The organism is Myxococcus sp. CA023 (assembly GCF_010998615.1).
GTDB lineage: Bacteria > Myxococcota > Myxococcia > Myxococcales > Myxococcaceae > Myxococcus.
The window spans coordinates 115019-172689 of the sequence record NZ_JAAEAH010000005.1 but is presented as its reverse complement, the minus strand read 5'-3'; the positions used below and the strand labels follow the sequence as shown (position 1 = coordinate 172689).

The window sequence follows — 57671 nt, the reverse complement described above, 5'->3', positions numbered from 1 at the left end:
ACGTGATGGAGAAGAACGTGGTGGAGGGCGCGGCGGTGAAGGCTGGGGAGCGACTGTTCCGCATCGCCCCGCTGGCGAAGGTGTGGGTGGAGGCGGACGTGTACGAGCAGGACCTGGCGCGCGTGAAGCCGGGCCAGCCGGTGGAAGTCACCCTGCCCTACCTGCCTGGGAAGAAGTACGCGGGCCACGTCGGCTACGTGTACCCGTCCCTGCGAGGCGCCACGCGCACGGGGCGCATCCGAATCGAGCTGCCCAACCCGGAGCTGGAGCTGAAGCCGGACATGTACGCGGACGTCCGCTTCGTCCTGCAGGGCGGCGCGCGACTCCAGATTCCCGACTCGGCCGTCATCTACACCGGCCCGCGGCGGCTGGTGTTCGTGGACCTGGGCGAGGGACGGCTGCGGCCCCAGGAGGTGAAGCTCGGCATCAGGGGAGAGGGCACCTACGAGGTGCTGGAGGGCCTGTCGCCCGGCGACGTCGTCGTCACCAGCGGCAACTTCCTCATCGCGGCGGAGAGTCGCATCCGCTCCGCCACGGACTCCTTCGGAGGCAGCCATGCAGCCCACTGAGCACGGTGAACAGGGCTTCATCGGCCGAGTCATCGGCGCGTGCGCGCGCAACCCGTTCCTCACCATCCTGCTGGTGGGCGCCCTGGCGGCGTGGGCCGTCCACGCGGTTCGCAACACCAAGCTGGACGCCATCCCCGACCTGTCCGACACGCAGGTCATCGTCTTCACCGAATGGATGGGGCGCGGGCCGGACCTGGTCGAGGACCAGATCACCTACCCCATCTCCGCATCCCTGCTGTCGGCGCCGAAGGTGAAGGCCGTACGTGGCCAGTCCATGTTCGGCATGTCCTTCATCTACGTCATCTTCGAGGACGGCACGGACATGTACTGGGCGCGCAGCCGCGTGCTCGAATACATGGAGACGACGCGCGGACGCCTGCCCGCGGGTGTGACGCCCACGCTGGGGCCGGACGCCACCGGCGTGGGCTGGGTGTTCCAGTACGCGCTCGTGGACGAGAGCGGCAAGCACTCCCTGGCGGACCTGCGAAGCATCCAGGACTGGAACGTGCGCTACGCGCTGTCCAGCGTGCCCGGCGTGGCGGAGGTCGCCAGCGTGGGCGGCATCGTCAAGCAGTACCAGGTGCAGGTGGACCCCAACCAACTGCGCGCCTACGGCGTGACGCTGGGCGAGGTGACACGCGCGGTCCGCGAGTCCAACGAGGACGTGGGCGGCCGGGTGATGGAACTCGCGGGCCATGAGCACATCATCCGCGGGCGCGGCTACATCCGCTCCACGCAGGACATCGAGAACATCCCGCTGAAGGTGAGCGAGGATGGCACGCCGGTGCTGGTGCGCAACGTGGCCATGGTGAGCCTGGGGCCGGACATCCGCCGGGGTGTGGCGGAGCTGGACGGCAAGGGCGAGGTGGCCGGTGGCATCGTCGTCATGCGCTACGGGGAGAACGCGCTCACCGTCATCGAGGCGGTGAAGGAGCGCCTGGCGGAGGTGCGCGCGGGCCTTCCGGAGGGCGTGGAGCTGGTCGTCACCTATGACCGCTCGGAGCTCATCAATGAGTCCATCAGCACGCTCAGCCGGGCGCTGGTGGAGGAGATGCTGGTGGTCAGCCTCATCATCTTCCTCTTCCTGATGCACGCGCGCAGCGCGCTGGTCACCATCATCACGCTGCCCGTGGCGGTGCTGCTCGCCTTCATCCCCATGTACTACCAGGGGCTCACCGCCAACATCATGAGCCTGGGCGGCATCATCGTCGCCATTGGCGCCATGGTGGATGCCTCCATCATCATCGTGGAGAACATCCACAAGAAGCTGGAGGCGTGGGAGGCGGAAGGCCGCCCCGGCGAGCGGCGCGAGGTCATCATCTCCGCGATGCAGGAGGTGGGCCCCTCCATCTTCGGCACGCTGCTAGTGCTCACCGTCGCCTTCCTCCCCGTCTTCACGTTGGAGGCCACCGAAGGCCGGCTCTTCAAGCCGCTGGCGTACACGAAGACGTACTCCATGGGCTTCGCCGCGGTGCTGGCGATGACGCTGACACCCGCGCTGGCGGTGCTCTTCATCCGCGGACGCATCCGCCGGGAGGAGGAGAATCCCATCAACCGCTGGCTGGTGGCCCTCTACATGCCCGTGGTGCGCTTCGTGGTGCGGCACGCCAAGATGGTGGTGGCGATGTCCGTGGTGGCCATGGCGCTGACGGTGCCGGCCTTCATGCGGCTGGGCCATGAGTTCATGCCGCCGCTCAACGAAGGCGCCATCCTCTACATGCCCACCTCGCCGCCGGGCATGTCCATCACCGAGGCCACGCGCATCCTCCAGTCCATGGACGCGGAGCTGAAGCGCATTCCAGAAGTCGTCAGCGTCTTCGGCAAGGCGGGTCGCGCGGAGACGCCCACGGACCCGGCGCCCTTGTCCATGTTCGAGACGACGGTGGTGCTCAAGCCGAAGTCCGAGTGGCGCAAGGGCCTCACCTGGGAAGCCCTGCTGGCGGAGATGGACGAGACGCTCCAGTACCCCGGCATGCCCAACATCTTCTGGATGCCCATCCAGACGCGCACGGAGATGCTGGCCACGGGCATCCGCAGCCCGTTGGGCATCCAGGTGTTCGGCGACAACCTGGACACGCTGGAGCAGACGGCGGTGGCCATCGAGAAGGCGGTGGCCCTGGTGCCCGGCACGCGCAGCGCGTTCGCGGACCGCTCCACCGGCGGCTTCTACGTGGACATCGAAGTGAAGCGGGAAGAGGCCGCGCGCCTGGGCCTGGGCGTGAAGGACGTCAACGAGGTGGTGATGGGCGCCATCGGCGGGGAAAACATCTCCCAGACGGTGGAGGGTCGCGAGCGCTACCCCATCAACGTGCGCTACGCGCGCGAGTATCGCGACAGCCCCGAGCTGCTGAAGGAGGTGCTGGTCCCCACGCCGGGCGGCGCGCAGGTGCCCCTGGCCCAGGTGGCGGACGTGCGCTTCGTACAGGGCCCGCCCATGATTCGCAGCGAGGGCGGCAAGCTCGTCACCTACGTCTTCGTGGACACGGAGCGGCCCATCGCGGACTACGTGAAGGACGCGAAGGCGGTGGTGGCGCGCGACGTGAAGACCCCCACCGGCGTGCGCGTGGAGTGGAGCGGCCAGTTCAAGTACTTCGAGCGCGCCACGGAGAAGCTCAAGGTGGTGATTCCCGTCACCCTGCTGCTGGTCTGCCTGCTGCTGTACTTCAGCACCAAGTCCGTGGTGGAGATGGGCATCGTCCTGCTGGCGGTGCCCTTCAGCCTGATTGGCGCGGTGTGGCTGCTGTACCTGCTCGACTACAACATGAGCATCGCCGTGTGGGTGGGGCTCATCGCGCTGGCCGGGCTCGACGCGGAGACAGGCGTGGTGATGCTGCTCTACCTCACCCTGGCCCATAAGAAGGCGGACCAGGAGGGACGGCTGCGCTCCATGGCCGACCTGACGGAGACCATCGTTGATGGCGCGGCGCGTCGTATCCGTCCCAAGCTGATGACGGTGATGACGGACATGATTGGCCTGCTCCCCGTGCTGTGGAGCACCGGCGCGGGCGCGGACGTGATGAAGCGCATCGCCGCGCCGCTCGTGGGCGGCCTTGTGACGTCCTTTTTACTCGAGCTGACCGTGTATCCGGCCATCTTCGCCCTCTGGAAGCGGCGCCACCTTCCCCAGGAACAGCCAGAGGAAGGCACAGGAGAGCCACCCCTGCCCGCCGAAACTCAGACAGCCTGAAAAAGTGCAATCCGGCTGAATCTGGACACTCAAGTTCGCCCCGGGAGTTACGCAACTCCCGGGGACTGGGCGCCGATAATCCGGGCAGACTTACGCAGCATCTACCCCCCCGGAAGCCCTCATGAGCCTTCGCCTGCCCTCGCTCTCCTCCGTGTTCCGCGCCACTCAGGCGCAGGCCCCTCGCACCGCCGCCGCCGCGGCCTCCACGGTCTCCGCGCCGCCCGCGGGCCTGCGCAAGGGCGACTCCGGGCCCAAGGTGAAGCAGTTGCAGGATGCGCTCGTGAAGGTGGGCTACATGACGAAGGCCCAGGTGACCACGGGCCCCGGCACCTTCGGTCCGCAGACGGAAACGGCGGTGAAGAAGTTCCAGGCGGACAACAAGCTGCCCACCACCGGTTTCTACGGTGACCTCACGCAGGCGGCGCTGAAGAAGGCGCTGGGCACCAGCGGCCCCACCACGCCCACCACCCCGGGCGGCAAGTTCACCAAGCCCGCGGTCATCAACGCGCCCTCGCCGAACCAGAACTCGCGCGGCGGGACGAAGATCGACACCATCGTCATGCACCACACCGCGACCAACAACGGCTCGGGCGACCTGTCGTGGATGCGCAATCCGCAGAGCAAGGTGTCCGCGCACTACATGGTGGACCGCGACGGGAAGATCTATCAGCTGGTCGGTGACGACAAGCGCGCCTGGCACGCGGGCAAGGGCGAGCTGCACGGCGTGCCCTCGGACATCAACAACCGCTCCATCGGCATCGAAATCGTCAACGACGGCAGCGGCAAGACGCCCTTCACCGAGGCGCAGTACAAGTCGCTCACCCAGCTCACCGGTTACCTGAAGCAGCAGCACAACATTCCGATGAAGAACATCGTGGGCCACGCCGACGTGGCGGTTCCCAAGGGCCGCAAGAATGACCCGGCGCCCAACTTCGATTGGAACCGGCTGCGCAAGGGCATCTCCTGACAGTCTTCTTCCCCGGCGTGCGAGGAGGCTCGCTGAGTGTGAGCCCCTCGCACGCATTGCGTTTGGAAACGTGGTAGAAGGTCGCCAGCGTGCTCCGAATCTGGCTCATCGTCTGCCTGTTCCTGTTCGCCCCGGGCCTGGGGGGCTTGATGCCCACCCTCACTGGCGCGGTGGGCGAGGTCTGCACGCAGAGCTGCCCGGACGATGATGACCAGGGGCAGTGCGCCCCGGACTGCATCGACTGCACCTGCTGTGCCCACGTGCGCACCGTGGCCGCGCATGCCCCGCCGCTTTCCTTCGTGCTGCTCGTGTCGCGGCCCTTGCGCGTCGCCTACGAGAAGGCCGAACCGTTGTCGGCCGACGGGGGCGACATCCTCCACGTCCCGATAGCACCCCTCGCGTAGGTCGCGTCCGCCGTCTCGTTCGCTCGCGTCCGCCAGGACAGGTGTGCCCGTGTGTCATCGCGGGGCACGCTCCACCTGACGCACGCCTCCCTTTCGCGAGGTCATCGCCGTGCCCCATCCACTCACGGTGGCAGCCTTCGGGCTCGCCGCCACACTCCTATTTCCGCGTGTCGCCGCGGCCCAGCCGGGCTCCGCCGACGCCGCGCTGTCCCTTGAAGAAACCCTGGCCCTGGCCCGCCAGCGCGCACCCGCGTTGCTGGATGCCGCGGGCCGCGCCGCCGAGGCCCAGGGCCCCGTGGCGGCCGCCGCGTCGCTGCTGAACGACAACCCCACCTTCGAGCTCCAAGCGGGCCCACGCAGTGACCCTGGCTCGCCGGGAAACCCCGCCGTGCGTGGGGTGGACTTGAGCGTGGGCATGAGCCAGTCCTTCGAGCTGGGTGGAAAGCGCGGCGCCCGCCGGGAATCCGCGCGCGCCGGTCTAGAGATGGCGACGGCCCACCAGCGCGACGCCGAGCGCCGGGTGCTGGGTGACGTCGCCGCGCGCTTCCTCCAAGCGCTGCATGCGCGGGAGCGGCTGAGCCTCGCGCGAGAAGCCGAGGCCGCCGCCCGGGAGACCGCGAACTCCGCCCAGCGGCGCTTCGAGGCCGGTGACGTGCCCGTGGTGGACGTCAACGTGGCGCGCGTGTCCCTGGCCCGCATGCGCGCGGAGGTGGCCACCGCGGAGGGGGACGAGGCGGTCCAACTCCACCAGTTGCGCGCGATGTTGGGCCTTCCGCTCACGCATCCGTTGGCCATCCGCGGTGAGCTGCGAGTGCTCGCGCTCCAGCCTGTCACGGAGGCGAAGACAGACACCGTGGCGGCGCGGCCCGATATCACCGCGTTGGAAGCGGAACTCGCCCAGGCGGATGCCGACCGCCGCATGGGCCGGGCGAGCGTCTGGCCGGACATCACCGCGGGGTTTCTGTACCAGCGGGAGATTGATGAAATCGCCTACCTCGGCGCCCTGAGCGTGCCGCTGCCGCTCTTCGACCGGGGAGACAACGCCCGGGTGACGGGCGAGGCCCGCGTGCGCCGGCTCCAATCCCTGCTGGCCGCGGCCCGGTTGGAAGTGGACGTCCAGGTGGAGGCCGCGCGCGTGCAGCACCGCAAGCGGATGGAAGCCGTGACGCTGCTGGAAGCCGACGCCCTGCCGCTGCTCAGTGACAACGAAAGTCTCGCTCGCCGCTCCTACGAAGCCGGAGAGATGGGCCTCGCCGAATTCCTCCTCGTTCGCCGCGACACGCTGGAAGCGCGTGCCGCCTACCTCGACAGCCTCCTCCAGGCAGCCCTCGCCCGCGTCCAACTGGCCGTGGAGACCGGAGCCCTTCCATGAAGCCCCTCCACGCCGCAGTGGCCGCCCTCCTCCTGTTCACCGCCTGCAAGCGCGAGACGCCGCACGACGAGAACGAGCACGGACATGACGAGCCCCCCGCCCAGGCAGGCGCCCAGCACGACGACCATGGCGAGCCCCACGTCCGCATCGCGTCGGAGATGTTGAGAGACTTGCGCATCACCACCGCGCCCGTGGGCGTGCGACCAGGCGGTGAGAATGTCACCGTCCTGGGAGAGCTCACCTTCAGCGAGGACGCCTACGCGGAGGTGGCCTCCCCCATCGCCGCCCGCGTGAGCGCCGTCTTCGTCACCACCGGTCAGGAGGTGAAGCAGGGCGAAAAGCTCGCGGACCTGCGCAGCCCCGAGTTGGGCAAGGCGCGCGCGTCGCTACAAGCGGCCCAGGCCCAGGCCCAGGCCGCGCGTCAGGCCGCCGAGCGCAAGCGCACGCTCGCTGACGAGCGCATCATCGCGCGCAAGGACGTGCAGGCCGCCGAAGCAGAGGCCGCCGCCGCCGAGGCCTCGGTCGCCGCCGCGCGCGCGGAGCTGGTAGCCCTGGGCGTGAGCGAAGAAGAGCTGCGCGGTGGCAACGCCCCCCCGGGCTTCGTCCTGCGCGCCCCCCTGTCCGGCACCGTCGTCGAACGCACCGCGCGGATGGGGCAGATGGCGGACCCCAACCTGCCGCTGTTCTGCATTGGTGACGTGTCCTCGCTGTGGCTGGTGGTGCACGCCTTCGAGCGTGACGCCGTGCGCATCCAGCGTGGCACGCAGGCCCGCATCACCTTCGCGGCCTTTCCGGGCCAGGAGTACATGGCGAAGGTGGGCCACGTGGGGCAGCGCGTGGATGCGACTTCACGCACCATCCCCGTGAGGCTGGAGCTGGACAACGCCGACGGCCAACTTCGGCCCGGCATGTCCGCGTCGGCCTACATCCCGTTGGGGGACCCAGGAGCGCCCATCACCGCCGTGCCCGCGGCGGCGCTCCAGCGGCTGGAAGGTGGCTGGGTGGCCTTCCTGCCCACGGACGCGCGCGGCGTCTTCGAGCGGCGCGAGGTGGGCCGGGGCCGAACGCTGGGCGGCGACGTGGAGGTCCTCACCGGACTGAAGCCCGGCGAGCAGGTGGTCGTGGAAGGCGCATTCCTGCTCAAGGCGGAGGCCGAGAAGTTGAGCGGCGGAGGGAGTGACGGCCATGCGCACTGAGGCCCCCGACTCCTGGATGAACCGCATCCTGCGGTCCTCCTTCGCCCGGCCTGGTCTCACCGTGGTGCTGGCCCTGGCGCTCTCCGCCTTCGGCGCGGTGGCGCTCCAGGGACTGACGCGCGACGTGTTCCCGGACCTGTCCGCCCCCATCTTCAACGTCATCGTGCAGAACCCGGCGATGGGCGCACAGGAATTGGAGACGGCCGTGGCCATCCCCATGGAGGTGGCGCTCGCGGGCCTGCCCGAGGTACGCCGCATCCGCTCCACCTCACAGCTGGGCGTCACCCAGCTCACGGTGGAGTTCGAGCCAGACGCCAACTACTTCCGCAGCCGGCAGTACGTCGTCGAACGCGTGGCCCAGGCGCAGAGCGAGCTCCCACCCGGCACGGACGCGCCGCTGGTCTCCAGCCTCACCGGGCGGCTCAACGAGGTGTTCGAGTTCACCCTGGAAGCGGAACCCGGCGCGGCGGAGCTGATGACGCTGAGGGATTTGGCCGAGTTCGAGGTGAAGAACCGGCTGCTCGCCGTGCCCGGTGTCGCCGGTGTGGAGCGCCTGGGTGGCTACCTGCGCCAGTTCCAGGTGCAGCTCGACCCGGACCAGATGGTGGCGCGCGGCATCACCCTGAACCAGGTGGAGCACGCGCTGGAAGGCGCGAACCTGAACGCCTCGGGCGGCTTCGTGGTGCAGGGCCCCATGGAGTGGACGGTGCGCGCGGTGGGGCGCGCGGAGTCCGTGGAGGACCTGCGCGACACCGTGGTCGCCGTGCGCGACAGCACGCCCGTGCTGCTGGGTGACGTGGCCGACATCCGCGAGGCCCCCGCCGTGCGCCGGGGCATCGCCCACCGGCTGAAGGGCGAGGTGGTGAGCTGCCGTGTCATCAAGCAGTTCGGCGCGGACACACAGCGGGTGACGGCGGGCATCCGCGTCGCCATCCAGGAGATGAAACAGGGCCTGCCGCCCGGTGTGCACCTTCGCACCGTGTATGACCAGTCGGTGCTGGTGGACTCCGCGCTGGGCGGCGTCAGCCGGGCCATCCTGCTGGGCGCGGTGCTGGTGGTGCTCGTGCTCTTCCTGCTCCTGGGAGACTGGCGCGCAGCGCTCATCGTCACGCTCACCCTGCCCTTGTCCCTGGCGCTGGCGGGCGTGCTGCTGAAGTTCGCCGGCATCGGCATCAACACGATGACGCTGGGAGGACTGGCCATCGCCGTGGGCCTGCTGGTGGACGCGGCCATCATCGTCACGGAGAACATCGTCCACGGCCTGCGTGAAGCGAAGGGCCAGCGCTCTCGACGCGAAGTGGCGCTGGCGGCGTCCATGGAGATGGCCCGGCCCATCGCCTTCGCCACGCTCATCGTCGTGTCCGTGTTCATCCCCCTGTTCGCCATGACGGGCATCGAGGGGCGCATGTACCAGCCGCTCGCCGCGGCCGTGGTGGCCTGCCTGACGGCGTCGTTGGGACTGGCGCTGACGCTGGTGCCGGTGGCGTCCGGGCTCTTCCTGCGCGCGCCCCGCGAAGGACAGCCCGAGGACGTGTGGGTCATCCGCAAAATCAAACACGTCTACGCGCCCATGCTGGAGGCGTGCATGCGCCACGCGGGGCTCGTGCGGCTGGTAGCGTTGGCCATCACCGTGCCCGCCCTCTCGCTGGCCTTCGTGGTGGGCAGCGACTTCATGCCGAAGCTGGATGAAGGCGCGCTGCTGCTCCAGACGGTGCTACCGCCGGAGGCCTCGCTGGAGGAGGTGGACCGGCTCAACCACCTGGTGGAGGACGCGCTGTTGAAGTTCCCGGAGGTGGAGGACGTGGTGCGCCGCACGGGCCGTGCCGAACGCACGGAAGACCCGATGCCGCACACGCTGTCGGACGTGCTCGTCATCCTCAAGCCGGAGCGGGGACGTTCGATGGAGGACCTGGAGGCCGCGATGCGTAAGGAGGTGGGACAGGTCCCTGGAGTGTCGACGCTGTTCACCACGCCGCTGGGCATGCGCATCGATGAAGGGCTCGGCGGCAGCCCGGCGGACCTCTCCGTGCGCATCTTCGGACCGGAGCTGGAGACGCTGGCCGGACTGGCGGAGCGGGCGCAGGCCATCATGGCGAAGGTGGAAGGCGTGGAGGACCTGCGGGCGGAGAAGCTGACCGGCCTTCCCCAGCTCCGCATCACCGTGAACCGCGCCGCGGTGGCACGCGTGGGACTGACACCCGGGGACGTCATCCAGGCCGTGAAGGTGGGGATGGTGGGCCAGGAGTTCGCCCAGGTGTGGAAGGGCCAGCGCCGCTATGACTTGCTGCTGCGGCTGGCGGACCACCGCCGGGGCGACGCCACCGCCATCCGGGGCCTGCTGGTGGATGGCCATGACGGCACACGCATTCCGTTGAGCCAGCTGGCCACCATCGAGGAGACGTTCGGCGCGGGCAGCATCCGCCGCGAGGCGGGCAGCCGGCGCATCGCGGTGGAGGCCAGCGTCGCGGGCCGGGACTTGGGCAGTACGGCGGCCGAGGTGCGCGAGCGGCTGGCGGCGGAGCTGAAGCTGCCCACCGGCTACTTCCTGGACGTGGGCGGCCGAGTGGAGAGCCAGCAGCGCGCCGCGCAGGCGATGACGGTCGCCATCGCGGTGGCCCTGCTCGCGGTGTTCATCCTGCTGTACCTGGCGCTGGGCTCGCTGGCGGAGTCGCTGGTCATCATCGCCACCCTGCCGGACGCCTTCGTCGGCGGCATCCTCGCGCTGCTCATCGCCGGGGAAACGTGGAACGTGTCCAGCCTGGTGGGCCTCATCGGCCTGTTTGGTATTGCCGTCCAGAATGGCCTGGTGCTGGTGGCGCAGACGAAGCTGCTCATGCAGCACGGCAAGCCCTTCGACGAGGCGATTCGCGAGGCGAGCATCGGCCGCGTCCGTCCCAAGCTGATGACGGCGGGCACCGCCATCCTGGGCCTGCTGCCGCTGCTGGTGCTGCCACTGCACGGCACGGAAGTGGAGCGCCCCCTCGCCGTCGTCATGGTGGGCGGGCTCGTCACCTCCACGCTGTTCACCCTGCTGGTGCTGCCCACCTTCTATGCCTTCGTGCACGGGTGGCAGGAGCGGGTGACACAGCGGCTGGCCGCCCGAAAGGCTGCTCGGGCACAGACGTCAGGGGAGCCCTGAGACGACGCCCCCCCTGGGGAGCCGCCGCCCTGTCCTCGCAGGGCGGCGGCGAACCTGCGACTATTTCGCGTTGGTGACCATGTCGGCGCGCACCTTGCCGACGATGCCTTCCCACTTCCCGTTGGCGCCGTGGCCGTGGGATTCGCCGTCGTCGCGGAACGTCACGAAGTGATTGGTCCACTTGGCTCGGCCACCTTCGCAGGCGTTGGCGCCAGTGGTCAGGTCGTTGCAGAACCAGTCGGACGGGTTGCAGTAGGCCCCGCCCGCGCTGCCCGACACGCCGCCCGTGGAGTGGTACGACACCGCGTCGTCGTCCTGCCCCGGGAGGAGCCCCGAGTACACCGTCCCCTTGGCGCCCGCGAACATGTTGAAGCGGATGCCGCGCGTGGTGTTGTGGTTGTACATGGCGCGCGCGGTGGTCGTCACAAGGTCGCTGACGATGGGGTCCTTCACCGCCCACTCCCCCATGTCCGCCAGCTCGCTACCTCCAGCGGCACCCGACGCCACGTTCACCCACTTGATGTTCCAGCCCGTCTGCGTCTTCCCATCGGTGTTGCCACACACACCGCTGGCATTCGGTGTCGCGTTCTTCTTGTAGCGCGCCGAGCCGCCATACAGCGCCAGCGCGTAACCAATCTGGAGGTTCCCCGCGCTGTGCACCGCGATGTAACACCAGTTGTCTCCAGTGCAGTAGCAGTCGAGCGCATCCCGGATGTACGCATTCTGCCCGCCAATCCGCTGCTGCCCGTCCCAGTTGACGGCCTTCTTGTTCACCCCGGCCGCCGTGGACGCGGGCCCCCAGGCGGAGAAGTCGGCGTAGTTGCCCTGCTTCGTGCCTCCGGAGTTCTTCCCGTGAATCCACAGGGTGTAGTTGGTGGCCAACGCCTGGGGCGCGAACAGCAGCGCCGCGCCTGCCAGCGCCGCGCGAACGGGAAACCGCATGGGGAACTCCGGGGGGATTGCGAGGGGGCGCCACGCTAACAGCGTGCGAGTGTTTCAGCCCAGGGCTCCATTCAGATACATGGAGCTGCCCCAGGTATCGTGAGACCCAGTGTCTCCACCGTGTCTCACGACACGCCGCGTCGCAATGGCTCTCAGGTCCGCATCTTCAGTCGTGTTTCATGCACCGCGTCCCCCACGGCGCCAGGCTTCTCGCGCTCGGCGGCGCGCAGCAGGCGGAGGATGCCGGGACCGAGCACGTCGATTTCCGTGGAGGCATAGGCCTCCGTGCCGAAGCGGCGGATGGTCTCCGTCTGTTGCCGGAGGATGCGCGCGTCCTGCCCGAAGATGTGGAGCGCCACGGGCATGATGAGCGGGAGCGCCGCGCGCACCAACCAGCGGGGCAATGGCAGACGGAACGTCACCACCGCGTACACCAGCGTGTCCCAGTCCGACACGGGCGTCATCGCGGAGGTCACCATGATGTGGCTGGTGTCACCGATGCGGTACTCCACCTGGGCGATGGAGGGCATCAGGAAGCGATCGAAGTGCTGCACCACCCCGCCACCCGGCGCGAGCAACCGGCCCACGAGCCCGCTGGGACGCGGCTCGCCGATGTACTCGGCCTCCACCTTGTCCGCGCTCCGGCGCACCACCACGTCGATTTCGTTCCGCTTCTCCTCGGTGCGGAACAGCCCGCCATGGAGGTACGCGGTGTGGGGCACGTCCAGCGTGTTTTCCAGCGTGGAGTGCAACGAGCCGGGGGCCCGAAGCGTGCGGCGCACGGTGGTGTATTCGCGCGCCTCCAGAAGCGGGAAGCGGTAAGGCTCCGTGGTGGGCTCGGCGCCCGGCGTGGAGTAGACCCAGACGAAGCCATCCTGCTCGCGCGTGGCATGCGCGGTGGCACAGCGAGCACGCGCGCCGGGCTCGCCCAGGAAGCCAGGGATGGCGCGGCACTGCCCCGCGCCGTCGAAACGCCAGCCGTGGTAGCCGCACTGGAGCTGGCCTTCCTTCACCCGGCCCAGCGACAGCGGCACGTTGCGGTGCGGGCAGCGGTCCACCAGGGCCGCGGGCTTGCCGCCCTCACCTCGGAAGAGCACCAGGGGCGAGCCCTGGAGCGTGCGCGCCAGGGGCTTGTCTCCCAGCTCACTCGAAGCACAGAGGATGAACCAGGCGTTGGGCAGGTGGACGACGGAGATATGTCCAGCGGGCGTACCGGAGGTGCGCCCCTCCTCGCGAGAGCTCATGGAGCGCACTCTAATCGGCCTCGACGGCGAGTGAAGGGCTCCGCGACAGGGCCGTTCCGGCTTGCCTGGACTCTTCCGGGCGGGCCTCTCACGCGGGAAGGTCGGCGGCGCGCTGAGCGGCCTCCGGGTTGGGCGTCTGCGACATGACACCGCCGCCCATCCTCCAGCACGAGTCCGAACACTGGGTGCACATGTCCGCGCAGGCCTTCATCACCACGTCCTCGCCCATTTGCGCGCAGGACTCCGCGCAGCGCCCGCAGACTTCCGAGCAGGCGAAGCAGGTGCGGCTATGCAACTCCGAATCCCGCAACATGAAGTTCGCGCTCGTCTGGCAGATTTCCGCGCAGTCCATCAGCAAGCGCAGGTGTCTGGCCTCCGCATGCTTGCCGCCCATTCCCAGACAATACGTCAGCGTCTCCATACAGACGCGGTGACAGGCCAGGCAATCCTCGATGCACTGGCGCATGTCGCTGTCGGCGTTCATCACTTCGGCTGGAGTCATGATGTCCACCCTCCCAGGGTGCGGTGCGTTCGAGCTCAAGGGTGGGCATCCCAGCGCCGCTCCGGTGGGCCTCGGCGGGCCGCCCGCCCCCGGCCCGAGGGAGGCCCGGTACAGGCGGCCCCCCACACAACCGGGCCTACAGCTTCAGCTTCCGCAGCCGGAGCGCATTGCCGATGACGGACACCGACGAGAGGCTCATCGCGGCACTGGCGAAGATGGGACTGAGGAGCAGACCGAAGACGGGGTACAGCACGCCCGCCGCCACCGGCACACCCACGGCGTTGTAGATGAAGGCGAAGAAGAGGTTCTGCCGGATGTTGCGCAGCGTACCCTGGCTCAGGCGGCGTGCCCGAGCGATGGCCCGAAGGTCCCCCTTCACCAGCGTCACAGCCGCGCTCTCCATCGCGATGTCCGTCCCCGTGCCCATGGCGATGCCCACGTCCGCCTGCGCCAGCGCGGGCGCGTCGTTGACGCCGTCTCCCGCCATGGCCACCACCCGCCCCTCCTGCTGGAGCTTCCGGATGGCATCGCCCTTCGCCTCCGGCAACACCCCGGCGATGACCTCGGTGATGCCCAGCCGCCGCGCCACCGCGTCCGCCGTCGTCTGGCTGTCGCCCGTGAGCATCACCACCCGAAGCCCTTCCTCGCGCAGCAACGCGAGGGCCTCCGGCGTGGAGGACTTCACCGGGTCCTCGACACCGAGCAACCCCGCTACCTTCCCCTCCACCGCCACCAGCACCACAGTCTGGCCCTCTGCCCGCAGCGCCTCGGCCCGGGAGGACAGTTCCCCTCCATGCACCTGGAGCGCTTCCGTCAGGGCCGCGTTGCCCAGGGCCACCTCGGCGCCCTCCACCGTGCCCACGACGCCCTTGCCCGTGAGCGAGCGGAAGTCCTCCACGGGCACCAGCGTCACGCCACGCTCCTTCGCGCCCGCGACGATGGCCGCGGCCAACGGGTGTTCACTGCCACGCTCCAGGCTCGCTGCCAGCCGCAGCAGCCGCGACTCCTCGAAGCCCGGCGCGGGCACCACCGTCACGAGGCGCGGCTTGCCCTCGGTAAGCGTGCCCGTCTTGTCCACCACCAGCGTGTCCACCGCCTCCAGCCGCTCCAGCGCCGCCGCGTCGCGGATGAGGACGCCCGCCTGGGCGCCGCGCCCGGTGCCCACCATGACGGACATGGGCGTGGCCAGCCCCAGCGCACAGGGACAGGCGATGATGAGCACCGCCACCGCGTTGACCACAGCGTGCGCCAACCGAGGCTCGGGGCCCCAGATGGCCCACACGCCCGCCGTCACCACCGCCACCGCGATGACCACCGGCACGAAGACGGCCGCCACCTTGTCGGCGAGCCGCTGAATCGGCGCGCGGGTGCGTTGCGCTTCACTCACGCGCTGGACGATGCGGGAGAGCAACGTGTCCTGGCCCACGCGCTCGGCGCGCATCACCAGTGAGCCCGTGCCATTCACCGTTCCGCCCGTCACCTGCGTGCCCGGGGCCTTCTCCACGGGCAGCGACTCGCCCGTCACCATGGACTCATCCACCGCGCTGGTACCCTGGAGCACCACGCCGTCCACGGGCACCTTCTCCCCGGGGCGCACGCGCAGCGTGTCCCCTGACTGGACGCTCGCGAGCGGCACATCCTCCTCGTGACCGCCCTCTCCCATTCGCCGCGCCACCGGCGGCGCGAGGCTCAGCAGCGCCCGCAGTGCACCGGAAGTCGCGTGCCGGGCGCGCAACTCCAACACCTGTCCCAGCGCGACCAGGGTGACGATGACGGCGGCGGCTTCGAAATAGAGGGGTGCGGAGCTGCCGTGCCCCGTGCGCAGTCCCTGGGGCAGGGCCTGCGGCAGCAGCGTGGCGAAGACGCTGAACAGATACGCCGCGCCCGTCCCCAGCGCGATGAGGGTGAACATGTTGAGGTGCCGGTTGCGCACCGACGCCCAGCCACGCTGGAAGAAGGGCCAGCCCACCCAGAGCACCACGGGCGTGGCCAGCACGAGCTGCGCCCAGGCCAGCACGCCCGCGGACACCGCGTGTTGCACGGGCTGCCCGGGAAGCATGTCCGACATGGCCAGCACGAGCAGCGGCACCGTGAGCGCCAGGCCCACGCGGAAGCGCAGCCGCATGGATTGCAGCTCCGGGTCCGGCGGCTCCTCCGCCAGCACCGTGCGCGGCTCCAGCGCCATGCCGCACTTGGGGCAGGTCCCCGGGCCGTCCTTCACCACCTCCGGGTGCATGGGGCACACGTACTCCACGCGGGGCGCCTGGACGGGAAGCGTCTCTGGCTCCAGTGCCATGCCGCACTTGGGGCAGGCGCCGGGATGCGACTGGCGGACCTCCGGGTCCATGGGGCAGACGTACAGGGTCCCCGGCGCCGGCGTCGGTTCCGGCGCGGTCTCCGCGGGCGAGAGGTAGCGCTCCGGGTCCGCGCGAAACCGCTCCCGGCACCGGGGATTGCAGAAGGCGTAGGTCAGCCCGGCGTGCTCCAGGTGACCGCCCTTCGGGGCGTTCGGGTCGACCTTCATGCCGCAGACGGGGTCGATGGCGGGCGCTTCCCCGGCCGGAGAGGGAGGGGGCGTGTGGGAATGCGGCGCGTGCGAATGGTGTTGGGGCATGGCGCTTCGAGGCTCCTTTCGCCCAGGCCAACGAAGCACCCGGCCGGCTCCTACAGGGTGTTTCCCTAGAGGTAATCGCTCCTCCGGCCACGGACATTTATCTTGACCTCGAAGCACATTCCCTCTCGCTCCATGGCTGGCCGTCGAGAGCCCCTGGACGAGGAGCAGAGCGCCCTTCACGACTCGTGGGACACGGTGCTGCGCACGGTGGGCCGGGTGGTGCTGGGCACGGTGCTCATCTGGGGGGTGTGCTCGGCGCTGCGGTATGGCGTCCATGCCACCAGTGACACGCTGCTGGCGTTCGCGTCGGGACGGAGCCTCTGGTGGGCGCCGCTGGTGCTCGCGGGCGTGCTGCTGCTGGGCGGACTGCTGCGAGGGCTGCTCAACCGCCGGCCCGGCTGGAGCGACGTGGCCTCGGACGGGGTGAATGTCGCGCTCTTCAACTACCACATCACCTACGAGGACCCGGCGGACGACCCGCGCCCTCGCTACTCACGGCCCGCCATCCGGCTCGCCCTGCGCAAAGCGGTGGCCACGTTGCTCACGCTGGGCACCGGCGCGTCGGGCGGGCTGGAGGGTCCGGTGGTGCTGGTGGGCGAGTCCCTGGGCGCGGGCGTGGCCCGCCTCACCCGTGCCCGCTCCGAGCACACGCTGCGCACCTGCCAACTGGCGGGCATCGCCGCGGCGGTGGGAACGCTGCTCAACGCGCCGTTCGCCGCCGCGCTCTTCGCGCTCGAGGTCGTCTACGGCAACCGCATTGTCTACCGGAAGCTGGCGTACTGCCTGCTTGCGGGAATCATCGCGTACGCGCTCAACAACCGCCTCCTCGGCTTCAAGCCCATCTTCGTGGCGCCGCCGCACGCGCACACGTACACGCTGGGGGAGTACGGCCTCACCGCGCTGGTGGCCGTGGCGGTGTCCGCGCCCATCGCGCTGCTGTTCGGCCTGACGATGAAACACACACGCCAGGTGGTGGAGCGCGTCAGCCCGGTACTGCGCGGCGCCATGGGGGCGCTGTGCACCATCCTGGTGGCCGGAGGGCTCTACTACGGCGCGGGCATGGACTTCCGGCACGTGCTGGGCATGGGCGAGTACACCATCGCCCAGCTGTTAGCGGATACGCCGGGGCCGCTGTCGCTGTGGTGGTACCTGCTGCTCATCGTGGGTGGGAAGCTGCTCACCACGGGCTTCACGGTCCAGTCGGGTGGCTCGGCGGGCATGCTCATCCCCAGCATGGTGCTGGGCGGCGTGTCGGGCGCGGCCACGGCGCAGATGCTCGCGTCGGTGACGGGTACGGGGCCGGCGGACGTGACGGTGTTCGTGGTGGTGGGCATCGCCTCCGCGCTGGTGGCGGTGGTCGGCGTTCCGCTGGCGGCCATTGCCCTGGTGCTGGAGGTGTTCGGCTCCGCGTATGGCCCGCCCGCCGTCCTCGCCTGCTGCGTCACATACGTGCTGACGCTGCGGCTGTCCGTCTACAACGAGCAGCGCCGCGTGCAGGCCGTGGCGGCGGAGCCCGTTGCGAGTGATTGAGCGAGGACACGATAGGGGCGCACGCTCCCTGGCGGCCCGCGCCGCGGCTCAGGCAACCCCAATGTGATAGTTGAAGATGGCCGTCCCGGAGCCAAACACAGTCCTGGGCGAAATCTTGAAGTCCTGCACGCCACGCGTGCTGCCCGAGGAGGCAACCTCCCAAGCGAACCCGGTGTCGGGGTACAGGAAGCTGAACTCGAGGTCGCTCGCCAGGTCCTCGAGGAAGTACTTCTTGAGGCTCTCGAAGTCCTCCTGGCTGATGGAAAGCCGGTTCGTGTCGGGGAAGTTCGGGCTGGAGATGGCGTATCCCACTCCGATCGCCTGGAGGTCTCGCCGGTTCTTCGACGCCACCAGACATTGCCTCAACTGCATCTTCGCCTCTGCAAAACCCGCCATGCACGTGCTCCTGAAAGGGGTGCGGTACCCGAACGCCCCTCGCAAGGCATTGCTGGTCCCAACGGCATTCAAGCGCCAATGCCTCCCTCTGTAAACGCTCCGCCCCTCCCACCACCTGCGCGGCGCCCGGGTGAGCGCAACCCCATCATGGTGGGTTGGACGGGTCCGAGAAGCGCGGGTCCGTCAGGAACTCCGTGTCGGTGAGCGACTCGAGGAACGCCAAGACGTCTTCCTTCTCCTGCGCGGTCAGTGTGAAGCCTCTCACGAAGCCACTCTGCAGCGGACTGGCCTCGCCGCCGTTCACCAGCCGCGCGTGCCCTCCCGCGGCGTAGTGGTCCAGCACGTCCGACAGCGTGGCCAGACTTCCGTCATGCATGTACGGCCCGGTGACGGCCACGTTGCGCAGGGACGGCGCGCGGAAGCGGCCCATGTCCTCGGGACGGCCCGTCAGCTCGATGAGGCCTGGGTCCTTGGCAGGGTACGTGCCCTGGCCGTCCTCATTGTAGAGGCCCGTGTTGTGGAAAGGCAGGATGGGCTCGGACGTCGTCTCGTGCACCGTGGCATCCTGGAAGTTGAAGCCGGAATGGCAATGGTCACACTCCAGCCGCTCCGAGAAGAACAACTCCATGCCCCGCTTCTGCTGCCGCGTCATGGCCTCCACTTCATTGCCATACACATAGCGGTCATACGCGGAGTTACCGGAGATGAGGCTGCGCTGGAACGACGCCAGCGCCCGCGTCAGCGTGGCCACGGACACGGGCTCCGCGGCCTCCGGAAACGCGCGTTGGAACTCCGCCTCCATTTCCGGGACCGCGCGCAGCCGGCCGAGCAACTCCTCTTCCCTGTCGCCGAAGCCCAACTCCACCGGCTCCTTGCCGAACAAGGGCACCAACGCCTGCGCCTCCAGCGTCGTGAGCAAGGGATTCGCCCAGGTGAGACTCGTGGCATAGGCGACGTTGGCCAGCCCCTGGGAGTTGCGGCGGTGCGTCTCGCCCGTGCTTCCCTGCGACGTCACCAGGGGCTCGGTGAAGGCTCGCGCCGGGTCATGGCAGGACGCGCAGGACTGTGTCTCGTTCCGTGACAGGCGCACGTCGAAGAAGAGCCTCCGGCCCAGCTGCACCTTCTCCTCCGTCATCGGATTGTCCGCGGGCACTCGCGGCGTGGGAAACCCCGTGGGCAGCTTCCACACGTAGCGCTCCGCCTCGCCGTCCTTGCCGCCACAGCCCGCCCCCAGCCAGGCCAGCACTGCCAGCACCCCTGCTCGTCTTCCCACGCGCCACGCCATGACGTCCCCCTCCTACTCCGCCTTGATGAACGCCTGAGGCCCCGGTGCCCTCTCCTGGCTCCGGTGCGACAGCCCCATCCGGCTGAACACGGGCGCGCAGTCCGGGTCCGCCTGCTGCGACATACACCCCACGGAGGTGTTGGGCACCTCCGCGTTCTCGTCCAGGTTCGAGCCTGAGAAGAGCGCCCCTAGATCCAGCACCACCTTGCCAGACGCCAGGTTGAACGAGTCCAGGGCCACCTCCGGACGGTTGCCGAACGTACATCCCGCGGTGCCGTTCGTCCGGCCCTCCGGCGGCGGTGCACAGTCCGTGCTCCCCAGGTGCATGACGTGCCCTTCGGGAAGTCCCGTCGTCCGGCCCTCGATGCGCGTGAAGAGGTAGCCCGAGCGCCAGCTCCAGTAGAGGCTCGTGTCGTTCAGCGGCGAGGGCGCCGTGGACACGTCGAGGTGGTTCTGCGTCTCCGGCACACCCAGCTTGAAGCGCAGGCCGGTGTAGATGCCCTCGGGCGCCGTGCCGGTGATGCGCAGGTTCGTCGCCTCCGTGCCGTTGGTGCACAGGCCCGTCTTGTCCGCGAAGTCGAGCAGCGCCGTGCCTTGTGTCTGCCACCGCCCGTCCTGCTCGAGCTTCAGTGGCACCTCGGCGCCCTCGGCCGTGACGAGCCGGACATCGTGCAGGTACACGCGCAGGTCCATGGGCTCGTACGTCGTCCCCGTTGTCCCCACCCCGGTGTAGATGCGGCCACATGCGAAGGGCTCGCTGCCCACCCGGGCCTCGAAGGGGATGGCGACTTCCATGCCATCGCCACAGCCCAGGACGCCCAGCAGCGCGAAGGGAAGCATACGGACGGCACGACGATGAGCGGACACCATGGCGGACTCCCTTGGAATGGAGTCTCCGCGTAACGCAATCCCGACAGGTGGAGAACGTGGCAAGTTGCCACAGGCCGCAGTACTTGCCCCATGGAAGGCAACAGGCGACCAACCTCAGCCGCCTTGCACGTTGTAGCCCGCGTCGCCGTAAGGCTTGAGCCGGTCCAACCAGAGCGCCTCCAGCACCTTCAGCTCCTCCTCCGGCGCCACCACGGGCTCGTCGGAAGGCTTCAGCACGTCGAGCACCTCGAAGGTGAACTGCTCCGCCCCGTAGCGCTTCCAGTCCTCCAGCAGCGTGGGCAGGCGGTCCATGCCCGTGGACAGCTCGAAGCGGATGCGATTGAGCATGCCCTGGACGTTGGCGCTCGCGCCCACCAGCACCTTGCCGTTGGCAAGGCAGCGCACGGCGTACACGCCCATGGGAGGCGGTGCTTCCCGGTAGGAACGCTTCAGTTCGGAGCGGCGGGAGTCAGTGGACATGGGAGACCTCGTGTCTGGGGAAGTTGAAGCGTGGGAAGGCGAATGCCGGGCGAACCGCTGGGCGAGCCGGGCCTGCGCGGCTCCATCCTCCGGCGCCATCCAGTCGCGGCCCATGAGCGACCAGTCCGCGTCCGCGGGGTCGACACCGAGCGCCTCGACGAGGCTGGCCTCGCAGACGAAGAACTGCTCGCGGAACGGAAAGAGGAAGCCGCCCTGCGTCCGCAGGGAGTCAGCGGACTCCGCATAGGAGGAGAACCAGCGGTTGAGGTGGGCGCCGCCCACGGGGGCGAGCAGGTGCTCGAAGTCGAGCTCACGCACCTGCTTCAGCTCGCCCCAGGTGGCGTGCCCCTGCTCACGCGCGATGACGGTCAGCGCATGCTTGCGCTGCACCGTCTCCTTGCGCGCGAGCACCTCGCCCAAGGGCAGTCCCGCGAAGCCGGGCAGGACGCGCAGCCGCTCCGCTGCCCGGGCCGCGCGCGACGCATCCGCCGAGGCCAGCTCCTTGAGCAGGAGCGACGCGCGGACCTTGCATTCGTGGAGGGAGACGACGGTTCGCATGAAAAGTCCCTTGGCGTCGGCCCTCACCCGTTCGTGGGCCGTGGAAGGAACTCATCTGGAACTGTCGAACGGCGGAGAGAAGCGAGGGTGACGTCGTCTTTTCGGGCAGGCGCCCCTCGGCGCCTCGGTGGGAGTTAACGAGGCGGACCGTCCCGGTGCAAGCGCTTTCAGACGTCCGTCGAGCCAGACGTCAAGGCCCCGCCTGCCCGGTGGGACGGCTTGCAAGAGCAGTCCAGGCATCCGTGCACGGCGCAGCTGCCGCAGCTTCGCTCCAGTTGCTTCTTCAGCGCCTGGCGGGCCCGGTGAAGCCGCACGCCCGCGTTTTTCGCGGTGATGCCCGCCTCGCGCGCCATGTCCCGGGCACCGGGCATTCCCGTCAAGTCCTGACGTGAATGGAAGATGCCGTGACGAAAGTGAAACCACGCGAGGCATTGACAGACACCCGGGTCCACGCTTATTTGGTCCGCAGCATCAAGAGCGGCCGCCGCCTCGCGCGGTGGCCCGACAACCTGGAGTCGGACCTCCAAGGTGTCCAAACGATGCGGTTCGAGGAGCAGGGGCTCCCCGAGCAATCCAAGCGTCCGAAGCCGGAGGGCTCCCTCCCGCTTCGGTGAGAGAGGACCTCCGTGGTTCCATCCACCTGCTCCGCACCCGCACCGTTGACCGCCGCGCCCGTGTTGCCCGTGCTTCGCCGCGCGCGCGTCACGCATCGAATGCGCTGGCCCGGCGGCACGCGCTAGTCCGCCAGGGCTCCAACTCCAATCCCTTCATTCTTCCCTCCGTGGGCGCTCGCGCGCCGCGTCTGGCCGGCGTGTGTCCGGCACAGGGCGCCGCGTCTGCCCTTCCCTTTCGAATCAGGGCCCGCCGGCCCCCTTGAGGTTCTTCAATGAGCAGCACGTCCCTGCAGGTGATGAAGTTCGGTGGCACGTCCGTGGGCTCGCCCACGCGGCTCCGTCAGGTGGTGGAGCTGATTGGCAAGCACGCGCGGCAAGGCCCGCTGGCAGTGGTCGTCTCCGCGATGGGCGACACCACGGACTGGCTGCTGGACGCGGCCCACCTCGCCACCGAGGGTGACCTGGAAGGCGCGCTCGCGGTGGCCACGCGCATCGCCGACCTCGCGAAGGCCAACGCCGCGGCGCTGGCGCCCGGACAAGCCACCGCGCTGGCCGAGCGAGTCGACGGGCTCCTCGCGCCGCTGAGTCAGCTGCTCCAAGGCGTCTCACTCACGCGAGAGTGCTCCGCTCCCACGAGAGACCGGGTGCTGTCGTTCGGTGAGCTGGTGTCCGCCACGCTGCTGGCGGAGCTGCTCACGGCCCATGGCACGTCCGCCACCTTCCTTGACGCGCGGCAGCTCCTGGTGACGGATGACCGCTTCGGCGCGGCGAGGGTGGACCTGGTTCGGACGCGGGAGCGACTCCAGGCCGCCCGGGAGACGTGGGGCGTTGAGGTGCCCGTGCTCCCCGGCTTCATCGCCGCCACGCCGGATGGACGCACCACCACGCTGGGCCGCAACGGCTCCGACTACACCGCGGCGCTGGTGGCCCAGGGCCTGGGCGCGTCGGAAGTCACGGTGTGGACGGACGTGCTCGGCCTGCACACCGCCGACCCGGAGCTGGTCACGGACGCCTACCCCGTGGCGCACCTCACTCACGGCGAGGGCCTGGAGCTGGCGGCGGTGGGCGCCCGCATGCTGCACCCACGCACGATGATTCCGCTCATCGAGTCCGGAATTTCCCTGCGCATCCGCAACACCATGGAGCCGGAGCACCCGGGCACGCTCATCGACGCCATCGGTTCGCGCGACGGCCAGCGTCCCGCCTGCATCGCGACGCGCGAGGACCTGGCGCTGCTCGGCATCGAGGTGCGCAAGCTGTCCGACCAGTTCCAACTGGGGGAGCGCGTACTGGCCGCGCTGCGAGAAGCGCGCGTCACGGTGTGGATGACCGCGCAGTCCGCCAATGGCCAGTCACTGGCCGTCGTCGTGCCTCGCCCCGACGCGGAGCACGCACGGTCCGTGCTCGCCGCCGAGCTGGCGCAGGAGCTTTCACGCCGCGAAGTGGAACCGCTGGAGGTCCGCCAGCCGGTGACGCTGCTGACGCTGGTGGCGGAGACCATGGGCCACGGCGTCAACGTGGCCGGGCGCTTCTTCAGCGCGCTGGGCGCGGTGGGCGTCAACGTGCGCGCCAGCGCCCAGGGGGCCAGCTCCCGCTCCCTTTCATGCGTCGTCGACGCGGCGGACACCGCCGTCGCCGCGCGCACCACGCACGCGGCCTTCAACCTGGCCCATCAGCAGGTGAGCCTCTTCGTCCTCGGCCGAGGCACGGTGGGCGGACAACTGCTGGCCCAGTTGCGCGCGCAGCAGACGCTGCTCCGGGACAGGCACGGCATCGCGCTGCGTGTCGTGGGGCTGGCGGACAGCAAGCGCGCGCTCTTCGACGCGGCGGGGCTCACGCTCGACGGCGTGGAGGCGCGGCTCGAAGGCGTGACGCCCGAGGCGCCCCAGGCGCGCACCCTGGTCCCCTTGTTGGACGCGCTCCGGCGGCTGCCCGTCCCCATCCTGGTCGACTGCACCGCCGCGGGCGGGTTGGAGGCGCTCTACACGGAGGCCTTCCAGCGCGGCATCCACGTGGTGGCGGCCAACAAGAAGCCGCTGGCGCTGCCGTGGGAGGCCCGCGAAGCGCTGGTGGACACGGCGCGCCGCAACCACGTCGCGTACCACTACGAGACAACGGTGGCGTCCAGCCTGCCCGTCATCGACACGCTGGCGAACCTGGTGCGCACCGGTGACACCGTTCGCCTCATCACCGCGTCCCTGTCCGGCAGCCTGGGCTTCATCTGCAACGAACTGACGGCCGGCGTGCCCCTGTCCCGGGCCGTCCGCACCGCCCGGGAGCGCGGCTTCACGGAGCCGGACCCTCGCGAGGACCTGAGCGGCACGGACGTCGCGCGCAAGGCGCTCATCCTCGCTCGGGAGCTGGGCCTGCCGCTCTCCCTGTCGGACGTGGCGCTGGAGCCCTTCGTCGCCACGGATGAGTGCGCCAGCGTGGACTCGTTCTTCCAGGTGCTCGCCACGCAGGACGCGGCCTACGCGGAGCGTGTGGCCCGCTGCCGCCACGCCGGCACCGTGCTGCGCTACCTGGCACGCATCGACCCATCGAAGGCGGGCACGGGCAGTCCCGTCATCCGCGTGGGCCCCGTAGGCGTTGAAGCGGGCCACCCCGCGGCGGACCTCCGCGGCTCCGAGTCCTTCGTCTCCTTCACCACCACCCGCCACAGCGACTTCCCGCTCACCGTCCGGGGCGCGGGCGCGGGCGGCGCCGTCACCGCGTCCGGCGTGCTGGCGGACATCCTCCGCATCTCCCAAACGCTGCGCGGTCGCTGAGCGCGCCACCGAAAGGGTCCTCTCATGAAACTCGCCACCGCTCTCGTCCACGCCGGCGTGCGCCGCGACCCCACCACCGGCGCGGTCGCCGTCCCCATCTACCAATCCGCCACCTTCCAGCACCCCGCGCTCGGGCAATCCACCGGCTACGACTACTCGCGCACGCGAAACCCCACCCGCTCCGCGCTGGAGGATGCGCTGGCGCAACTGGAGGGTGGCAGCCGGGGCCTGGCCTTCAGCTCCGGCATGGCGGCGCTGCACTGTGCCCTCCAGCTCTTCGGCCCGGAGGACCACGTCCTCCTCACCGAGGACCTCTACGGCGGTACCTACCGGCTGGTGGACCGCATCCTCCACGTCCCCTGCACCTTCGTGGACACCTCCCGGCCCAGCGCCGTGCGGGACGCGCTGCGCCCCAACACCCGCGCCATCGTCGTGGAGACGCCCACCAACCCGATGATGCGCACCGCCGACCTCTCCGAACTGGCGGCCATTGCCCGCAAGGCCGGGGTGCTGCTCATCGTCGACAACACCTTCCTCACGCCGTGGCTGCAGCGCCCGCTGGAGCTGGGCGCGGACATCGTCGTGCACAGCGCGACGAAGTACCTGGCCGGACACAACGACGTCGTCGCGGGCGCGCTGGTGGTCAAGGACGCCGCGCTGGGCGAGCGGCTCGCGTACCTCCAGAACGGCATCGGCGCGATTCTCGGTCCGCAGGACGCGTACCTGGTGATTCGCGGCCTGAAGACGCTGGCCCTGCGCATGGAGCGGCACCAGGCCAACGCGCGAGAAGTGGCCGCGTGGCTGCGCGCCCACCCGGGCGTGGAGCGCGTCTTCTATCCCGGCGTGGGCGGGATGCTGTCCTTCACCGTCGCCCACGCGGCCCTGGTGCCCCAGGTGCTCGCGTCCGTGCAGCTGTGTCTCTTCGCCGAGTCGCTCGGCGGCGTGGAGACGCTCATCACCTACCCCACCACGCAGACCCACGCTGACATCCCCGCCGAGCGCCGGGAGGCGCTGGGCATCTCCGACCGGCTGCTCCGGCTCTCCGTAGGAATCGAGGACTCCCATGACATCATCGCCGACCTGGCCCACGCGCTTCGCGACCCGTCTGCTGCACACGGGGCATGAGCAGGACCCCGTCACGGGCGCCGCCGCCGTCCCCATCTACCAGGTGTCCATGTTCGACCAGCCGGGCCTGGAGACGCCCGGCGAGTTCGACTACGCGCGCTCCGGAAACCCCACGCGCAAGGCCCTGGAGGGCGTGCTCGCGGCACTGGACGAAGGCCACGCGGCCTTTGCCTTCGGCTCTGGCATGGCCGCCGTGTCCAGCGTGCTGATGCTCTTCAGCGCGGGGGACCACGTCGTCGTGACGGACGACTGTTACGGCGGCACCTACCGGGTGCTCACTCGCGTCTTCAGCCGCTTCGGCCTGCAGGCCACCTTCGTGGACACCAGCGACCCGGACGCCGTGCGCGCCGCCCTCCGCCCCAACACGCGGGCGCTGCTGGTGGAGAGCGTGAGCAACCCCTTCCTCAACCGCACCGACATCCCCGCGATGGCGCGGGTCGCCCAGGCGCATGGGGCGCTGCTCATCGTGGACAACACGTTCCTGTCCCCGGCCCTCTCGCGTCCGCTGACCGAGGGCGCGGACATCGTCATCCACTCCGCCACCAAGTACCTCGGCGGCCACAGTGACGTCGTCGCCGGGGCGGTGGTGGTGAAGACGCCCGCGCTCGCGCAGGAGCTCGGCTTCCTCCAGAACGCGGTGGGCGCGGTGCTGGGCCCCCAGGACTGCTTCCTCCTCCAGCGGGGCATCAAGACGCTGCAGGTCCGCCTGGAGCGGCAGGTGCGCACGGCGGGAGCCCTGGCGAAGTGGCTCACCGAGCGGCCGGAGGTGCGGCGGGTCTTCTATCCAGGCACGGGCGCGGTGGTGTCGTTCCGGCTGGCCCAGGACACGCTGGCGGCGCCCTTCGTGGAATCGCTCCAGCTCCCCCTGCTGGGCGTGTCGCTGGGCGCGGTGGAGAGCATCATCACCGTTCCGGCTCGACACTCCCACGCCTCCGTGCCCGCCGCCGAGCGGGAGCGCCGGGGCATCACCGACGGACTCATCCGCTTCTCGGTGGGATTGGAGGACCTGGAGGACCTGCAAGAGGACTTCGTGCGGGCATTCACGCAGGCAGGCCGCGTGGCGGCATAGGCCGCCAGGTTGACATGCCGCGTCGGCTCCATTACCTCTCTGCGCCGATGCTCGCTGGTTGCGCCATGTTCGGATTCTGTCGCGGAGGCATGTGTTGTCATGCCCCCACGGGTCCGTCCGTTCGCGCGCGCTGAGCCTCCCTCACGAAACGAACCGACGTTCCTCCCGGCCCGGCCCGTTGCCTGCTTCGTCCAGGCACGGGCCGTCCTTCGCGCACCTCGCGCGAGCCCTCGTCCCACCTCCGCAGTCCCCAGGAGCAGTCCATGCGCGGCACCCCGGACACGAATGAGCAGCGGCCCCCTGGGCCCGCGCGAGCCACGCCCAGCCGGAGCGCCACGCCGTGATTGCGTTTCGCGGAGTCAGCAAGGTCTACACGGCAAGCGGGCGGGAGGTCGCGGCGCTGAGGAACGTGTCGCTCCGGGTGGAGGCCGGCGAAATCCACGGCGTGCTGGGACAAAGCGGCGCCGGCAAATCCACGCTCATCCGCTGCGCCAACCTCCTGGAGCGCCCCACCGAGGGCTCCGTCTCCGTCGACGGACAGGACTTGCTGGCCCTCAATCCGGAGGCACTGCGCAAAGCACGCCAGGGCATCGGGATGATCTTCCAGCACTTCAACCTCTTCGGCTCGAAGACGGTAGCGGCGAACGTCGCGTACCCGCTGGAAGTAGCGGGCGCCCCACGCGAGGCCATCCGCGAGCGCGTGGAGGAGCTGCTGTCGCTCGTGGGACTGTCCGACAAGGCGCAGGCCTACCCCTCGCAGCTCTCCGGCGGACAAAAGCAGCGGGTGGGCATCGCGCGGGCGCTGGCGCCCCGGCCTCGCGTCCTGCTGTCCGACGAGGCCACCTCCGCGCTGGACCCAGAGACGACGCGCTCGGTGCTGGGGCTGCTGCGTGACATCAACCAGAAGCTCGGCGTGACGCTGCTCCTCATCACCCACCAGATGGACGTGGTGAAGGCCATCTGCGACTCGGTGTCGGTGCTGGAGCGGGGACGGCTCGTGGAGCAGGGCAAGGTGACGGAGCTGCTCGCCCATCCCAGCACCCGGTTGCATCAACTGTGCTTTCCGGCATTCGCCCCACCGACGGACGCGCCCTCGGGCCGCCGCGTGGCGCTGACGCTCGCGGGCGAGCACGCGCGGCGGCCCCTCCTGGGCACCCTGGCGCGCCAGTTCGACGTGGACGCCCTGCTGGTTGAAGGCGCCATGGAGCGCGTGGGCAACACCCGCGTGGGAAGGCTCCTCGTCGACCTCCAGGGTTCCGCCGATGCCGTGAGCCAGGCACTCGCGTACCTGCGCGAGCAGGGACTGACGCTCGAGGAGGCCGCACATGGATAGCCAGCTTCCGCGCCTGCTGGGCGTGGCCACCGGTGAGACGCTCTACATGACGTCCGTGGCCGCGGTGCTCGTCCTCCTCGCGGGACTGCCCTTGGGCGTGCTGCTGGTCGTCACGGACCGGGGTGGCCTGTGGGAACGTCCGGCGCTGAACCGGGTGCTGGGCACGCTCGTCAACGTGGGCCGCTCCGTCCCGTTCATCATCCTCATGGTGGCCATCGTCCCGCTCACCCGCCTGCTGGTGGGCACCACCATCGGCACCACCGCCGCCATCGTTCCCCTGGTCGTGGCGGCCATTCCCTTCATGGGACGCGTCGTCGAGCAAAGCCTCCGCGAAGTGGACGCCGGGCTGGTGGAGGCCGCCATCGCCATGGGCTCCACCCACCGCCGCATCGTCTTCCAGGTCCTCATTCCGGAGGCGCTGCCGTCGCTCGTGCGCGGCACCGCGCTCGTCATCATCAGCCTGCTGGGCTACAGCGCCATGGCGGGCGCGGTGGGCGGCGGCGGCCTGGGCGACCTCGCGGTGAAGTACGGCTACATGCGCTTCCGCACCGACGTCATGTTGGGCTGCCTGGTGGTGTTGCTGGTGCTGGTGCAGCTCGTCCAATGGCTGGGTGACGCGCTGGCCTCCCGCTTCGACCACACCGGCGCGCGCTCGTCGCGCTGACCCGCCCTCTCCTTCCCGTTGTCCCTGGAGTCTTCCGACATGAAGTCCCCCTCTCGTTCCCTGCTCACCCCGCTGCTGCTCTCCGTGACGCTGCTGCTCACGGCCTGCCAGAAGCAGGAGGCGTCCTCGGGCGAGTCTTCCGGCGTCCGCACGTTGAAGGTCGGCGTCAACCCGGTGCCCCACGGAGACATTCTCCGCGCCGCCGCCGCCGTGGCCCTGCGTGAGGGCGTGCGCGTCGACGTGGTGGAGTTCACCGACTACGTCCAGCCGAACATCGCGCTGTCTGACAAACAGCTCGACGCCAACTACTTCCAGCACGTGCCCTACCTGGAGCGCTTCGCCGGAGACAGGAAGCTCGCGTTGACGAGCGCCGGCCCGGTGCACCTGGAGCCCCTGGCGCTCTACTCCACGAAGTTCCGTCAGCTCGCGGAGCTGCCGGAGGGCGCGCAGGTGACGCTGCCCGCCGACCCCAGCAACCTGGCGCGGGCGCTGCGCCTGCTCGAAGCCCAGGGCCTGCTGCGTCTGCGAGAGGACGCGGGCGCCACGGCGACGGTGCGGGACGTGGTGGGCAACCCGCGCAAGCTCGACCTGCGGGAGATTGATGCGGAGCAGCAGCCCCGCACGCTGGAGGACGTGGCCGCCGCCGTCATCAACGGCAACTACTTCCTGGAGGCCCAGAAGCACCTGAAGCTGGACGCGAAGGTGCTGGCCCGCGAGGCCGCGCGGGAGAACCCCTACGCCAACGTGCTCGCCGTGCGTCAGGGCGACGAGCAGCGCCCCGAGGTGCGCACGCTGGTGAAGGCGCTCCAGTCCGACGACGTGCGCCGCTACATCGAGTCCACCTACGGCGGCGCGGTGGTGCCCGCCTTCTGACGGATGACACGTCTTCCTTGCGCGCCGTGCCCGGTCCGCGCATGACAGGGGCACGCGCGCGGGGCCCTCCCAACCCCGCCAGACGAGGGAGCAAGTACATGGCCTTGCGGTTCAAGAACCTCGATGGCAGCGGGCCGCAGCCGTTCAGCAGCGTCTTCAAGTGGGCCGTGGCCGACAAGCTCGCCGGCCGCCGCCGCAAGGCCCCGGCCCGCGCCGAGGTCCCCCGCGTGGAGCCCGACCTCGCGCTGCTCGCCACGCCGCCCGCGACGGGAGAGGGCGCGCGGCTGACGTGGCTGGGGCATGCGAGCTGGCTCGTGCAGTTGGACGGACTGTCGCTGCTCATCGACCCGGTGCTGCGCGACGCCATCAGCGGCGTCATCCGGCGCAACGTGCCGCCCGGCGTCCCCGTGGAGAAGCTGCCGCCCATCACCGCCAGCCTCGTCTCCCACAACCACTACGACCACCTGGACCTGCCCACGCTGGAGAAGGTGGGCGCGCCCATCGTCACCGGCCTGGGCCATGCGCCGGTGTTCCGGGGCTCGGGCCTGGACGTCACGGAGCTGGACTGGTGGCGCTCCACGCAGGTGGGCGCCGTCACGGTGCACTTCGTCCCCTCGCAGCACTGGAGCCGCCGCGGCCTCAACGACGTCAACGAGATGCTCTGGGGCGGCTTCGTCATCGAAGGCTCGAGCGCTCGCGTCTTCCACTCCGGCGACACCGCCTACTTCGAGGGCTTCAAGGAGATTGGCCTGCGCTACCCGGGCATCGACGCCGCGATGCTGCCCATTGGCGCGTATGACCCGGCCTGGTTCATGCGCCGTCAGCACATGAACCCCGAGGAAGCCGTGCAGGCCTTCGAGGACCTGGGCGCCGCGCGCTTCCTGGCCATGCACTGGGGCACCTTCAAGCTCACCGACGAGCCGCTCGACGAGCCGCCCCGCCGCCTGGACGCGGAGTGGACCCGGCGGGGCCTGGCGCGTGAGCGCGTCGAAGTGCTGCCGGTAGGTGGAACACTCACCGTCCGCCACGGTTGAAACCCACCAGAGGCTATGTTGTGGGAAGGGCATGCTCCTGCCCTCCCTCCTCGCCCTGACGCTGCATCAGGCACCGTCGTCCCTCACCACCGTCTCCGAACAGAGTGGCTGGACGCGCACGGGCCGCTACCCGGAAGTGGAGTCCCTCTGCCGCGCCTTCCCCAAGGCGTTCCCCGGCAAGGTCCGCTGCGACACGATTGGCACCACGCCGGAAGGCCGGCCGCTGCTCGCGCTCGTTGCCAGCGCGGATGGCACCCTCACGCCCGCCGCCGCGGCGCGCAAGCAGCGCCCCGTCGTCTTCTTCCAGGGTGGCATCCACTCCGGTGAGATTGACGGCAAGGACGCTGGCTTCTGGCTGCTGCGCGACCTGCTCGCCGGGAAGGAGCAGCCCGGCGTCCTCAAGCGCGTCACCGCCGTCTTCGTCCCCGTCTTCAACGTGGACGGCCATGAGCGCTTCGGCCCCAACCACCGACCCAACCAGAATGGCCCCGAGGAGATGGGCTGGCGCGCCACCGCGCAGAACCTCAACCTCAACCGCGACTACGCCAAGGCGGAGGCCCCGGAGATGGTGGCCCTGCTAAAGTACCTCCACGCGTGGGACCCGCTCGTCTACGCCGACCTGCACGCCACCAACGGCGCCAAGTTCGAGCATGACGTGTCCGTGGGCATCGAGCCGCAGAAGTCCGGACCGGCCGCGCTGCGCGAGCTGGGCGTGAAGCTGCGCGAGGAGCTCTTCACCGAGCTGGAGTCCCAGCAGCACCTGCCCGTGCCCTTCTACCCGTCCTTCATCGAGGACGATGACCCCAGCTCCGGCTTCGCCTACGGCGTGCCGCCGCCGCGCTTCAGCCATGCCTACTGGGCCACGCACCGCCGCTTCGGCGTGCTGGTGGAGACGCACTCGTGGAAGCCCTATGCGGAGCGCGTGAAGGCCACGCGGAATATCGTGGCCAGCCTGCTGCGGCTGGTGGCCCGTGACGGCGCCGCCCTGCGCGCGGCGGTGAAGGCAGCAGACGCGGCGGACGCGGCCGGCACGACGCGCGAGGTGGTGCTCGCGTGGAAGAACACGGAGCAGAAGCGGACCATCGACTTCCGGGGCTACGCCTATGAGCGGGGCGCCTCCGACGTGTCCGGCCAGACGTGGATTCGCTACGACGACACGAAGCCCCAGGTCTGGAAGGTGCCCTACTTCGAGGAGATTCAGCCCGCGCTCACCGCCTCGCTGCCCGCGGGTGGCTACCTGGTTCCGCCCGCGCACGCCGCCTGGGTGGAGGCGAAGCTGGCCACACACGGCCTGCGCTCGCAGCGCCTCTCCAAGCCCGTGGCCAGCGCGGCGGTGGAGAGCTTCCGCGCCACCGAGGCGAAGTGGAGCACCCAGTCCGTGGAGAACCGGCAGACGCTCAACGTGAAGGGTGCGTGGGAGCCGCAGTCACAGGCCCTCCCCGCCGGCACGCTGTACGTGCCGGTGGCGCAGGAGGGCGTGGAGCTGGTGGCGCACCTGTTTGAGCCCACGGGGCCGGACTCGCTGCTGTCCTGGGGCTTCTTCAACGCCCACTTCGAGCAGAAGGAGTACGTGGAGGACTACGTGCTGGAGCCCTTCGCGCGGGAGCTGCTCGCGAAGGACGCTTCGGTGAAGGCGGAGTGGGAAGCGAAGCTGAAGGACCCGGCCTTCGCCAAGGACGCGCGCGCCCGCCTGCGCTTCTTCTATGAGCGCCACCCGGCCCGCGACGTCCAGCTCCGCGTCTACCCCGTGCTGCGCATCCAGGCCGCGCCCCATGGGCTGGCGGCGATGAAACCCGCGAAGCCGTAGGAAGCCTGGCCGTGAAATGAAGACGCCCCGGAGCCAGCAGGCCCCGGGGCGTTTTTCTTTCAGCCCTGCTGACTCCGGCCTCCTTCTTCAACGAAGGCCGGAGCGCTTCCGCATCATCAGCCGATGATGCCTTCGCAGGCGCAGTAGCTCTGGTTGCAGACCGCGTTCGGACCGCAGCCGCCGCAGTCCGACTTACAGGCACAGGCGCACGTGTTGGGGTCCGCCTGGTACCGGTCACCACAGTTCAGCGCAGCCGTGTCACACACGCAGCCGCACGCGTCCTGGCTGAACTTGAAGCCCGGCGCGCAGGTGGCCGTCTGGACACACGAGCACGAGCAGGTGTCCGTGTTGCACGTCTCGTAGGTGCCGCACGTGCCGCCGCAGTCCGGCGCACAGGTGAAGGCGCACACCGCGGGGTCCGTGTTGCACACCTGGCCCGGGGCACCGCCGCCGCCGCAGTCCGACGGGCACTCGCACTGGTCCGTGGTGCGGTTGCACGTCAGCTTGCCTTCGCAGAAGTCCGGGTCGTTCGGGTCGTGGTACGGGTCCGCCGCGCACGGCGCGGGGACGCCGTTCGGGTTCGTCGTGCGGTCCGTCCAGTAGCGGTAGGACAGCGCCGCCTGGGTGGTCCCCGCGTTCTGCGGGCGGCACCCGCCGTAGAAGGACACCGCGCGGCTGATGCCGTCCACGTCGAAGCCGTGAGTGCGGCTGCGTGGCAGGTCTCCCGGCGTGGGGCACTGCGACGCGTTCGCCACCGCGTCCATGGCCACCTTCAGCGAGGCGCCGATGGGCGGCTTTTGCGTCCGGTAACCCACCGACGCGATGACGCTATCGATGATGGCGTTGATGGTGGTGGTGATGGCGTTCGCGTCCCGGATGCTGCCGTACACGCCGCCGGTGGCCTGGATGATGTCCAGGTGCCGCGGGTTCCGGGGGTCTTCCTGGGTCTGGCACCAGGTGCTGGTGTCGTTGGTGGCGTTCTCATGCGGGCAGAGGATGCCGTGCACGTCGATGGGCTGGTTCAGCGGGTTGCGGTTCGTCCCCGAGGTGTTGCCCGTGCCCAGGAAGTACTGGGTGTAGGTGTCGATGGAGTCGGAGGACTGGTCCCGCGTGTCCGTCAGGATGACGACCACGACCTTGGCGCCCGCGCGGAAGCGCGTCTGCGCCGTGCCACCGGACGAGGCCAGCAGGTTGATGGCCGCGCGAGCGGATTGCAGGGGACGCTCCGTGCCGTTGCCGTCCTGGTTCACCCAGCACTCACTGTTGGAGGAGCAGGTGGTGGGCTGGGTCCCCGCGGGGATGGTGACAATGGTGCACTGGCCGTTGTTGCAGGTGCTGTTCTGCGTCAGCCACGCCCGGAACTGGTTGATGTTCGGCGTGAAGCCACGCAGCACGTTCGAGTTCGGCTCGTTGCTGTGGGTATAGGACGTGCTCACCATCGCCAGCCGATAATCCAGCGTCGCGTTGGCCAGCTTGGCCGCCACGGCCGAGGCCGCGTTGGCCAGCGACTGCTGCGACGAGGCCATGGAGCCGCTGTCGTCCACCACGAAGAGGAAGTCCACCACCGCCTGCCGCACGGTGAACTTCTCGCACTGCACCGCGTCCGCGTCACCGAACTGCGCCAGCGCCGAGCCACCCGCCGTGTCCGCCGTCGTGAAGAGGCTGCCCGCCTCGTTGTAACGAGACGTCGGGGTGATGGCCAGCACCACCACCACGCTCTGGTCGGAGCGGTGCACGTACTGCGCCTGCATGGTGAAGGGCCCGGTGATGCCGGCCGTTCCCGTCAGCTCTCCCGTGCTTCCGGGCACCAGCGAGCGGGTCAGGGTGTTGGTGAACGTCTTCAGGTCCGCGCCGCCCGACATGGCGTAACGCGCCGACAGCGCGGCGTAGCCGTCCCAGGTGTTGAAGGTCTGCTGGAAGTCACGCGTGGCGGAGTTGAACGACGCCGCGCGGATGCCCGCCTCGTCGTTCGTGGGGTTGGATGACGAGCCCACGCGGCCGCGCTTGTACGCAATCAGCGTCACCTGCTTGGTGGCGTCCCAGCCGATGATGCCCACCGCGTTGTTGCCATCGCGGATGGTGCGCAGGTTGGCGTCCGTGAAGGTGGAGGGCAGCGCCAGCCGCAGGTCCGCGCCGTTCTCTTCCTTGAAGGTGACGGTGCGCAGGTTGGTCGTGCGGCAGGCCTGGCCCGCCGGCGTGTTGGCCGCGCCGTCGGCGGGGTCGTTCGGGTTCAGCTCGCCCTCGTCCACGCGGCCGTTCTGGTTGGCGTCCTCCGCGCCGTCCTGGATGCCGTCACCGTCGCTGTCGGGGTTCGTCGGGGACGTGGTGGTGGTCGGGTCCGCGTCGCCCACGTAGCCACAGTCCTGACGCGGCGCCTGCGCCGTCGACACACCCAGCTCCAGGCCGTCCAGCAGGCCGTCGCCGTCCGTGTCGGGGTCGGTCGGGTCCGTCTCGCCCGGGTCCACGCGGCCGTTACCGTTGGTGTCCTCACCGCGGAAGCCATTGCGGCCCGGGCCGTCCTGGAGACCGTCGCAGTCGGTGTCCGCCAGGCGGGGGTCCGTCTCACCGGCGTCCACGCGGCCGTTGCGGTTCTTGTCCTCGACACCGTCCTGGATGCCGTCGCCGTCCGTGTCGGCGTTGTTCGGGTCCGTGCCCGTCGCAACCTCCACCGAGTCCGGGATGCCGTCGAAGTCGGCGTCCGGAATCGACGCGGCGCAGTCCGCCACGCGCGGGTCCGTCTCGTTGCCGTCCACGATGCCGTTGCGGTTGACGTCCTCGTCACCGTCGCTGCAGGTGTCGCCGTCCGAATCCGGGGCGAGCGGGTTGGTGCCGGTGCGCGACTCCAGGCCGTCATCCAGGCCGTCGCCATCCGTGTCGCGCTTGCGCGGGTCCGTCTCACCGGGGCTCACCACGCCGTTGCGGTTGGCGTCCTCCGCACCGTCCGACAGGCCGTCACCATCCGAGTCGATGGCGTTCGGGTCCGTCTCGCCCGGGTCCCTCCGGCCGTTGCGATTGAGGTCCTCCAGGCCGTCCGGGATGCCGTCGCCGTCCGTGTCCGCCAGCACCGGCGAGGTGCGCGTGGTCGTGTCCTGGTCACCGGGGAAGTTGCAGCGGGGGTCGGGGCTCGAGGTGCGACCCACCTCCACGCCGTCGCGGATGCCGTCGCCATCCGTGTCGCGCAGGCCGGGGTTCGTCTTCGCGCCGCCGGGATAGATGGTCGCGAACTCCTCCGCGTCCGTCAGGCCGTCACAGTCGGAGTCCTTCGTCGAGTTGTCAGGGTCATCGATATCCGTGGGCACCTCACCCGGATCGGGGTCCGGATCCGGAATCACGCCCGCGTCTTCTTCAAGCGGGCCGGCATCCGTACCGCCGTCCGAGTTACCGTCGGGGCCTCCATCGATATTCGGTTGTGGATTGGGGTCAGGGTCTTTCCCACCGCCGCAGCCAGTCAGCAACGACGCTGCCAGCAACGCGCAGGAGAAGTACCTCATCAGGGAGTTGCGCATCGTCTTTGACTCCATGACTCCGACTCCAGGTGGGGGGTGAGTCGAAGCAGACTTCCATAATAGAGAACAACGCGGGAGTTTCCGAGTACCTGTTCCCCTGGGGCAACTCTGAGTCGGGGTCTGGATGATCCCAGTCCAGTGATGTGGCTGGATTGCGCTCAGGCTGTTGGCAAACGGGGTTCGCGGGTTGAATGGGCTCGGCTATCGTCGCGCCCGTGCCCGTCTTCGGTCTTGCGGCATTATGGAATGGCTCGGCTCCCCCGGAGCGCGTGGCGGCCTGGGTGGAAGGGATTGGCGAGGTGCTCACCTCCGCGCAGTCACTCCAGCTCGTGGTGGCCCTGCGCCCCGAGGAAGCAGGGATTGAATTGAAGGTGGAGGCTCCAGGCTATCCACGCTCCGCCGTGGAGCGGCTCGCGGAGGACGCGAAGCGCAGCGGCGGCACGTTCGTGGAGCTGTGGCGTCTGCCCAAGGCGGAGCGAGATGCCTTTCGCGCGGCAGCCTTCGGGGGCGGCACCACCTACCGGGGAGACGAATGCTCCGCCGCGGCGCGGGTGCTGCAGCAGCACCTGACCACGCTGCCCGTCAGCAGCGTGCGTCCCGCGGGGCCCACCGTGGGTGGCACCGCGGCCTCCGTGCCTCAAACGAGCCCGAAGCCCGTGGAGGCGCCTGCTCCCGCACCCAGCAACCAGCCTCACCAGGTGCTCGTCCGCCCGCCGGAGGGGCCTCAGCGTCGCGGGCGCCGCTTCGCCGTGAAGCTGGAAATGGAGTTCCGGACCGAGTTGGACTTCGTGCGTGAGCACGCCCTCAACATCTCCAACGGCGGACTCTTCGTGCGCACCGCGCACCGGCCCCTGCCCGACAGCGTCGTCACCGTGGACGTGAAGCTGCCCAACGGCGAACGCCTGCAGGGCGACGCGGTGGTGGTCCACGTGATGGACGACCCGTACACGGGCGGCGTGGGCCTGGCGTTCCTCAACGACGACGCCACCTTCTCCCAGACGCTGGACGACTACCTGGCGAGCCTCGCGGGTGGCGTGGGCTGAACGTGATGGAGAACGTGCGGGAAATCTGGCCTCGCAACCATGGCCGCTTCCAACTGCTGTCCAGGCTGGGACGCGGCGGCATGGCAGAGGTGTTTCTCGCGCGGATGCAGCAGGGCCCACATGCCGGAGCGCAGGTGGCCCTCAAGCGCGTGCGTCCCGAGCGCATGAGAGACGCGGAGGCCCACGAGCAGCTCCTGCACGAAGCCGAGCTCGCACGCTGCCTGCGCCACCCGTACATCGTCGGCTTCGTGGAGTACGGCGAGCTGCCGGACGGTGGCTACCTGGCGCTGGAGCTGGTGGAAGGCCCCGACCTGGGCCGCGTGCTGGCGCGGTGCCGCCGCCGCCGCATCGAGCTGCCCATCGACATCTCCGTGCTCGTCGTCCGGCAGGTGCTGGAGGCCCTGTCGCACGCGCACCATGCCGTCAGCACCACGGGCCGCCCCCTGGGCGTGGTGCACTGCGACGTGTCCCCGCACAACGTGCTGCTGTCCCGCACCGGCGAGGTGAAGCTGGCGGACTTCGGCGTGGCGCGCTCCCGCGCGGGCGCGGTGCAGGACATCCGGCGGCTGGGCAAGCAGCACTACCGCTCCCCGGAGCTGCTCGCGGGCGACGTGTCCGTGGCGGTGGACCTGTGGGCGACGGCGGTGCTGCTCTACGAACTGCTGGCGCTGGAGTCGCCCTTCCCTTCCGGCCCGGAGGAGCAGGTGGAGTCCTCCATCCGCGGCGGCCGGGTGACTCCCGTGCGCATGCGTGTGCCCGGCGTCCCCGACGCGCTGGCGCTGGTGCTGGACCGCGCGCTGGCGCCCGTCCCTTCGCAGCGCTTCGGCTCCGCGGAGCAGTTCGCCCGGGCCCTGGCGCCGCTGAGCGATGACCGCGTGGCCACGCCCCTGGCCGTGGCCGCGGTGGTGCGCGGGCTGATGGAGACCTGAGCCCGCCAGGGTCCGCTACGCCACCTCCTGCTGTCCCACGGAAGGAGGCACCATGCCCGGGTCTCCCTCCACCACCAGCCGGCTGCGCCCGCCGCCCTGCTTCACCACGCGCACCTGCACTCCGATGCGCTCCGCCATGCCGCTGACGTGCGAGATGATGCCCACCTGCCGGCCCGTGGCCTGGAGCGCGTCCAGCGTGGCCAGGGCCACCTCCAGCGTCTCCGGGTCCAGCGTGCCGAAGCCCTCGTCGATGAAGAGCGTCTCCACTTGCGTCGTCTCCGACGAAAGGGACGCCAGCCCCAACGCGAGCGCCAGGGACACCAGGAAGCTCTCACCGCCGGACAGGCTGGCCACGCTGCGGACCTCGTCGCCCATGTCCCCGTCCACGACTTGAAGGTCCAGGTCGTGTCCGGGCACGCGCATCAGCCGGTAGCGCCGCGCGAGTTCCCGCAGGTGCGCGTTGGCGTGCAGCAGCAAGGCGTCCAGCGTGAGGCTCTGGGCGAAGACCTTGAAGCGCTTGCCGTCGTGCGAGCCAATGAGGTCGCCCAGCACCTTCCACACCTCCGCCGCGCGGCGGCCCTCCTCCAGGGCCGCGGCCTCGGAGCCGTGCCGCGCCCGCGCCGTGTCGTCGGCCTCCAGGCGCGCGTGCAGCGCGGCCTCCGCATGACGACGGGCCTCGACCTCCGCGCGCAGCCGCTCACATTCGGCGCCCGCGTCCTGCTCGGAGAGCGACGGAGGACCGGAGTCCTCGTGCCGCGCGCGACGCTCGCTTCGCTCCGCCAGCACGGCGGTAGTCTGGGCGAGCGCCTCGCGCAGGGCCGACAGTGCGCGAGCCTCTGCTTCGCGCCAGGCCGCGTCGAATGCCAGCAGCGTCCGCACGGCCTCCAGCGTGGTCCCACGCGTGGCGAGCAGCGTTGTCAGCGCGGCGCCTTCCGACTCACGCAGGGCCAGCGCCTCCGTCCTGGCGCGCACGGCATCCTCGGCACGCGCGGTGGCGACCTGCGCCGCCTGACGCGCCGCTTCGGCGCGCTCACGTGCCTGCTCGAAGGCCGACTCCGTGGCCTCCAGTCGTGCCTGGAGCTCAGCGCGGACCTCCGCCGTGGGACGGCCGTACAGCAGGGCCGCGCGTGCGCGGGTCAGCTCGCCGCGCTCCTCCTCCTTGCGCACGGCGAAGGCGTGATGCTCCTCGGCATGGCGGGTGCTCACCTCCACCAGTCCCTGCGCCCGGGCACGATGACGCTGCTCCTCGGCCTCGCGCTCCTCCGCCTTCAGGCGGGCCTCCTCCTTCCCCTTCCACATCACCACCCGCTCGCCACACTTGCGGCGGAAGCTGGCCGGGTCCTCCTCCAGCTTCCGGTCCCAGCCCACGTCCGCGGTGAAGACGGGGGCCACCTCCGCGAGCACCTGCCGCAACGTCTGCTCTGCCGTCTCAAGCCGGGCATGGACGTCCTTGAGCACCGACTCCGCGCGCGACAGCGCCTCCTCCGCGCGGCGCAGCGACTCCGCCGCCACCTCGCGCCGAGTGCGCTGCGTCTCCAGCGCCGCGCGGGCCTCGCGCGCGGTGCGGGCCAATGACTCGGCGGCCTGCTCGTCGGCCTTCAGCGCCGCCAGTCGCTCCGCGACCTCGGCACGCGCCGCGCCGAGCCACGCGCCCGCCTCGGGCGAGCCCCCCACGGCCGGTGGCGACGACGTGCCTGAATCGGGCTCCGTCACGGAGGTGGCGAGGGTGGACACTTCCGCCCCCTCTCCCCGAATGGACTCCAGCCACGAGTCACACCCCTTCCGCCAGGCCTCGCCGTGCGCCTCCGCGCGAGCCTCCGCGGACTGTCTGCGCGCCTCCGCCTGTCCGGCGCGTGCATTCGCCGCCGCGCGCCGAGCGCTCGCCGCCACCTCCGCCTGGGTGGCCGCGGTCCGCTCCGTCTCCAGCGTCTCCACACGCGAAGCTGCTTCCGCGACCAGCCCATCCAGCGCGGACACCTCGCGCGCGTAGGGGTGCTCTTCCGCGCCACACAACGGGCACGCCTCACCGTCCTTCAGCAATGTACGGTGGGACGCATAGCCCTGCGTCGCCTGCGCCAGCGACAGCGAGCGCTGCGCCTCCTTGAGCGCGGCTTCCCCCTGCGTCCGCCGAGTCTCCGCCGCGCGCGCGTCCGCCGTCGCGGCCTCGACCTCCGCCTTCGCCGCCTTCACCTCCGTGTCCGCCTCACGAGCCTCGGCCTCATCCGCGGCGAGACCCTCGTGAGCAGTCTTCAAGCCCCGCACGGCCTCCTGCCGCGCCAACAGGCGTTCACGCTGCGCCCGCCGCTGCGCGCCCGTCTCCGCCCCCACGGCCGTCTCGGCATGCGTCGCCGCGGCCAGGGCCATCTCCTCCGCACGAACCGCGGCATCCCGCTCCCCCCGCCGAAGCCCCACCGTCTCGCGCAGTCCCTCCACCTCACCGAGCAGCCGTCCGGATTCCTCACGAGCCTTGCGCCGCTCGCCCTGCGCCCCCTCGTAGCGTTCCAGCTCGCGATGCCAGCGCGGCCACTCGCTCGTGAGCGCGACCCAGTGCGCCTTCTCCGTCAGCCAGTGCCTCGCGGCCTCCCCCTTGTCTCGTGCCTCGGCCTCGCGCACGAGCACGGCATCCAGCTCCGCCTTCGCCTCCGACAGCGCCGCCTGGGACTTCTCAGCCCGCGCCCGCGCCTCACGCGCCTCCCGGGAGACACCTTCCAGCCGCGCATCCAGTCGCGCCGCCTCCTCCAGCGCGGGACGTGTCGCCACCTCCCGCTCCTGCGCTGCGGCGCGCGCGGTCTCCGCCTCCAGTTGCCCCACCCGCCGCGCCGAGACCTCCGACAGCGCCGCCTCCACCTCCGACGCCCGCGCCACCTGCGCCGCCTCCGCCTCCGCCCACCGGCGCTCCGCAGCCTCCGCCGCCGCCACCGGCCCCCGGAAGGCCTCCGCCTCGCGGACCGCCTCCATCCGTGCCGCGCGCGGCGCCGCTTCCTCCAGGGCCGTCCTGGCCGCCTGCGCCTTCGCCTCCGCCGCCTGCTCCGCCTCCCGCAGCCCCGCCCGCGCGACATGCCACGCCGCCGCGCCCTCCGCGTCCTTGAGCAGCGCCTCCACCGTCTGACGCGCCCGGGACTCCTCACCGAGCGCCGCCGCCGCCGCCGCGCGCTCCGCCTCTGGCATCAGGGCAATCGCCGCCAATCCCTGTGCCCGCTTCGCCAGCGACTCCTGCTCCGCCTTGTTCTTCTCATGCGCGGCCATGGACAAGCGGCTGTACACCTCCGTGCCCGTCATCCGCTCCAGCAGCTCCGCGCGCTCGCTGGCATCCGCCTTGAGGAAGGCCGCGAACTCGCCCTGCGCCAGCAGCGCCGAGCGACGGAACTGGTCGAACGACAACCCCAGCCGCTCCTGGATGGCGGCCAGCACCTCGCCCTTGGTGCGGCCCGTGAGCTGCCCGGTGACCACGTCCATCAACTGCATTTCCTGGGGCCGGAAGCGCCCCTCGGCGCGGTTGCGCGCGCGCCACACGGACCAGCGCGCCCGGTAGCGCCGCCCGTCCTTGCCCAGGAAGTCCACCTCCGCATAGCCCTCGCCCGCGCCCCGGCGCAGCATGCCGCGCACGTCGTAGGCGGACAGTCGCGCGTCCTCATCCTCGTCCGCGCGGCCCACCGGCGCGCCGCCGCGTCCCCCCAGCCGGGGCGTGCGGTCGAACAGCGCCAAACACAGGGCATCCAGCAACGTGCTCTTGCCCGCGCCCGTTGCTCCGGTAATCGCGAACAGGCCCAGCCGGTCCAACGGCGGCTGGTCCAGCTCCAGCGCGAAGTCCCCCGCGAAGCTCGTCAGGTTGGAACCGCGAATCGCGAGCACCTTCACGGCGACTCCTCCTGCACGTCGGTCAGCAACGTATGGAAGGCCTCCAGCAACGCCAGTGCGGGTGGCTCCTCGAAGTCACGGGCGTAACGCGCGCGGAAGACATCCTCGGGCGTGCGTTCCTTCAGGGAGAGGCCCGGCTGCACCTCCGCCAGCGCGCCTCCCGTCCCGGTATAGGCGGGCGTCAGCTTCACCAGCCGCGCCGCCTTCCCCTCCAGCACCTTCTCCACCTTCTGCCGCAGCGCGGGCTCCGGCCGGGGCAACGACACGCACACCTCCAGGTAGGGCCGCCGCCACTCCAGCGTGTCCGCGTCGTGCGCCGGCAAGCCCTCCAGCTGCGTCAGCACGGCGTCCAGGGGCGCCGCGTCCCGCGAAGGCACGCGCACCATGTCCGTGGTCCGGGGCACGGGCAGGGATTGCACCTCGCGCAGCGCGTCGCCTTCCAGCTCCACCAGCAGCACCTGATGCCGGTAGCCCGCCTCCGACAGCGACAGGGGCAACGGCGAGCCGCTGTAACGCACCCCCTCGCGTCCGCCCACCCGCTGGGCCTTGTGCAGATGCCCCAGCGCCGCGTAGGCCACGTCCTCCGGGAACAGGTCCACGGGCAGCGCATGCTGGTTGCCGCCGAGAATCTTCCGCTCGCTCAACGCGGACAGCTCCGTGCCCGTCATGTAGCAATGCCCCATGGCCACCAGCGCCTGTCCCGCCTGACGCCTGCGCCGCGCCGCGGCCAGCACCTCCGCGTACACCGCGCGCACGCCCTCCACCAGCCGGTCTCCCATGTCTCCGGGCACGGGCGGCAAGTCCGCGGGACGCAGGTACGGCACCGCCGCCACCCACGCACCCACCCGTCCCTTCGCGTCGTGCAGCGGCACCAGCAGCCGCTCCTGGTCCGTGGCGTCTCGGGCCCGCGGCAGTCCGCCCACCACGTGCACGCCCAGCGCCGCGAACAGCGGGTCCGGCGCGTCCAGCCGCGCCGCGGAGTCGTGGTTGCCGCCAATCACCACCACGTCCAGCCGGGGCATCCGCCGCCGCGCCTTCGCGACGAACTGGTACCAGGCCGCCTGCGCCTCCGCGCTGGGGTTCGCCGTGTCGAAGATGTCCCCAGCCACCAGCAGCGCATCCACGGCCTGCGCCTCCAGGGTCTCCAGCAGCCAGTCCAGGAAGGCGGCGTGCTCCGCATCCCGCGAGACGTCGTACAGCGTGTGTCCCAGGTGCCAGTCCGACGTGTGCAGCAGGCGCATCAGGCGTCCACCCTCCCTCTTTCCCGTGGCGCTTTGGCCAGCGGGCAGCCTCCAACAGAGGGACTGCTCGCTCCAAGCGGCGGGCGCCTGCTCCCTTACTCCCTCCCTCTGACATGTGCGCAAGTTCCTGTAATTGCTGGCCGTTCTGGAGAAGACGTCCCACCACGTCCCCTCTGGAGGCCCTCACGCACGGAGGGGGTTGGCCAATACGCTCCGAGCAGAGATGCTCGCGGGAATGACCGGGCTACAAATTGGCATCTTCGCCGGCATCCTCGGGGCGGGCATCGGCGTCTCGAGCATCGTTGGCTTCTTCCGCTGGCGCCGCTGGAAGCAGCAAATCCAGGCCTGGCAGGACTTCGCGACCACCCGTGGCTGGTCCTTCATGCCGACGCCCGGCAGGTTCATGTACTCCGCGGGGACCTTGAAGATGGAGGGCAGCTACGCCGGGCGTCCGCTCACCCTGGAGACCGAGTACCGCCACCAGGAGAAGGCGTACCGCATCGCCACCATCGTCCGGCACGAGCTCGGCGACGACTTTCCGCGCGAGGTGGTCATCCGGCCCGAAGGGCTGGGCGACAAGTTCCTCAAGCTGTTCGGCGTACAGGACGAGCAAATTGGCGATGCCGGCCTCGACGCCGTGCTGGACCTGAAGAACGTCACCCCTCAGGCCCGCGCCATCCTCCTCAGCGCGGGCATGCGGCGCCCCCTGCTGAACCTGGCCCGCGCCTTCGAGGCCTTCTCCATCGAGAACGGCGTCCTGTCGGCGGAGGTGATAGACGAAGTCCCATGCACCCCCATCGAGTTGTACGGCTTGCTGACGCCCGTGCGTGAGCTGGCCGACGCCGTGCAGGGCACGCGCGGCCATACCCAGTGGCGGTCGGAGGGCACCGGACAGGAAGGCACCCAGTCCTGAGGCTGGAGACCCTGCTGACACGCTGCGGGGCCCGCGCGTGCGGCATCCGCGCATGGTGCTTTGCCGCCACTTCGGGAACTTCACCCTCGAGGACGAGCGGCGCCAGGCGGTGAAGCTCGGCATGCCCGACAGCGTCGAAGCGCTGGAGTCCATGGTGACTCCAGCGCTTCTGCTCAGCGATGCCCTGCACGAGGTGGCCTAGCAGGGCCGCGCGCGAGAGCGGCTAGACGCGCTCAGTGGCGACGCGACCGCCTCCGCTGGAGCACGAGCCACGCAAGCGAGCTCCAGGCCAACGGCGCCAGCGGCATCGCGTTGCAATTGCAGCCGCCCGGCTCGTTGGGAGGCGGACGCTCGGGGCCCACGTCGGTTCCGGCGTCCGTGCCCGCATCGGTTCCAGCGTCCGTCCCCGCGTCCGACGGCGGCGACACACAGGGGACATCGCCCACGCACACCATCGCCTCGGCGGAGCCCTGCTGCCCCGTTGAGTCCACCACGACGAAGCGGACGCGGTGCCAGCCCGGCGTCAGGCCCGTGGTGTCCCAGCGGCTGGGCTCGCCGCCGTAGGAGTAGGGGCTTTCGGTCCGCTCGTCGGTGTAGCGCAGCACGTCGTCCACGTAGAACTCCGCGTGCGTGCAGCCCACGTCATCCTGGCAGTCGCCGTAGAACTCCGCCGTAGCGCCGGACACGTGCTCACCGTCCTCGGGACGCGTGAGGATGGCGGTGGGCGGCGCGTCCGGGCTCACCGTGATGGTGAAGTCCTGCACGGCGTCCGGCGCGGCGCCGTTGCTCACGCGCACGGAGACCTCCACCGTGCCCGTCTCGGTGGGCTCCCAGGTAACGACGCCGGTGGCGGCATCGATGCTCATGCCCGGCACCGTGCTCACCAGCACATACGTGGGCGCGGGCCGGGCCGTCGCCTGCACCGCATACCGGTACGGAGTGCCCACCACCGCTCGGGTCACCGGCTCGGAGAGGATGACGGGTGGAATGAGGGTCGTGTCCTGCTCGAAGGCCTCCACCTCACGCGCGTCCACGCCCGGGGCGGCCACGGTGATGATGGCCGTGGCGTCCTCGGTGTCCGCGTCCGCCGCGGCGGCCAGGGTGACGTCCTTGGGCGTATTCCAGTCGGAGGTGGTGAAGGTCAGCGTCGCCCCGGACTGGACGGTGATGTCCTCGTCCCCGCGGGTGCGTGCCACGGTCACCGTGACATTGCGCTTGGGCCGCTCCGAGAGCGACACGCCGAAGGCCGCCGTCCCGCCCTCCGCGACCGTCACCTGCGACGCGGTCAGCACCAGGCGCGGCGAGTCGTTGTCGATGGTGGTAGCCACCACCGCCACCTCCTGCAGCCCGTCCGCCACCACCATGAAGGTGGCGACATCCGGCGTCTTGTCCTCGTCCACCGCCGCGGTGAGCGTCACCACCTGGGGCACGTTCCAGTTGGACGCCGTGAAGGTGAGCGCCGCGCCGCTGACGATGCTCAGGTCCTCGGAGCCGCCCAGCGCGCGGGATACCTGCACGGAGACATCGGAGGCCGGCGCTTCGGCCAGGCGCACGGTGAAGGCAGCGCGTCCGCCCTCCTCGACGCGCGGCTGCAGCCCGGACACCACCAGTTTCTGTCCCGGCGTCTCGGGCGTGATGCGCCTCAGGACGCCGCCCGACACGCCGATGGTGTAGAGCGCGCCGTCCGGGCCCACCGACATGTCCACCTGCGAGGTGAAGCCGGTGGCCCACTCATCCACCGTAGCCACCGAGTTGTCCTCTTCCAGAGTGACTCGCGTCAGCTGACCGGTGTTGAAGTCCCCGAAGAAGAAGTTGTCCTGGTACGTCTCGTCGAACAGGGTCGCGTCGTAGAAGGCGCCACCGGTGATGGAGCCACCGAGTTCCTGCGTCGTGGCCGTTCCCCCGCTGCTCGCCGCGTCTGGCAGCGAAGGCTGCGCCACGGTGAAGGTCGTGAGGGAAGGAATGCTGGCCACCAGCAACAGGCCATTGAAGCTCGCATCCTCCACACCGCTGAGCGTGAGCCGCTCACCCTTGCGGAAGCCATGGTTCCCGGCTGTGGTGAAGGTGGCCACTCCGCTGCTGCGTACGGCGCCGCCCGCGGCGAGGCTGCGGGTGTCGGAACCGTTGGTTCTGTATTTGACGACGGGAGTGATGAAGTCGCTGGTGCTGGGTTGGTTGTTCTCGTAGTCGCTGTAGCCGGCATGGCTTCGGCGGGTGACAACGAAGACCTGCTCGTAGTTGGTGCCCACGCTGTTCACCCACAACCGGCCCGTGGTGGGCTGGAAGGTGAAGGTGAAGGGATTGCGGAGGCCGCGCGCCCAGATGTACTCGTTGTTGGGCCCCACGCCGTCGTTGAAGGGGTTGTCGCTGTCGGGCGTGCCATCCGGGTTCGAGCGGCTCACCTTGGCCGCCATCGATGTCAGGTCCGCATTCACGCCCGTGCCGTTGCCCAGGTCGCCAATGGCCCAGTACAGCTTTCCGTCCGGGCCGAAGCCAATGGCGCCGCCGCCATGGTTCGCGCCCCGCGTGGGCAGCCGACTGACGACGACGGTGCGCGCCGTGCCCGTCCCGTCCGCATCCGTGTAGCGGACAATCTGCTGCTCCGACGCGGAGACGGTGACGAAAAAATAGACGTAGCGGTTGACCACGTAGTTCGGGTCGAACGCGATACCGATGAGGCCGCACTCGCTGCCGGTGTAGACGTCCTCCTCCGTCGCGAACACCTGCGTCACCAGCGTGCTGTTCCCCGACTGTGTTTCAGGCTGGCCGTCCTTCAGCGACACCACCCGGATTTCGCCCGTCTTGAGGGTGATGAACAGGCGGCCTGAACCGTCCGGCGCCCATGCCATCCCCGTGGCCTGCGTGAGGGTATTGGAGGTGAAGGGCGTCTCCACGAAGCCGGAGGGCACCGCGGCCCATGCGGGCGAAGACAGCCCTAACAACCCAAGTAACATCAAAGTAGAGCGCATGTATGTTGAGGATAGCGCACTCGCGCTGCCCTCCCCCGCGCAATGTGCCCCTCAGCACGCCTGAGACGTTCGCGAGGGCGCCCCCATCCTGTATTGGGTTGTGTCAGTGTTTCCGCCCCCCCATTGTTTTGCACCAGGGTGGGCCTGACCGTGGACAGGCGCGTGCGCGGGGACACTCAGCCCGTCTTCGCCAACGTCTGCTCGAACAGCGTGCGAACCTGCGTGGCCAACTCCTGTGAGTCCGGACCGAAGGACTCCGGCGGCAGCGCGGGAAGCACGCGCACGCGGATGGAGGCGGTGGGACTCATCCAGGGGCCGTCTCCGTCCAGCAGCCCTGGCGTGCCTTCCACCACCACGGGCACCACCGGCACATGCTCCTCCAGCGCGAGTTGGAAGGCACCCCGCTTGAAGGGCAGCAACTGCCCGCCCTTGGAGTACGTCCCCTCCGGGAAGATGAGCACCGGCATGCCACGGCGGAGCCAGCGCCGGCACGGGTCCAGGAGCTGGTTCATGGCGGTGGACGAGCCCCGGACGATGGGCACGTAGGCCAGCAGCGTCATCATCCACCCCACCAGCGGCAGCGAGAACAGCGACGCCTTCGCCACGAACTTGTAGGGATGGAACAGGCCCATGACAGCGAGGATGTCCGCCGCGGACTGGTGGTTGACCACCATCACACAGGGCCCAGGAGGAATGAGCTCACGGCCTTCGATTCGCGTGCGCCAGCCCGGGGACGCGTGCAGCCACAGGCCGTAGCACCAACGACAGACCAGTGAGTGCAAGAGCCGCCGGTCCCGGTCGAACGGGTACGTGACGACGAGCAGCAGCGCGCCCAGGGTGAACAGCACCGGGGCGGTGAGCAGGAAGACGACCCAGAACCAGAGCGTAACGGCGTACTTCATGGCGAGGCCCCAGGCATACCACCTTCGGGCCCATCCCATGCCCCTCTCCTGACAGGCCTTCCTTCCCACGGCCGCTCCCCTCCCACCCAGACAGCCGGCCTGGAGGGCGCCATGGGAACTGCCCCCAAGGGCAATCCGCCGTTCCTTGCCCGTGGACCTGCCGCTGCCATAAAGACGGGAGCGCCCCCATGCGTCCTATCGACCCTGCGCTCCGAGCCGCCCAACTCGCCCACACGTTCGTCCCCTTCAGCCAGCTGCGCACGGCGCGGCTGCTGCTGGAGCTGAACGGTCAGCAGCCGCTCGAGGTCCAGCGCAGGCTGTTCGGCTATGACCTGACATTGAAGGCCCACCGCAGCACGACGCACATGCTGCTGTACCTGCAGGGCAACGACTTCCTGTCGGACCTCCCGCTCATCGCCCCCCATCTGCGGCCGGGCATGGTGGCCTTCGACGTGGGGGCCAACATCGGCTACCTGTCCATGTACCTGCGCAGCCGCATCGGCCCGCTGGGACAGCTCTTCAGCTTCGAGCCCGAGCCGGAGAACTACGCGGAGCTGGACGCCAACTTCCGGAACAACCACCTGCGCAACTGCCAGGCCATCCAGGCGGCGGTGGGCTCGCAGGAAGGCGTCATCACCTTCGCCACGGGCCTCAACGGACACGTTCCCGAAGAGGGCGCGGAGGGCATCACCGTCCCGGTCGTCACCGTGGACGGCTTCGTCCAGAAGCAAGGCCTGTCACACGTGGACTTCGTGAAGGTCGACGTGGAGGGCTTCGAGCTGGACGTGCTGGACGGCATGCGGGCCACGCTCGAACGTCCGGACAAGCCCATCCTCTACATCGAGGTCCACGGACGGGGTGAGTATGCGCGAGCCGACCCTCGCCGCGTCTGCGAGGTGCTGGAAGGTCACTACAAGAACATCCGCGCCTACGTGTCCCCCGACGACTTCAAGGCGAAGCAGAGCCACCTGCGCCGTCTGTGGGGTCGGGTGTCGCCTTTCGGGGACATTGAACAGGCGTGCCGTGTCGACCTGCGCGAAGTGAAGCAGCACGACACCCAGCGGTACCAGTTGCTCTGCCTGCCTTGAAGGGCGCGGAGCAGGCACGCTCCGCAACGTCAGACCGGCGTCATTGCCCGCACTCCCACTTGCCCGGTGGCTACTCGGAAGGCGTAAGGTTCCCGCCGGACCCAACCCGGAGGGAGGCAGCGAATGGACGCGCATCAGGGCCTGCACATCGAGACCCATCCCCGAGAAGGAGACCCGCTGGTTCGCGCCCGGCGGCCCGACCCGTGCGCGCTGGTGTTGTTCGGCGCCACCGGAGACCTGGCCCAGCGCAAGCTGTTCCCGGCCCTCTTCGAGTTGGCGCGAGACCACCTGCTGCCGAAGAACTTCGCCGTCGTCGCCTTCAGCCGCTCCGAAGGAGACAGCGAGGCCTTCCGCGAGCAGGTGAAGGCGTCCCTGCTGAAGTTCGCCCGCACCCAGCCCCTGGACGAGGCCGTCTGGAAGGACTTCGCCCCGCGCCTGGAGCTCATCTCTGGCGGCTATGACGACCCGAAGTCCTTCGTGCGCCTGCGCGAGGAGCTCGACCGGGTCGCCCAGAAGTTCGGCACCCAGGGCAACCAGTTCTATTACCTGGCCACCCCGGCCTCCACCTTCCCCCAAATCCTCCACGGCCTGTCGGAGTCGGGGCTGCTGAAGCGCCAGGAACAGGCCGACCAGCGCCCGTGGCAGCGGCTCATCATCGAGAAGCCCTTCGGCCACGATTTGGAGAGCGCCCGCGCGCTCAACCGCGAGCTGGCGGCGGTGCTGGACGAGCGGCAGCTCTTCCGCATCGACCACTACCTGGGCAAGGAGACCGTCCAGAACATCCTCGTCTTCCGCTTCGCCAACGCCATCTTCGAGCCGCTGTGGAACCGGCAGAACATCGACCACGTGGAAATCACCGCGGCGGAGACGCTGGGCGTGGAGGGGCGTGGCGGCTTCTACGACGAGACGGGCGTCATCCGGGACATGGTGCAGAACCACCTGCTCCAGGTGCTCGCGCTGTGCGCAATGGAGCCGCCGGTGTCCTTCGGCGCCGAGGACATCCGCGACGAGAAGAACAAGGTCATCCGCGCGCTGCGCCCGCTGGAGGGCCGCGAGGTGTCCCGCGCGGTGGTGGCAGGCCAGTACGAGGGCTACCTCCAGGAGAAGGGCGTGAAGGCCGGCTCGCGCACGCCGACCTACGTCGCCATGAAGATGAACATCGACAACTGGCGCTGGGCGGGCGTTCCCTTCTATCTGCGCGCGGGCAAGAAGCTGAAGCGGCGCGTGACGGAGGTGTCCATCCACTTCAAATCGGTGCCCATCAGCCTCTTCTCCGGGGAAGGCGCCACCTGCCAGCGGCTGCAGCCCAACGTGCTCACGCTGCGCATCCAGCCCCAGGAAGGCATCGCGCTCTCCTTCGAATCCAAGGTGCCTGGCGAGGATGTCAACATCGCGGGCGTCACCATGGACTTCAACTACCAGGAGACCTTCCAGCGGCCGGTCCCCGAGGCCTATGAGCGCCTGCTGCTGGACTGCATGCGCGGCAACGCCACCCTCTACGCGCGGCAGGACAGCGTGGAGCAGGCGTGGACCTTCGTGACGCCCATCCTCCAAGCCCTGGAGTCCGGCGAGGGCGGACCGGCGCACGGCTACCCCGGTGGAAGCGCGGGCCCGGATGCCGCGGCCGCGCTGCTGGCCCGGGATGGCCGCCGGTGGACCAGCCTGTGAGCGCCGCACGCACGCACATCGTGCCCACAGAGTCCCTGCCCCGGGAAGCCGCGGTGTGGATGGCGCGGGCGCTCCAGGACACGCTCGCCACCCAGCGGCGCGTCAGCCTGGCCCTGTCGGGCGGCAGCACGCCGGGGCCCGCGTACCGGGCGCTGGCGGCGCAGGTGCTTCCCTGGGAGCGCGTGGACGTCTACTTCGTGGACGAGCGCTTCGTGCCGCCCGACCACGCGGACAGCAACTACCGGATGGTGGAGGACACGCTGCTGCGTCCTCTTCGGCTGTCACCGTCGCAGGTGTTCCGCATGGAGGGTGAGCGCGAGGACCGGGACGCCGCCGCGAAGGACTACGCGGCGAAGCTGCCTGCTACCCTGGACGTGGTGCTGCTGGGCATGGGAGAGGACGGACACACGGCCAGCCTCTTCCCCGGCCACCCCGCGCTGGAGGAATCCGAGCAGCGCGTCCTGGCGGTGGTGGGACCCAAGCCGCCGCCCTGGCGGATGACGTTGACGCTGCCGGTGTTGCGGTCCGCGCGGCACGTGCTGACCCTCGTATCGGGGGCGGGCAAGCAGGACACGGTGCGCCGGGCGCTGGCGGGGGACCTGAGCCTCCCCGCCGCCCGGGTGACGAATTCGGAGTGGATGCTGGACCCCGCCGCCGCCGGGCGGTGAGGGCTCCCAGTCGCAAACCTTCCAGGAGGAACCAACGATGAGTGAGGCAGCGGGCGCGCAGTTCGGCGTGGCGGGAATGGGCGTCATGGGGGCGAGCCTCGCCCTCAACATCGCGGACCACGGCTTCCGGGTGGCCGTGTGGGACAGGCATGCGGAGCGCATCGATGAGATGCACCGCAAGCACGGACACCCCGAGGTCTGGGGCACCGAGTCGCTGGAGGCCTTCGTTCAGCGGCTGGAGCGCCCGCGCAAGGTGCTGCTGATGGTGACGGCGGGCGCGGCGGTGGACTCCATGCTGGAGCGCCTGCTGCCGCTGATGGCGGAAGGCGACGTCATCATGGACGCCGGCAACTCGTGGTTCCTGGACACGCGCCGCCGCGAGGAGCAGTGCAAGGCCAAGGGCGTCCACTTCCTGGGCGTCGGCGTGTCCGGCGGCGAGGAGGGCGCGCGCAACGGCCCCTCCATCATGCCGGGCGGTGCTCCCTCGGCGTACGAGTTGGTGCGTCCGGTGTTCGAAGCCATCGCCGCGAAGACGGACATGGGGCCGTGTGTCACCTACGTGGGGGCGGACGGCGCCGGGCACTTCGTGAAGATGGTGCACAACGGCATCGAGTACGCGGACATGCAGTTGCTCGCGGAGACATACGACGTGCTGCGCCGCGGGCTCGGGCTGGACGCGGACGCGTTGGCGGACCTGCTGTCCCAGTGGGACCATGGCATCGCCGGCTCGTTCCTGCTGGAGACCACCATCAAGGTGCTGCGCCAGAAGGACCCGGAGACGGGCAAGCCGCTGGTGGACCTGGTGTTGGACAAGGCGGGCCAGAAGGGCACCGGCAAGTGGACGGTGCAGGTGGCGCTGGATTTGGGCGTCCCGATTCCCTCCATCGCCGCGTCACTGGACGCGCGCATCCTGTCCTCCATGAAGGACGAACGCGTGGCAGCCGCGCCGAAGCTGAACGGCCCGGTGGGGCAGCTCAGCAAGGAGGAACGGGCGCAGCTGGCGGCGTGGACGCATGACGCGCTCTACGCGGCGCGTGTGGTGACGTATGCGCAGGGCATGCTGCTCATCCAGGCGGCGTCCCAGGAGTATCAGTGGAACATCAACCCGGCGGAACTGGCGCGCATCTGGCGGGGTGGCTGCATCATCCGCGCGAAGCTGCTCACGCCGCTGCGTGAGGCCTTCCAGCAGCAGCCGACGCTGCCCAACCTGATGGTGTCCGACGCCTTCGCGCCGGTGCTGGAGCGCATGGCCCCCGCGTGGCGGCAGGCGGTGGGCGTAGCCACGCGCGTGGGCATCCCCGTTCCGGTGTTCAGCTCCTCGCTGGCGTACCTGGACAGCTACCGCACCGCGGAGCTGCCGCAGAACCTCACCCAGGCACAGCGTGACGCCTTCGGCGCGCACACGTATCAGCGCAAGGACAGACCGGAAGCGGGCTTCGTCCACACGGAGTGGGGCAAGTAGCACGGGGCCTGCTTGACCCGGGCGTTCACCAGGACGCCCGGGCCGCGGACACAGCAATTCCTGCTCATCGAATGCCCTGGCGCGCAGGACTTGAAACCATTAGCGCACTGCACCTTTCACAGACATCCAGCATCAGGCATCTTTGAAGCTCTCTTTCCGGAGCCTCGACCCATGACGCTGGATGCCGGAGCGAACCTGCTGCATGCGGTACGTGAGTTGGCCCCTGCCCTCTCCGCTCGCAGCGGGGAGATTGAGCAGGCACGGCAGCTCCCCCTGGACGTCATCGCCACGCTGAAGGACATCGGCGTCTACCGGATGCTTGTCCCTCGCAGCCATGGCGGGCTGGAGCTGAATCTCGTCACCGGGCTGGACGTCCTCTCCGAGCTGGCCCGCGCGGACGCCTCCACCGCCTGGACGATGATGATTGCCTCGGAGAGCCCCCAACTCTTCGCCCTCCTCCTCCGCGAGGAGTTCGATGCCGTCTACGCCGCCGGGCCCAATGCCACCGTGGGCGGCGCCTTCAATGCCCAGGGCAAGGCCGTGCAGGTGGACGGCGGCTACCGCGTCACCGGCCACTGGAACTTCGCCACCGGCTGCCGCCAGAGTGAATGGCTGTTCGGCAACTGTGTCGTCCTTGGCCCAGACGGCAAGCCCCGCGCTGGCCCCGCCGAGGGCCTGCCCGAGACGCGCGCCATGCTGCTCCCCGCCAGCGAGGTCCGCATCATCGAGCACTGGGACGTGCTCGGCCTGCGCGGCACCGGCAGCCACGACATCGCCATCGACGCCTTCGTCCCCCAGCAACGCACCTTCGACATCTTCACCGGCCAGCCCTCCGTGCCGGGCGCCAACTTCGTGGTTCCAGTGCTGCACTACGCCATGCACATCGGCGCGGTGGCGGTGGGCATCGCCCAGGGCGCGGTGGACGACCTGCTCACCCTGGCCCGCTCGGGCAAGCGCCGGCTGTATGCGCGCACCTCGCTCGTGGACTCCCCTGTGTTCCGCAACCGGCTGGGCCGCGCGGAGACGGGCGCCCGCGCCGCGCACGATGCCCTCCGCCGCATGGCCGAGGTGTTCTGGGACGCCTGCCAGCAGTCCCCGATGAAGGCCTTCGCCCTCGCGCCGCAGGTGTCCTCCACCCTGACGTGGGCCGTGGAGACAGCCGCCGAGGTCGTGACGGCCTGCTACCACGCGGGCGGCGCCACGTCCGTGCGCGATGGCGCATCGCTCCAGCGCCGTTTCCGCGACATCCACACCCTCACCCAGCACGCCGCCGTGGCGGAGGGTTGGTTCACCCAGGAAGGCAGCGCGCTCCTGGGCTTCCCCGTCCTCTTCGAAGCCTGACGACGCGCCCGCTACGTCCGCGTGGCGCGCAGCTCCGCACGGCGAATCTTCCCGCTCACCGTCTTGGGCAGCTCGGTGACGAACTCGATTTCGCGCGGGTACTTGTAGGGCGCCGTCGTCCGCTTCACGTGTTCCTGCAACGCCTGCGCGAGCGCCGGGGATGCCGTATGCCCCGGCGCCAGCACCACGAAGGCCTTCACCCGCTGACCAATCTTCTCGTCCGGCACACCGATGACGGCCGACTCCGCCACCGCGTCGTGCTCCAGCAGCGCGGACTCCACCTCGAAGGGCCCCACGCGGTAGCCCGACGTCTTGATGACGTCATCCGCGCGTCCCACGAACCAGAAGTAGCCGTCCGCGTCGCGCACGGCCCGGTCTCCCGTCACGTACCAGTCACCACGCCGGCACGCCGCGTTGGCCGCGTCGTCCCCGAGATAGCCCTGGAACAACCCCACGGGCCGCTCGGGCGCCACGCGCACCGCGATGTCCCCCTCCTGCCCGTCCGCCACCTCCTGCCCCTGGTCGTCGATGACGTTCACCGTGAAGCCCGGGGACGGCTTGCCCATGGACCCCACGCGCGGCGCCATGGAGGGGAACGTGCCCACAATCATCACCGTCTCCGTCTGCCCGTATCCCTCATGGATGTGCAGCCCGGTAGCGTCCTTCCACCTGTCGATGACTTCCGGATTGAGCGGCTCGCCCGCGCTCACCGTGTGGCGCAGCGAGGACACGTCGAAGGCCTTCAAGTCCTGGAGCACCAGCGCCCGCCACGCGGTAGGCGGCGCGCAGAAGGTGGTGACCTTCTGCGTCTCCAGCACCTTCAGCAGCTTCGTGGGTTCGAAGCGGCCACGGAAGTCATAGACGACGTTGCACGCGCCCTGGCTCCACGGGCCGAAGAGCTTGCCCCACGCGCACTTGGCCCAGCCGGTGTCGCTGAGCGTCAGGTGCCGGTCCTCCGGCGTCAGGTCCAGCCAGTAGCGGCCGGTAATCACGTGCCCCTGCCCGTAGCTGGCCTGCGTGTGCAGCACCATCTTCGGCATGCCCGTGGTACCGGACGTGAAATAGATGAGCAGCGGCGCATCCGCGCGCGTGGGCTCGAAGGCCGCGCCCGCATCCGCCTCCGCGACGCCGGACACGTAGCGCACCCACGGAGACGGCGCGCCCTCGCCCACCGACACCCAGGTGCGGACCTTGCCCGCCCTCCCCACCAGGCCGTCGAAGCGCTCCTGGCAGCTCACGTCCGCAATCACCGCCTGGGCCTCCGCCACCTCCAACCGGTAACGGATGTCCTTCGGCGTGAGCATGGGCGTGCCCGGCATGAAGACGATGCCCGCGCGAATGCAGCCCAGCACCAGGAACCACCACTCCGGCACACGCGGCATCATGATGAAGACCCGGTCCCCCCGGCGAAGCCCCTGCTCCGTCAGGAAGCGGGACGCGTGCAGCGAGCGCCGCCGCAAGTCCTCCCACGTGAAGCGCCGCTCCTGCCCGGCTTCGTCGGACCACAGCAGGGCCAGCGCCTCCGGGCGCTCGGCGGCGTGCCGGTCGATGACGTCGGCCGCGAAGTTGAAGTGCTCGGGCCGCTCCCAGCGAAAGTCCCGGCGGGTGGCCTCATAGTCCTTCATGTTCCGAGGGGGTGACAGGGGCATGGCGGCCGACTCCTGGGCGGAAGAAACCAACCGCCAGAGCCTGCCACGACACGCCAGGGGCGTCCTTCGCGAGTCTCGCGTTCGCCCGATCCCAGACACGCGCCTGCACGAAGCCCACAAAAGCAAGAGGCCGGCCCTGTCACAGGCCGGCCTCCGCGCGACGTCATCCGAAGCGAGCGCTCAGTTGATTTCAGCGCACGGGAAGAGCGTGTTGTACGCACCACACGTGCGGAGCGTGGCGAGCAGCAGGTGCTCGGCGTTGGCCGCGCGGCCGGACGCCTCCTCGCTCCGAGCCCGCTCACGCTCGGCCAGCAGGTTGAGCCACGGGTCCCTGGAGCCATGGGCGTAGCGCTGCAGGGCCTTGAGCGACTCCGCGTCCCGGGCGGCCTCGCCCGTGTGGAGCAGCGCGCCGACGTACAGGTCCGTCTCCTGGGAGACGCGCAGTCGCTCCAGCAGACCGGGAACCAGCGCCCCCTTCACCAGCCGCGCATAGTCCTCCGCCAGCGGCGCACGCACCTTGAAGTCGCGGGAGGCCGCATCCCGGACGTAGTCCTGGAGCACCGTGCCTTCACCCAACTGGTCCAACGCCGCGGCGAGTGGCAACAGTGAGGCCACCGCGTCCGCCGAAGTGGCCGTACGCACCGCCTCATAGAGGGCCGCACGCGTCACCGCGGGCTGCTGCCGCACCAGGTACGCCGCATCCGCCGTCTTCTCGGTGAGCTGCGTCCACGTCTCCCGCACTAGGCGCTGCCACCGCGCGGCCTCCGCGTCACGCAGCGCACGCATCTCGTCCGCGCGCTTCTCCGCGGCCACCTTCCAGCCCGCCGCCTGGCCTGGCAGCGACGCGACGTCGCGGAACGACGCCTCCGCCTGCTTCAGCAGGCCCAGTCCCCGCAGCGCCAGCCCCCGGTTCCACAGCGCCTGCGCATGCCGCGGCTCCTGGCGCAGCGCGCCGCCGAGCAGGTTCAGCGCCTCCTCCCACCGCTGCCCGCTGAGGGCCACCACCGCGCGGTCATTGTCCCGGTCCGCCGAGGCCGGTGCCCGCGCCAGGAAGGATTCCGCCTGCTGCCAATCCCCGCGCAGCGCATAGGCGGCGGCGATGCCCCGGAAGTCCTGCTGCTCCTCCAGCTCCGCCAGGGGACGCAGCGGCAGCGGGTTCGCGGCACCGGACGTGCCGCGCATCGGCTCGTAGGGCAGAAAGCGGTCCGCCATCGGGTGGCTGAGCCGCGCCTCCAAGGTCCGCACGTCCGCGCCCGCCAGCCACACGTCGGTGGGGGCCTCCGGCTGCGCCTGGAGACGGAACACGCCCACCGCCGCCAGCCCCGCCGCCAACGCCACCGGCACCACCGTGCGGGACACCCGCTGCATCCACGGCCGCAGCGGCGTCACCTTCGCGGGCAGCGGCTCGGCGACGCTGGCGCCGCCCAGGGCGCGGGAGGCCAACAGCTCCAACTGGAGCAAATCCCTCAGCCCCGCCTCGCATTCAGGACAGCGTCCCAGGTGCTGGCGGAAGACCTCCGCGTCGGGAGCGGACAGCTCTCCGTCCACGAAGAGGTGCAGATTGGTGCATGGCGTCGTCATGAGCTCGTGGCCCCCTGCTCCCGGGCTACCGCCACCTGGGGCAGCAGCAGTTCCTTCAAATCCCTACGGGCCAGGGTGAGCCAGCTGCCCACGGTGCCCACGGGAACATTGAAATGCTCGGCGATGGCGTTGTAGCGCTTGCCCTCCGCGTGCAGGCGGTAGGCGTCACGCAGGTGCGGCTTCAGCCGCTCGATGGCCTTCTGGAAGGCGTCGGTGCTCACCAGCGCCCAGTTCTCCTGGGTCTCCTCCGGTGACACCGCCAAATCCTGGACCAGCGCCAGATGTGGCATCCCCCGGGACTCCGTCCGCTG

41 protein-coding genes, 1 pseudogene and 1 riboswitch (2 of these 43 running past the window's edge) are annotated in these 57671 nt (G+C 69.9%); of the genes and pseudogenes, 25 read left to right on the top strand and 17 right to left on the bottom strand.

What is annotated here, in order from left to right; genetic code table 11:
• The 7 genes from F8M74_RS03275 to F8M74_RS03245 form a co-directional block, all read left to right on the top strand.
• A protein-coding gene (locus F8M74_RS03275) for an efflux RND transporter periplasmic adaptor subunit (RefSeq protein WP_171410125.1) crosses the window boundary here: on the top strand, window positions 1-569 show its 3' portion. Its footprint begins 1165 nt before the window's first position; 569 of the gene's 1734 nt are visible here — the last part of the coding sequence; the start codon falls outside the window, past its left edge; its stop codon occupies window positions 567-569.
• A complete protein-coding gene (locus tag F8M74_RS03270; RefSeq protein WP_141252877.1) occupies window positions 556-3756 on the top strand; it encodes an efflux RND transporter permease subunit in 3201 nt (1066 codons plus the stop codon). Before F8M74_RS03275 ends, F8M74_RS03270 begins: the two co-directional genes overlap by 14 nt.
• Before the next feature lie 121 nt (window positions 3757-3877).
• Window positions 3878-4723, top strand: a complete 846-nt coding sequence (locus tag F8M74_RS03265) for an N-acetylmuramoyl-L-alanine amidase (RefSeq protein ID WP_141252876.1) — start codon at window positions 3878-3880, stop codon at window positions 4721-4723.
• Window positions 4724-4812: 89 nt separating this feature from the next.
• Window positions 4813-5127 (top strand): hypothetical protein, encoded by a 315-nt coding sequence (locus F8M74_RS03260; RefSeq protein ID WP_141252875.1) that lies wholly within the window; start codon window positions 4813-4815, stop codon window positions 5125-5127.
• 109 nt (window positions 5128-5236) lie between these two features.
• Complete coding sequence (locus tag F8M74_RS03255; protein WP_141252874.1) at window positions 5237-6499, top strand: TolC family protein; 1263 nt, start codon at window positions 5237-5239, stop codon at window positions 6497-6499.
• Complete coding sequence (locus F8M74_RS03250; RefSeq protein ID WP_141252873.1) at window positions 6496-7695, top strand: efflux RND transporter periplasmic adaptor subunit; 1200 nt, start codon at window positions 6496-6498, stop codon at window positions 7693-7695. Before F8M74_RS03255 ends, F8M74_RS03250 begins: the two co-directional genes overlap by 4 nt.
• Window positions 7685-10834 (top strand): efflux RND transporter permease subunit, encoded by a 3150-nt coding sequence (locus F8M74_RS03245; RefSeq protein WP_228559151.1) that lies wholly within the window; start codon window positions 7685-7687, stop codon window positions 10832-10834. Before F8M74_RS03250 ends, F8M74_RS03245 begins: the two co-directional genes overlap by 11 nt.
• A 60-nt stretch (window positions 10835-10894) precedes the next feature.
• On the opposite strand, the gene F8M74_RS03240 is transcribed toward F8M74_RS03245, so the two are convergent.
• From F8M74_RS03240 to F8M74_RS03225, 4 genes are all read right to left on the bottom strand, one after another.
• Window positions 10895-11776 (bottom strand): hypothetical protein, encoded by an 882-nt coding sequence (locus F8M74_RS03240; protein WP_141252871.1) that lies wholly within the window; start codon window positions 11774-11776, stop codon window positions 10895-10897.
• A 152-nt stretch (window positions 11777-11928) separates the two neighbouring features.
• Window positions 11929-13020, bottom strand: coding sequence for an aromatic ring-hydroxylating dioxygenase subunit alpha (locus F8M74_RS03235; RefSeq protein ID WP_141252870.1), 1092 nt, complete (start codon window positions 13018-13020; stop codon window positions 11929-11931).
• Window positions 13021-13108: 88 nt separating this feature from the next.
• Complete coding sequence (locus F8M74_RS03230; RefSeq protein WP_141252869.1) at window positions 13109-13522, bottom strand: four-helix bundle copper-binding protein; 414 nt, start codon at window positions 13520-13522, stop codon at window positions 13109-13111.
• Window positions 13523-13658: 136 nt separating this feature from the next.
• Window positions 13659-16136 carry a heavy metal translocating P-type ATPase gene (locus tag F8M74_RS03225; RefSeq protein ID WP_141252868.1) on the bottom strand — a complete coding sequence of 826 codons (2478 nt, stop codon included), beginning with the start codon at window positions 16134-16136 and terminating at the stop codon, window positions 13659-13661.
• Window positions 16137-16268: 132 nt separating this feature from the next.
• On the opposite strand from F8M74_RS03225, the gene F8M74_RS03220 reads away from it, so the two are divergent.
• Complete coding sequence (locus tag F8M74_RS03220) at window positions 16269-17666, top strand: chloride channel protein (protein ID WP_141252867.1); 1398 nt, start codon at window positions 16269-16271, stop codon at window positions 17664-17666.
• 48 nt (window positions 17667-17714) lie between these two features.
• Here the strand turns inward: F8M74_RS03220 and F8M74_RS03215 are convergent, their stop codons facing one another.
• From F8M74_RS03215 to F8M74_RS03195, 5 genes and pseudogenes are all read right to left on the bottom strand, one after another.
• Window positions 17715-18062, bottom strand: a complete 348-nt coding sequence (locus tag F8M74_RS03215) for a hypothetical protein (protein WP_141252866.1) — start codon at window positions 18060-18062, stop codon at window positions 17715-17717.
• Window positions 18063-18207: 145 nt separating this feature from the next.
• Entirely contained in the window at window positions 18208-19347 is a 1140-nt protein-coding gene (locus tag F8M74_RS03210) for an MbnH family di-heme enzyme (protein WP_141252865.1), read from the bottom strand.
• Between the two features lie 12 nt (window positions 19348-19359).
• A complete protein-coding gene (locus F8M74_RS03205) occupies window positions 19360-20187 on the bottom strand; it encodes an MbnP family copper-binding protein (protein WP_228559153.1) in 828 nt (275 codons plus the stop codon).
• Between the two features lie 144 nt (window positions 20188-20331).
• Window positions 20332-21255 (bottom strand): GIY-YIG nuclease family protein, encoded by a 924-nt coding sequence (locus tag F8M74_RS03200; protein WP_171410126.1) that lies wholly within the window; start codon window positions 21253-21255, stop codon window positions 20332-20334.
• Window positions 21256-21422: 167 nt separating this feature from the next.
• Window positions 21423-21605: pseudogene (locus tag F8M74_RS03195) on the bottom strand (RNA polymerase subunit sigma-70); the annotation flags it as partial.
• Between the two features lie 113 nt (window positions 21606-21718).
• A riboswitch (SAM-I-IV-variant riboswitch) is annotated at window positions 21719-21841 on the top strand.
• 300 nt (window positions 21842-22141) lie between these two features.
• Between F8M74_RS03195 and thrA the strand changes: the two are divergent.
• From thrA to F8M74_RS03155, 8 genes are all read left to right on the top strand, one after another.
• The gene (gene thrA, locus F8M74_RS03190; RefSeq protein WP_141252861.1) at window positions 22142-24637 is read left to right on the top strand and encodes a bifunctional aspartate kinase/homoserine dehydrogenase I; all 2496 of its coding nucleotides are present in this window, start codon (window positions 22142-22144) and stop codon (window positions 24635-24637) included.
• Between the two features lie 24 nt (window positions 24638-24661).
• On the top strand, window positions 24662-25762 hold the full coding sequence (locus F8M74_RS03185) for an aminotransferase class I/II-fold pyridoxal phosphate-dependent enzyme (protein WP_140860733.1): 1101 nt from the start codon (window positions 24662-24664) through the stop codon (window positions 25760-25762).
• Window positions 25701-26831, top strand: coding sequence for a PLP-dependent aspartate aminotransferase family protein (locus tag F8M74_RS03180; protein WP_141252860.1), 1131 nt, complete (start codon window positions 25701-25703; stop codon window positions 26829-26831). Before F8M74_RS03185 ends, F8M74_RS03180 begins: the two co-directional genes overlap by 62 nt.
• A gap of 340 nt (window positions 26832-27171) precedes the next feature.
• Window positions 27172-28164: a methionine ABC transporter ATP-binding protein gene (locus tag F8M74_RS03175; RefSeq protein ID WP_141252859.1), complete on the top strand. Its 993-nt coding sequence runs from the start codon at window positions 27172-27174 to the stop codon at window positions 28162-28164.
• Window positions 28157-28828, top strand: coding sequence for a methionine ABC transporter permease (locus tag F8M74_RS03170; protein WP_141252858.1), 672 nt, complete (start codon window positions 28157-28159; stop codon window positions 28826-28828). Before F8M74_RS03175 ends, F8M74_RS03170 begins: the two co-directional genes overlap by 8 nt.
• Window positions 28829-28867: 39 nt before the next feature.
• Entirely contained in the window at window positions 28868-29701 is an 834-nt protein-coding gene (locus tag F8M74_RS03165; RefSeq protein WP_011551087.1) for a MetQ/NlpA family ABC transporter substrate-binding protein, read from the top strand.
• 98 nt (window positions 29702-29799) lie between these two features.
• Window positions 29800-30735, top strand: a complete 936-nt coding sequence (locus F8M74_RS03160) for an MBL fold metallo-hydrolase (protein WP_141252857.1) — start codon at window positions 29800-29802, stop codon at window positions 30733-30735.
• 31 nt (window positions 30736-30766) lie between these two features.
• Window positions 30767-32542, top strand: a complete 1776-nt coding sequence (locus F8M74_RS03155; protein ID WP_141252856.1) for a M14 family metallopeptidase — start codon at window positions 30767-30769, stop codon at window positions 32540-32542.
• A gap of 116 nt (window positions 32543-32658) precedes the next feature.
• On the opposite strand, the gene cglD is transcribed toward F8M74_RS03155, so the two are convergent.
• Complete coding sequence (cglD, locus tag F8M74_RS03150; protein ID WP_141252902.1) at window positions 32659-36048, bottom strand: adventurous gliding motility lipoprotein CglD; 3390 nt, start codon at window positions 36046-36048, stop codon at window positions 32659-32661.
• A gap of 215 nt (window positions 36049-36263) precedes the next feature.
• Between cglD and F8M74_RS03145 the strand changes: the two genes are divergently transcribed.
• Both F8M74_RS03145 and F8M74_RS03140 read left to right on the top strand, forming a co-directional pair.
• The gene (locus F8M74_RS03145; protein WP_141252855.1) at window positions 36264-37091 is read left to right on the top strand and encodes a TIGR02266 family protein; all 828 of its coding nucleotides are present in this window, start codon (window positions 36264-36266) and stop codon (window positions 37089-37091) included.
• Between the two features lie 5 nt (window positions 37092-37096).
• Window positions 37097-38020, top strand: coding sequence for a serine/threonine-protein kinase (locus F8M74_RS03140; RefSeq protein WP_141252901.1), 924 nt, complete (start codon window positions 37097-37099; stop codon window positions 38018-38020).
• Between the two features lie 15 nt (window positions 38021-38035).
• Here F8M74_RS03140 and F8M74_RS38390 read toward each other — a convergent pair whose 3' ends face one another.
• Window positions 38036-41878, bottom strand: a complete 3843-nt coding sequence (locus tag F8M74_RS38390; protein ID WP_141252854.1) for an AAA family ATPase — start codon at window positions 41876-41878, stop codon at window positions 38036-38038.
• The gene (locus tag F8M74_RS03130; protein ID WP_141252853.1) at window positions 41875-43119 is read right to left on the bottom strand and encodes an exonuclease SbcCD subunit D C-terminal domain-containing protein; all 1245 of its coding nucleotides are present in this window, start codon (window positions 43117-43119) and stop codon (window positions 41875-41877) included. The genes F8M74_RS38390 and F8M74_RS03130 overlap by 4 nt, the downstream gene beginning before the upstream one ends.
• A 235-nt stretch (window positions 43120-43354) precedes the next feature.
• Here F8M74_RS03130 and F8M74_RS03125 point away from each other — a divergent pair, with 235 nt between their 5' ends.
• Both F8M74_RS03125 and F8M74_RS03120 read left to right on the top strand, forming a co-directional pair.
• Window positions 43355-44032: a hypothetical protein gene (locus F8M74_RS03125; protein WP_228559155.1), complete on the top strand. Its 678-nt coding sequence runs from the start codon at window positions 43355-43357 to the stop codon at window positions 44030-44032.
• 52 nt (window positions 44033-44084) lie between these two features.
• A complete protein-coding gene (locus F8M74_RS03120; protein WP_153881030.1) occupies window positions 44085-44234 on the top strand; it encodes a hypothetical protein in 150 nt (49 codons plus the stop codon).
• A 31-nt stretch (window positions 44235-44265) separates the two neighbouring features.
• Here the strand turns inward: F8M74_RS03120 and F8M74_RS03115 are convergent, their stop codons facing one another.
• Entirely contained in the window at window positions 44266-47001 is a 2736-nt protein-coding gene (locus tag F8M74_RS03115) for a PQQ-dependent sugar dehydrogenase (protein ID WP_141252851.1), read from the bottom strand.
• 176 nt (window positions 47002-47177) lie between these two features.
• Window positions 47178-47903, bottom strand: coding sequence for a 1-acyl-sn-glycerol-3-phosphate acyltransferase (locus F8M74_RS03110; protein WP_141252850.1), 726 nt, complete (start codon window positions 47901-47903; stop codon window positions 47178-47180).
• A 188-nt stretch (window positions 47904-48091) separates the two neighbouring features.
• Between F8M74_RS03110 and F8M74_RS03105 the strand changes: the two genes are divergently transcribed.
• The 5 genes from F8M74_RS03105 to F8M74_RS03085 all read left to right on the top strand — a co-directional run bounded on the left by F8M74_RS03105 (window position 48092) and on the right by F8M74_RS03085 (window position 54130).
• On the top strand, window positions 48092-48991 hold the full coding sequence (locus F8M74_RS03105; RefSeq protein WP_141252849.1) for an FkbM family methyltransferase: 900 nt from the start codon (window positions 48092-48094) through the stop codon (window positions 48989-48991).
• A gap of 123 nt (window positions 48992-49114) precedes the next feature.
• Complete coding sequence (gene zwf / locus F8M74_RS03100; protein WP_141252848.1) at window positions 49115-50659, top strand: glucose-6-phosphate dehydrogenase; 1545 nt, start codon at window positions 49115-49117, stop codon at window positions 50657-50659.
• Complete coding sequence (gene pgl, locus F8M74_RS03095; RefSeq protein WP_141252847.1) at window positions 50656-51327, top strand: 6-phosphogluconolactonase; 672 nt, start codon at window positions 50656-50658, stop codon at window positions 51325-51327. The genes zwf and pgl overlap by 4 nt, the downstream gene beginning before the upstream one ends.
• A gap of 37 nt (window positions 51328-51364) precedes the next feature.
• Window positions 51365-52789, top strand: a complete 1425-nt coding sequence (gene gndA, locus F8M74_RS03090) for an NADP-dependent phosphogluconate dehydrogenase (RefSeq protein ID WP_141252846.1) — start codon at window positions 51365-51367, stop codon at window positions 52787-52789.
• 171 nt (window positions 52790-52960) lie between these two features.
• A complete protein-coding gene (locus F8M74_RS03085) occupies window positions 52961-54130 on the top strand; it encodes an acyl-CoA dehydrogenase family protein (protein WP_141252845.1) in 1170 nt (389 codons plus the stop codon).
• A gap of 11 nt (window positions 54131-54141) precedes the next feature.
• Here F8M74_RS03085 and F8M74_RS03080 read toward each other — a convergent pair whose 3' ends face one another.
• The 3 genes from F8M74_RS03080 to F8M74_RS03070 all read right to left on the bottom strand — a co-directional run.
• Complete coding sequence (locus tag F8M74_RS03080; RefSeq protein WP_171410127.1) at window positions 54142-55779, bottom strand: acyl-CoA synthetase; 1638 nt, start codon at window positions 55777-55779, stop codon at window positions 54142-54144.
• 180 nt (window positions 55780-55959) lie between these two features.
• Complete coding sequence (locus F8M74_RS03075; protein WP_141252844.1) at window positions 55960-57360, bottom strand: zf-HC2 domain-containing protein; 1401 nt, start codon at window positions 57358-57360, stop codon at window positions 55960-55962.
• Window positions 57357-57671 carry the 3' portion of an RNA polymerase sigma factor gene (locus F8M74_RS03070; RefSeq protein ID WP_141252843.1) on the bottom strand. The gene runs 246 nt beyond the window's last position, so the window shows 315 of its 561 coding nt (coding positions 247-561); its start codon lies beyond the right edge, outside the window; it ends in the stop codon at window positions 57357-57359. Before F8M74_RS03070 ends, F8M74_RS03075 begins: the two co-directional genes overlap by 4 nt.

Bases quoted from the DNA above. Each gene is read 5' to 3' on its own strand.
- F8M74_RS03270 (WP_141252877.1), top strand. From the start codon at position 556: ATGCAGCCCACTGAGCACGGTGAACAGGGCTTCATCGGCCGAGTCATC.
- F8M74_RS03265 (WP_141252876.1), top strand. From the start codon at position 3,878: ATGAGCCTTCGCCTGCCCTCGCTCTCCTCCGTGTTCCGCGCCACTCAG.
- F8M74_RS03250 (WP_141252873.1), top strand. From the start codon at position 6,496: ATGAAGCCCCTCCACGCCGCAGTGGCCGCCCTCCTCCTGTTCACCGCC.
- F8M74_RS03245 (WP_228559151.1), top strand. From the start codon at position 7,685: ATGCGCACTGAGGCCCCCGACTCCTGGATGAACCGCATCCTGCGGTCC.
- F8M74_RS03240 (WP_141252871.1), bottom strand. From the start codon at position 11,776: ATGCGGTTTCCCGTTCGCGCGGCGCTGGCAGGCGCGGCGCTGCTGTTC.
- F8M74_RS03235 (WP_141252870.1), bottom strand. From the start codon at position 13,020: ATGAGCTCTCGCGAGGAGGGGCGCACCTCCGGTACGCCCGCTGGACAT.
- F8M74_RS03230 (WP_141252869.1), bottom strand. From the start codon at position 13,522: ATGACTCCAGCCGAAGTGATGAACGCCGACAGCGACATGCGCCAGTGC.
- F8M74_RS03225 (WP_141252868.1), bottom strand. From the start codon at position 16,136: ATGCCCCAACACCATTCGCACGCGCCGCATTCCCACACGCCCCCTCCC.
- F8M74_RS03220 (WP_141252867.1), top strand. From the start codon at position 16,269: ATGGCTGGCCGTCGAGAGCCCCTGGACGAGGAGCAGAGCGCCCTTCAC.
- F8M74_RS03215 (WP_141252866.1), bottom strand. From the start codon at position 18,062: ATGGCGGGTTTTGCAGAGGCGAAGATGCAGTTGAGGCAATGTCTGGTG.
- F8M74_RS03210 (WP_141252865.1), bottom strand. From the start codon at position 19,347: ATGGCGTGGCGCGTGGGAAGACGAGCAGGGGTGCTGGCAGTGCTGGCC.
- F8M74_RS03205 (WP_228559153.1), bottom strand. From the start codon at position 20,187: ATGCTTCCCTTCGCGCTGCTGGGCGTCCTGGGCTGTGGCGATGGCATG.
- F8M74_RS03200 (WP_171410126.1), bottom strand. From the start codon at position 21,255: ATGCGAACCGTCGTCTCCCTCCACGAATGCAAGGTCCGCGCGTCGCTC.
- thrA (WP_141252861.1), top strand. From the start codon at position 22,142: ATGAGCAGCACGTCCCTGCAGGTGATGAAGTTCGGTGGCACGTCCGTG.
- F8M74_RS03185 (WP_140860733.1), top strand. From the start codon at position 24,662: ATGAAACTCGCCACCGCTCTCGTCCACGCCGGCGTGCGCCGCGACCCC.
- F8M74_RS03180 (WP_141252860.1), top strand. From the start codon at position 25,701: ATGACATCATCGCCGACCTGGCCCACGCGCTTCGCGACCCGTCTGCTG.
- F8M74_RS03170 (WP_141252858.1), top strand. From the start codon at position 28,157: ATGGATAGCCAGCTTCCGCGCCTGCTGGGCGTGGCCACCGGTGAGACG.
- F8M74_RS03165 (WP_011551087.1), top strand. From the start codon at position 28,868: ATGAAGTCCCCCTCTCGTTCCCTGCTCACCCCGCTGCTGCTCTCCGTG.
- F8M74_RS03160 (WP_141252857.1), top strand. From the start codon at position 29,800: ATGGCCTTGCGGTTCAAGAACCTCGATGGCAGCGGGCCGCAGCCGTTC.
- F8M74_RS03155 (WP_141252856.1), top strand. From the start codon at position 30,767: ATGCTCCTGCCCTCCCTCCTCGCCCTGACGCTGCATCAGGCACCGTCG.
- cglD (WP_141252902.1), bottom strand. From the start codon at position 36,048: ATGCGCAACTCCCTGATGAGGTACTTCTCCTGCGCGTTGCTGGCAGCG.
- F8M74_RS03140 (WP_141252901.1), top strand. From the start codon at position 37,097: ATGGAGAACGTGCGGGAAATCTGGCCTCGCAACCATGGCCGCTTCCAA.
- F8M74_RS03130 (WP_141252853.1), bottom strand. From the start codon at position 43,119: ATGCGCCTGCTGCACACGTCGGACTGGCACCTGGGACACACGCTGTAC.
- F8M74_RS03125 (WP_228559155.1), top strand. From the start codon at position 43,355: ATGACCGGGCTACAAATTGGCATCTTCGCCGGCATCCTCGGGGCGGGC.
- F8M74_RS03120 (WP_153881030.1), top strand. From the start codon at position 44,085: ATGGTGCTTTGCCGCCACTTCGGGAACTTCACCCTCGAGGACGAGCGG.
- F8M74_RS03115 (WP_141252851.1), bottom strand. From the start codon at position 47,001: ATGCGCTCTACTTTGATGTTACTTGGGTTGTTAGGGCTGTCTTCGCCC.
- F8M74_RS03110 (WP_141252850.1), bottom strand. From the start codon at position 47,903: ATGAAGTACGCCGTTACGCTCTGGTTCTGGGTCGTCTTCCTGCTCACC.
- F8M74_RS03105 (WP_141252849.1), top strand. From the start codon at position 48,092: ATGCGTCCTATCGACCCTGCGCTCCGAGCCGCCCAACTCGCCCACACG.
- zwf (WP_141252848.1), top strand. From the start codon at position 49,115: ATGGACGCGCATCAGGGCCTGCACATCGAGACCCATCCCCGAGAAGGA.
- gndA (WP_141252846.1), top strand. From the start codon at position 51,365: ATGAGTGAGGCAGCGGGCGCGCAGTTCGGCGTGGCGGGAATGGGCGTC.
- F8M74_RS03085 (WP_141252845.1), top strand. From the start codon at position 52,961: ATGACGCTGGATGCCGGAGCGAACCTGCTGCATGCGGTACGTGAGTTG.
- F8M74_RS03080 (WP_171410127.1), bottom strand. From the start codon at position 55,779: ATGCCCCTGTCACCCCCTCGGAACATGAAGGACTATGAGGCCACCCGC.
- F8M74_RS03075 (WP_141252844.1), bottom strand. From the start codon at position 57,360: ATGACGACGCCATGCACCAATCTGCACCTCTTCGTGGACGGAGAGCTG.